Raw genomic sequence first — 54,547 nt, 5'->3', positions numbered from 1 at the left:
AGCATCAATCACTTTTTGCCGTAAGTCAAGGCTATAGGGCTTGGGCATCAGTAGGGAAACGCAGAAACGCTACGCTCCTAGTCTATGTCCTAACACTTGTGGCTGCAACTATAATTAATTTCGGCCCTCACCATCCCTCCATGCACGGCTGCTTTCGGATTATGGTCACCCTCGACGGCGAAGATGTGATCGACTGTGAACCCGTGATTGGCTACCTGCACCGAGGTATGGAGAAGATCGCCGAAAGCCGCACCTCCACCATGTTCATTCCCTACACCAGCCGATGGGACTACTACGGTGGCTTGTTCAACGAGGCCGTCACCGTCAACGCCGTAGAAAAACTAGCAGATATTGAGGTGCCCAAGCGGGCTAGCTACATTCGCGTGATTTTGCTGGAGCTGACCCGCCTGGTCAATCACCTGCTGTGGATAGGCCCCTTTGTGATGGATATGGGGGCGCAGACGCTATTTTTCTATTCTCTACGCGATCGCGAACCCATTCTTGATTTGTTTGAGGCGGTGAGCGGCTACCGCATGGTCAACCACAACTACTTTCGTGTGGGGGGTGTGGCCGCTGACCTGCCCTACGGCTGGACAGAGAAATGCCAGGATTTTGTCGATTACCTGGCCCCCAAGCTCGACGAGTACGAGCGCCTGGTTACCGACAACCCGGTGTTTCGCCGCCGCTGCGAAGGGCTAGGCGTCGTCACCCGCGACGAAGCCATAAGCTGGGGCTGCTCTGGCCCCATGCTGCGAGCCTCCGGCGTCCAGTGGGATCTGCGCAAGGTTGACCACTACGAATGCTACGCCGACTTTGACTGGCAGGTAGCTTGGCGACCCGAGGGCGACTGCCTGGCCCGCTACCGGGTGCGTCTAGACGAAATGCGCCAGTCGCTCAAGATCATTCAGCAGGCTCTCGATGGGCTACCAGGAGGCCCCTGGGAAACCCTTGAGGCAAAGCGCCTAGCCGAAGGGCCAAAGTCGCTGTGGGATGGCTTTGATTACCAGTTCATCGCCAAAAAGATTGCCCCTACGTTCAAAATTCCTGCCGGGGAGCACTATGTGCGGGTCGAGTCAGGGCGGGGTGAACTGGGCATTTTTCTGATCGGTAACGAGAGCCCTATGCCCTGGCGGTGGAAGATTCGCCCTGCCGATTTCAACAACTTGCAGCTGCTGCCCTACCTGCTCAAGGGTCAAAAGGTGGCCGATATTTTCGTTATTCTCGGCAGTATTGACGTGGTCATGGGGTCGGTGGATCGGTAAGGCATTAGTGTCATGGTCAGCACTCGGGCTTAAAGCGCAACCTTGCTGCTGGGGTGAGAACGTGCCATAACCCTGTTAATTTGGCTCAGCACTATCCCCGAACGGTCGATGGCTTGGCATATAGCAAACAGGGTTCAGACATCTCTGCCTGAACCCTGTTTGCTATTTAGCTAGGTTTGGTCTTGACGATCAAATCTAGGAGTAGAGGTTTAGTAACCGCCGCGCGAGAAACTGTCGCCACCGCCACGACGACCGCCGCCGCCACCGCCAAAGTTACCACCGCCGCCGCCGCCACGATCTTCACGGGGCTTGGCTTTGTTGACTTTGAGGTCACGACCCATCCACTCAGCGCCATCTAGGGCTTCGATGGCGGCGTTTTCTTCAGAATCGGCAGACATCTCGACGAAAGCGAAACCGCGCATGCGCCCGGTTTCACGATCGGTGGGAAGCTGAACCCGCTTAACAGAACCATACTCTGCAAACACAGAAGTTAGGTCTTCGGTGGTAGCGTCATAGGACAGGTTGCCTACGTAGATTGACATATCTTGTCTCCAAAAATTAAAGGATGTGCAGAGCAAAATTTCGGAGAGAAGTCTGTCAATGGAAAAACGGAAAAACTCGTTAGTACTAGAAACAAATGCTGCTAACCGATCTCTAAATCTCTGGAGATACCCTAGCACGTTTGAAAAGCTGGTGGAGCTTTAGAAGGTTAAATTGCTAGATAAAACTAGTTGTAGAGCAATGAACTACCGTGCAACCGTACATCTAGCGTTTTGCTTGTAAAGTTTTGTATGCTTTAACGGCCCCGACTTTGGGCAAATTCTTTTCCAGGTCAGTTTTTAGCCGCGTTGCCATATTGCCTGGGAGAAGGGACGAGGGTAGCGACCAGTTTCCTGAACCATCCCCGTGGGAGAATGGGCCTTTAACGTGAGATTTCAACTATGCCCGCTGCCTACATTGAAAACGAAACCGAGTTTGATGCGCTTCTAAGTGCAGAGTCGTTGTTTGTGGTCGATTGCACGGCGGCCTGGTGTGGCCCCTGTAAGCTGGTGGCCCCGCTGATGGACCAGCTGGCCGACGAATACGGCGATCGCGTCAAAGTCCTCAAGCTCGATCTAGATGCCAATCAGGCGGTGGCAAAGCGCTACGGCATTCGCAGCATTCCCGCCGTGATGTTCTTTCAGCAGGGCGATGTGGCGGAGACCTTGGTGGGGGCGAAAAAGTATGACGAATATAGTGAAACCCTGAGTAAGTACCTGAGCTAGGCTATTCGCCTTTGCTTAACCCCTGTAGTCGCCACCGTTCTAGGTGCAGGTCGCGATTGTCTAGGGCCAGTTGCCCAAACTGCTCGTGGATAGGGCAACTGGCCAAGCTGCGATCGAGGGTTAACGGCAGTTCTCGGCAGGGGCGATCGCGTGCCGCGTTATAGAGGATGGCTGAGGGCCAAAGATCTAGGCATAACGCCCACACCCCCGTAGACTGAGGACAACCGATTGATCCAACAGCAGGGCGGGCGATATGGAAATTCTTTTTGTAGCAGCGGAAGCGGCACCCCTAGCTAAGGTCGGCGGTATGGGTGACGTCGTGGGTTCCCTGCCCAAAGTGCTGCGCAAGATGGGGCACGACGTGCGCATTTTCATGCCCTACTACGGCTTTTTGCCTGACAAGGTCGATATTCCCGCAGAGCCGGTGTGGAAAGGCACCGCTATGTTTAACGACTTCGCGGTATACGAGACTACCCTGCCTGAGTCTGACGTGCCGGTGTATCTGTTTGGCCACCCTGCCTTTGATCCCCGCAAGGTCTACGGTGGTGACGATGAAGCCTGGCGGTTTACCTTCTTTGCCAACGGCGCGGCTGAGTTTGTCTGGAACTACTGGAAGCCGCAGATTATTCACTGTCACGACTGGCACACGGGCATGATTCCGGTGTGGATGCAGCAGTCACCCGACATTGGCACAGTGTTTACGATCCACAATCTGGCTTACCAGGGGCCATGGCGGTGGGAGCTAGAGCGCATTACCTGGTGCCCATGGTATATGCAGGGGCACAACACCATGGCGGCAGCGGTGCAGGCTGCCGATCGCGTCAACACGGTGTCGCCCACCTACGCCCAGCAGATTAAGACCCCAGACTATGGCGAAGAGCTGGAGGGACTGCTGTCGTTCATCAGCGGTAAGCTGAGCGGCATTCTCAACGGCATTGATGATGAGTCGTACGACCCTGCCACCGACAAATACATTGTCAAAACCTTCACCGCTGACAGCCTCGAAAATCGCCGCGCGAACAAGGTGGCCATTCAGGAAGAGCTGGGGCTAGAGGTAAACTCAAAAGCCTTTTTGGTGGGCCTGGTGGGTCGTCTGGTGGAGCAGAAGGGGCTGGATCTGATTCTGCAAATTTTGGATCGGTTTCTGTCTTACACCGACGCGCAGTTTATTTTGCTGGGTACGGGCGATCGCTACTACGAGACCCAGCTCTGGCAGATGGCCAGCCGCTATCGGGGCCGTATGGCTACCTACTTGCTCTATAGCGAGGGCCTGGGCCGCCGCATCTACGCCGGGGCCGACGCATTTTTGATGCCGTCTCGGTTTGAACCCTGCGGCATTAGCCAGATGATTGCCATGCGCTACGGCTGCATTCCGGTGGTGCGGCGCACGGGCGGCTTAGTGGATACGGTGCAGCACAACGACCCGGAAAACCATGCGGGCACTGGCTACTGCTTTGATCGCTACGAGCCGCTGGATCTATTTACCTGTCTAATTCGCGCCTGGGAAGGCTACCGCCATAAAGATGCCTGGCGGGAACTGCAACAGCGGGCCATGGGGCAAGACTTTAGCTGGGACAAATCGGCGATCGACTACGTCCGGCTCTACAGCGAAATGCTGGGGCTCGACTTCAAAGACCAGCTACCCAAGCCTGAGCTAGCCCCGGTCGCACCTGCTCCCCAGGAGCCACCAGCGGCGACGGTAAGTGCGCCTTTACCCGATAAATCCTCCGTGCCAAAATAGTTCGGTAAGTCCAAAGGAACAGGCGGCATTGCTGTCTGTCACTTGTGAGCGGTTTATGGGGTGGAAAGTGTGCCAGATTAGTGGTTTCTGTTCCACGAGGCACCTATGAGTGATGGTAACGGTTCGGCGGCAGGAAACCTGGCCCAACCCAGCCAACCCTGGACGGGAGACTTCCCCAAGCGCCGCCACATTGTGCTTACCTCCCATTCCAGTCGGTCGGGGTTGAAGGGCAGGCCGGTGCAGTGGGGTCATGGGGATCCTCTTAAGCGAGGGGCGATCGTTGCGACGGTTACTGATCCCAATCACCGCAACGCCATTGGCACCCACTCGGGTTCCTATGCCGTGTACCGCGCTCTAGCGGTGGCCAGCGGCGTGTTAGATCCTGACCACAAGCCCGACTTTACCAATACAGCGCCCACCATTGCCATTGGCCCCCATCCCAGTTGGGCTGATCCCGAAAAAATTGTCTCATTGGATCCTTTTGGAGCCTTGGTAGGTGAGGTTTATGCATCGCTTTTGACCGAAGGCATCGACCTGCGCCCTAGTATTGCCGTCACCCGTGCTCACATTCAAATGCCGGAGCTGCTAGAAGCGGTGCGCCAGGGACGAATAAAAGAAGACGGCGAGATCGTGAAACCTGGCGGCGATCTGGTGGTGACTAAGGCGGCAGTGGAGCCGGTGTGGTATCTGCCGGGGGTAGCCCAGCGTCTAGGGGTGAGCGAAGACGAACTGCGCTACGCCCTATTTGAGCAGACCGGCGGCATGTTTCCAGAACTGGTGACACGGTTTGATGTGAAGGTGTTTTTGCCCCCCATCGGTGGCATCACGGTGTATATCGTTGGCGATCCTGACGCGATTACTGACCCGGCTCGGCCCCTGGCGGTGCGCGTCCACGACGAGTGTAATGGCTCGGATGTGTTTGGCTCGGACATCTGCACCTGTCGCCCTTACCTGGTACACGGCCTGGAAGAATGCATTGCTACGGCCCAGCAGGGGGGCGCGGGGCTGATTGTCTACTTCCGCAAGGAAGGGCGCGCCCTGGGAGAAGTAACAAAATTCTTGGTGTATAACGCCCGCAAGCGGCAGGAAGGGGGCGATCGCGCCGATGCCTACTTCGCTCGCACCGAGTGCGTGGCCGGGGTGCAGGATGTGCGTTTTCAGGAGCTGATGCCCGATGTGCTGCATTGGCTAGGGGTGACCCGCATCGATCGCTTTGTGTCGATGAGCGATATGAAGTACAACGCCCTGGTGCGATCGGGCATTGAGATCGTCGAGCGGGTGCCGATCCCCGACGATTTGGTGCCGCCCGATGCGCGGGTCGAAATTGAGGCCAAGAAGGCGGCAGGTTACTATACCAACAAAGTAGCCCTCACTGAGGAAGATTTGGCCCAGGTGAAGGGGCGGGGTTTGGAGTAAGCGTTATGGTGTTAGCCGATGATGGCATGGTGGGCGGTGCCCATCCTACGGCAGAGGTAGCGATCGCTTACCTGCAAAGTCCGCGGGCAATTCGCGATCGCACTCGCGCCCTCTTTCATCTGGCCGAGCAGGATCGGCTCCAGCACTTTCGCTACCACCCTGACGCTATGCCCGCCACTGCCGCCTACGTTCTCGACGTAATGGGGCAGCAGTATCCCGGTGGCGACATTCCCTTTCACTCGCGCTGGCGACATTTTGAGGTGGCGGGGCGATCGCGCTTAGATCTCCTAGCACCAGAATTATCAGGACTGGATCCCCTAGAGCAAGCAAGGTTGAAGGTCGATCTGGCGATTACTAGCGTGCTGCTGGATGCAGGCGCGGGGAGTCGGTGGCGGTATGTGGAGCCTGGAACGGGGCTGGTGTTTGCTAGGTCGGAGGGGTTGGCGATCGCCAGCTTCCACAGCTTCACCGCCGGACTTTTCTCCAGCCAATCCGACCATCCCTGGCAAGCCGACGCCCATGGACTTACGCAACTTGCCACCAACCAACTCGCTCAGGCATTCCAGGTTAACGACGACAATCCACTGCTAGGGCTGGAAGGCCGAGTAGCGCTGCTGCAAAAACTCGGCCATACCCTGCGTCAACAGCCTCAATTGTTTGGGTCTGAGCTTCCCCGGCCCGGCAACTTGGTGGACTATTGGCTACAAATCGCCGCCCATCGTCAGATATCAGCGACGACCATCCTGCAAACCATCCTCCTGGGTTTGGGGCCGATCTGGCCCGGACGCGTAGAACTTGCAGGTACCAATCTGGGCGACGTGTGGCCCCATCCGCAACTGCCCGATACAGGCCCCGGCAGCAATTTAGTACCCTTCCACAAGCTCTCCCAGTGGCTCACCTATTCGCTGCTGGAACCGCTTCAAGAACTGGGCCTCACCATCACCGATCTCGATCAACTCACCGGCTTAGCCGAATACCGCAACGGTGGGCTGTTTGTAGATGCGGGTGTCCTCAGCCTCAAAAATTCTGCTGATTTTGCGGTTGCCCATCCTCCCGACTCCCCGCTGATCGTTGAATGGCGTGCCCTCACCCTCTGTTTACTCGACGACCTTGCCACCCACCTTCGCCAATCGTTGAACCTGGATGCCAAAACTCTTCCCCTGGCGAAAATTCTCCAGGGAGGCACCTGGACGGCGGGACGACAAATCGCTGCCGAGAAACGTCCTGACGGTGGCCCACCGATTCAACTCGCCAGCGACGGCACTGTTTTTTAAGCAAGATAGGCTGACTGCGAAAGCAGGAGTAGCGGGTGAAATATCCAAAATTCTATTCCCCCACCTCCTCATCTTCCCTACCCTCCCCCACTTCTCAAAAATGCCCGACCTCCACCTCATTGACCATCCCCTGGTTCAGCACAAACTCACCCTGATGCGGCGCACCGAGACCAGCACAGCGAAGTTTCGCACGCTGCTGAAGGAAATCAGCCTGCTGCTGGCCTACGAAGTGACGCGCGACCTGCCCCTCAAGCTAGAAACTATTCAAACGCCGATGGCCACGATGGAAGCCCCGGTGCTGGCTCCAGAGAAAAAGCTGGTTGTGGTTTCGATCATGCGGGCCGGCCAGGGCATTCTCGACGGCATTTTGGAACTCATGCCCTCGGCGCGGGTGGGGCACATTGGTCTCTACCGCGATCCCCAGACCCTGCGGGTGATTGAGTACTTCTTTAAGGTGCCGGAGGATTTGAGCGATCGCGACGTTCTCGTCGTTGACCCCATGATCGCCACTGGCAATACGGCGGTGGCGGCAATGTATCCGCTAAAGCAGGCTCAGCCGCGATCGCTCCGATTCCTCTGTTTGCTCGCTGCACCCGAAGGCGTTGCCCACTTTCACCACGAGCACCCCGACGTGCCCCTCTATGCCGCCGCCGTCGATGAGAAGCTAGACGAGCGCGGCTACATTTTGCCGGGGCTGGGTGATGCGGGCGATCGCCTCTTTGGCACCAAGTAGCCGCCAACCAAACGCTAAGACTAGCGCATCCTTAAATCTGACTTGACTAGACATGCAAAAGGATGCGCCTTTCCCATGCGTTGAAATAACCGTCTGTGTTGCTTCCGTAAAGTCGCGCTTCTGGCCGCGGGTTTTTAAGCGGGCTGCATCTTAAATGAATTGGTATTTATTATCTAAAAATGCTGACACTAGTGGTTAGATTGTTTAATCTAAAATTCACTTTATCAATAAATTGATTAAGATAATCACAAGCATGCAGCGCATTAGCGACTGCGCTCTTAAGCTCGATAGAGGCCTGTCGTTAAGCAATATGAAGTGGCTTCTAGCAATATTTAGAATTCTTCATGACGTTTTCTTTACATGCAGAATGACCTCAGGGCAAGGGATACAAAATTTTGCGGTGGCGAAATAGGTTCCCTGACGCACTAATACATTTAACTTAATACTTCTAAATCACCCTCTCATAATGTTGCTCTTAACATTCTTTTAAGGACTCTGCGACCGTTGGGGTTGGCGGCATTGAAGCGACCGCCAGTATGGTCTATCGAGAGTTGGGCTACCAATTTAGGAATCTTTCGTAGCGGGCAGCGAGCTTTTTTCTTTCGCCCACCACTTTTCAGTGTTGGCTAGACAACAGAGTTTTATTCGCGGCCAGTTAAAATGAGTTCACTCCCGTCAGGTGAGGGACAGTTCGTTGACCCAGCGCCGGTGAGTGAGCCAACCATGTTTGAGTTTGTTGGTGTAAATGTCTCAAGTCATTGAGACCAAGTTGTCAACGTGAATGGTGGGTTGCCCGAGGTAATTTGTCTTGGGTAATGCGATCGCCCCTTGGGCAATCTGTGGCCATCGCGGCATCTGCTTCGAGCCTGCGGGCTGCCAGCGAATTCTTGTGTGATTACTACAGTATTAAGGGTTCTTATGGCTAAGCAATCTATTCGTCTGCCCGAATCAAGCACAACGACACAGGTGCCACTGTCGTTAGACTCGGCAGGTGTCGCGCTCGATGCCGAAGCGCAGGTGAGCCAAATTCAGCAGGCGTTGGTCAACAACTTGCACTGGGTACAGGGCAAAGATGAACAGTTTGCTAATGCCCACGACTACTACACAGCGCTGGCTCACAGCGTACGCAATCAGCTGCTGAAAAAACGTATTCGCACGGCCAAGACCTACGCCCAAGCGCAGGCCAAAAACGTGTACTATCTGTCGGCAGAATTTCTCATGGGCCGCCAGCTTGGCAACGGCTTGATCAACTTGGGCCTGTACGACACCATGCGCCATGCTCTAGCCGACTGCGGGCTAGATCTAGATGAGCTGCTCGAACGTGAGGCCGAGCCGGGCCTGGGCAACGGCGGGCTGGGTCGTTTGGCCGCCTGCTTTATGGACTCGCTCACCACGCTCAACCTACCTGCGATCGGCTACGGCATTCGCTACGAGTTTGGCATCTTTACCCAGTTGATTCGCCAGGGCCACCAGGTCGAAGCGCCCGACAAGTGGCTCAGCTACGGCAACCCCTGGGAAATCGCCCGCCCCGACTACCGGGTTGAGATCAAGTTTGGTGGCCACACCGAGGTCTATAAAAAAGACGGTGACGACGACTACCAGGTGCGGTGGATTCCGGCTCAGACCGTAATTGGCATTCCCCACGATGTGCCGGTGCCGGGCTATGGTACTGAGAACGTCAACCTGCTGCGGCTGTGGAAGGCCGAGGCCGGAGAAGCCTTTGACCTCGACGCCTTTAACGCCGGGGATTATTTTGGGGCAGTAGCCAACAAGATGATCTCCGAGAACATTACCAAGGTGCTCTACCCCAACGACGAAACCCGCCAGGGCAAAGAGCTACGCCTGCAACAGCAGTACTTCTTCGTCGCCTGCTCATTGCAAGACATCATTCGTCTGCACCTGCGCGATCACAGCAACCTAGAGAATCTGGCCGAGTTCGCCGCCATTCAGCTCAACGACACCCACCCGGCCATTGGTGTCGCCGAACTCATGCGCCTGCTGATCGACGAATACGACTTTGAGTGGGCCGCCGCTTGGAACATCACCCAGCGCACCTTTGGCTACACCAATCACACCCTGATGCCCGAGGCGCTGGAGAAGTGGTCAGTGGATTTGTTTGGCAAGCTGCTGCCCCGCCACCTTGAAATCATCTACGAAATCAACCACCGCTTCTTGGCCCAGGTCAAACTGCGCTACCCCAACGATCCCGATCGCCTGGAGCGCCTCTCGCTGATCGAAGAAGGTTCTGAGCGCCGGGTGCGGATGGCCAACCTGGCCTGTGTCGGCAGCCACGCTATCAACGGGGTCGCCGCCCTGCACACCGAGCTGCTCAAGCAGGAAGTGCTGCAAGATTTCTATGAGCTGTGGCCCGACAAATTTAGCAACAAGACCAACGGCATTACGCCCCGCCGCTGGCTGTTGCAGTGCAACCCCCGCCTGGCCCAGCTGATTTCTGAAACCATCGGCGATCGCTGGATCACCGACCTCGATCGCCTAAGAGATCTAGAAGCCCACATTGATAACGACGAATTTCGCCGTGCCTGGCAGGCCATCAAGCAAGAAAACAAGTGGAGCCTGGCCCGCTACATTCACGACGCTGTGGGTATAGAGGTCAACCCCGACTCGATGTTTGATGTGCAGATTAAGCGCATCCACGAGTACAAGCGGCAGCTGATGAACGTGCTGCACGTGATTACCCTCTACAACCGCATGGTGCAAAACCCTGGCGATCACGTCGTGCCCCGCACGGTGATCTTTGGCGGCAAGGCGGCCCCTGGCTACGCCATGGCCAAGCTAGTGGTGAAGCTAGTCAACGCTGTCGCCGATGTGGTCAACAACGACCCGATTGTGGCTGGGCGGCTGAAGGTGGTGTTTTTGCCCAACTACAACGTCTCCCAGGCCCAGCGACTGTTTCCGGCCTCTGACCTGTCAGAGCAGATTTCAACCGCTGGTATGGAGGCCTCGGGCACCGGCAACATGAAGTTTGCCCTCAACGGCGCACTCACCATCGGCACCCTCGACGGTGCCAACGTGGAAATCCGCGAAGAGGTCGGAGCTGACAACTTCTTCCTGTTTGGTCTGACCACTGAGCAGGTCGCCGCCTGCAAGGCCGTGGGCCACAACCCCTGGTACTACTACGACACCAACCCCGAGCTGAAGCGCACCCTGGATGTGATTGCCTCAGGGCTGTTTTCGCCCGGTGAGCCCAATCTGTTCTTGCCCATTCTCGACTCGCTGCTAGTCGATGACCCCTACATGGTGATGGCCGACTTTGCCGCCTACGTGCAGTGCCAAGAGCATGTCAGCCGCACCTACGAAGACCGCGATCGCTGGGTGCGCATGGCCATTCTCAACACTGCTCGCATTGGCAAATTCTCCGCCGATCGCACCATCGCCGACTATGCCCGCGAAATCTGGAAGGTGAAAGCAGTGCCGGTGGCTGGGGAGTAGGAGAGTGGATGGGTGGGCGGGTTGATGAGTGGATAAGTGCTTCTGTTGATCCATCCACCCCCTACCCCTCACACATTTACCCTTCTCCCCGCTTGGGCGGCGGTTCCCGCAGAGCCGCCACCAGCAAGCAGATGATGCCGATGTTAATGCACACGTCGGCCACGTTAAAGATCGGGAAGCGAATCAGCCGAAAGTCTAAGAAGTCAATGACTTCGCCCGACAGAAGGCGATCGATGCCATTGCCTAGCGCGCCACTGAGAATCAGCCCATAGCCCACCTGCTCCCAGCGGTTGGGCAATCGTGCTTTGAGGCCCAGGGCAATCAGTCCCAGGCTGACAGCCATCGACAGCCACTTAAGCCACTCACCATTGTCGCTAAACAGGCTAAAGGCTGCGCCACTATTGGTGACATAGGTAAAGTAAAACACCCCTGACCAGATTGGCATCGAGTCGGGTGGAGTAGTCAGTTCGAAGGTTTGAGCTACCCAAAACTTAGTCAGCTGATCGAGGACTAGCCCAACCCCAGCGGCGATCCAAAACCAACGATTGCGCACTCTCATGGGCCTAGTAAAACAACAGCTGCCGCAGCACCAGCGACAGCACTGCCACCGCACACACTATCACTAGATGGCCCGGCAGCGGCAAAATAGAATATCCCACCAGCAGCTCCCAGTAGGAGGCCGATACGGTCTGCAACCAGCCTAGCAGGGAGGCAAGAGTCAGGTAAAGAATGCCCAGCCCGTGGATGATACCCAACCCGCTGAGGCCGCTCAGCGCTAAGGTCTCCAGCTTGGGCGGATTTTGAAAGGCCAGGTAGCCGCACACCCACCCCGCAGGCACGAAGCCAATCAGATAGCCAAAGCCCGGCTCGCGCACGTAGCTCAGCCCGCCCCCCTGGGTAAACACCGGAAACTCAAACACCCGAAACAGCGCCAGCCCCAGCACTAGGTAAGCAACCTGCGACAGCGCCGCCGCATTTTTGCCCCCCACACAGCCGGTCAGCAGCACGGCCCCCACCTGAAAGCTCACCCCTAGCGACATTAGCGCCATGCCAGACTGTCCCCAGGTCCAGGGGGCGTTGAGGGTAAACGCTTCCATCCAGGTGGCCACGATGGTGAGAACCAACCCAATCAGAGCCCACAGTAGTTCAAATGGTGCTAGCACTGGCGATGTCTTCACCCGTTGGCGGCAGAATTCACATTAGCAGGCTTTGTCAGACTGGGCACGGGTTCACAGAAATTTTTTTGCCCACCATTGAAGGGCGACAAAGCATCTCAGTCGCGCACGTTACCCCGTAAGGATTTAATCTGTCCGCGCTTGGCTTTGCTGTCGAGGCGTTTTCTCTTGGCAGTTTTTGAGGGTTTGGTTGGTTTGCGCTTTTTAGGCGTGATGGTGATGCTTTGAACTAAGACCTTGAGGCGATCGAGGGCGTCTTCTCGGTTTTGCTCTTGGGTGCGATGCTGCTGGGCTTTGATGATGACAATGCCCTCTTTGGTGATGCGGCTGTCGTTGAGGTTGATCAGGCGTTCTTTGTAGAGGGGCGACAGGGAGGACGCGTTGATGTCAAACCGCAGGTGAATGGCAGTGGAAACTTTGTTGACGTTTTGCCCCCCCGCCCCTTGGGATCGAACGGCACTTAACTCAATTTCGCTGAGTGGAATGGCAGTGCGGTTAGTAATCTGCAGCATGAAACTATAAAGACGCTATTTACACCATAACCAGATTGAGATGGAATGCGGCGTAAAGCCTTTACCTGACAAGGCTTTGTTGGGGGATGGCATCTCTACATTCTGGTTGATTACCTGATTGGCAGGTTTATTTACTTTGAAGTCAGAGCATTGCTCACAAGGCTCTTTCGCCTTGTAGAGCAGGCGATTTAGAGTATTCCACCTAGAAATAGTTTGGTCAAGCAGGTGGTTCGGCTTTTGGGTCTGGTCGCGGCAAATACTTAAGTAAGTATTCGACGGAACACTCTGGGTTAAAAGCGTCAAAATCAATCAACCAAAGGAGATTAGTAATGAGAGAACGCAACTGTGCACTAGTTTTAGGCATTTTATTTACGGCCTTGGGTCTAGCTGGATTTGTTCCAGCGCTTGTATCGCTTCCCTCGTCGGAGGTCGCTGGCGCTGCCCCCCTGCCGATTGATCTGGGAGACACTTATGTGCAGGGTTTTGGCTATCTCTTTGGCCTTTTCCCGATCAACTTAATGCACAACCTGGTTCACTTAGCGGTAGGCATCTTTGGGATCTCGGCTTCTACCACGGTAGGTGGTGCCCGTTTGTTTAATCGGTTCTTTGCGATTTCTTATCTGTTGATTGCCATTATGGGTTTGGTTCCCGTGGCTCACACCACGTTTGGCCTGATGCCGATTTTTGGCAACAACGTTTGGTTCAACGCCGTTACAGCGTTGATAGCGGGCTATTTTGGGTTTGTCGCAACCGACAAAGAAACCAGCATCAGCGTTTAATGATCTAGTAGTGGTAGGCTTGGCCTTCTAAGCCCACCGCTCTTAGGTTCTGTTTGGTCAAGCAAATTCAGCTTGCTCAAGCATTTTGGAAGATGGACGTAACTGGACTCGAACCAACGACCCCCACGATATTTAGTTAGGGTTGCAGCATTGCGAGCAATTCTGGCTAGGCTTAGCTTTATGACTTCATTGCTAACAACAGGAGCCCGCCGCTGCCAACATGCCGGTGCAGCTTAGCCCTAATCTCTACACAGGGCTGACAGCATTTCCTGAACAAGACGGTGATCGCTATTTTGGTCGCCAAGCCCAGGTAGAACGGCACTGTAAGCGGTTCAGAAATTGGATGGTCCCCGCCTGTTGCCAGGACTGGGATCATTGGGCTGCGGCAAATCCTCCCTGACCCGGACGGGGCTGATTTCGGCACTGGCTCAATGGCCTATGTTAGGGAATGCCCCGATGTGGGTGCGGTGCTGACGCCGCTACCCCTAGAAACTTAATCCTGGGCAGCGATTTTTTGGGCAAACCCAGCGTCATCCTGAACCCTGAGCCAGGCAATCAGCCCGGATGGACTTTTATTGTGCCAATAAACAGCCTTACCAAAATGAGCGCGATTTTTCTGTAGTTGAAAAGAATATTAAACATACTAAATTTCAATCCATGAATTGTCTCTGAGCAGAGTATAAACTCGCTTGCTTGGAGTATTGAAGGGGTTTATTTTGCAAAATGTTAAGCCAAATTATTTTCTTTAGGCAAATTATTTGGTGAGCAGTCAGAACCTAAAAGTCTCTGCTTAAGGCCCAGCGTAAATTTTTTATTTTTCACCCTTAACTGCCGCTTTTCTCTCATCCTTTCGAGAGATGTAGGGGCCCAATCTGCTCCCTAAAGTCTCCCTTAATGGATAACCGTTTTGTCTAAGGTTCTACAGGGTTAAACCGCATTTATTTTTTGAGGCAGAGCTGCCGTATCAAGTCAGTGATCCTGATCGTCGTAGGTACGTCATTGCCCAAAGTGACGCACCTGAGTCAACCCCAGCGGGAGGGTGAGCCAACGCTACAACCCACCCATAGCAGCGTCAATTGCTGGCTCTTTGCTGAAGCTCTTTACTGAGATGAGATGCGGTAACGGTCTATCCCAACGCTCCCAGCTTCAATTTCCTTACGTGCACAATCCAGACTCAACTAACGATTAGGAAAGACCATGGCCACTAAATTTCCGAAATTTAGCCAGGACCTGGCCCAGGACCCGACCACGCGTCGGCTCTGGTACGGGATTGCGACGGCCCACGACTTTGAAAGCCACGATGGCATGACCGAGGAGACGCTGCATCAAAAGATCTTCGCCTCTCACTTTGGCCATGTGGCGATCATTTTTCTGTGGACTTCTGGCAACTTATTCCACGTTGCCTGGCAAGGTAATTTTGAACAGTGGATTAAAGATCCGCTCAAGATCAAACCGATCGCCCATGCGATTTGGGATCCTCACTTTGGCCAGCCTGCGGTAGATGCGTTCACCCAGGCGGGGGCTGTCAGCCCGGTTAACGTGGCATATTCAGGGGTGTATCACTGGTGGTACACCATCGGCATGCGCACGAATAATGACCTCTACATGGGGGCGGTATTTCTGCTGCTGCTAGCCGCTCTGTTTTTGTTTGCTGGATGGCTGCACTTACAGCCCAGGTTTCGCCCTAGCTTGTCCTGGTTTAAGAATGCGGAATCGCGCTTAAACCACCATATAGCTGGGCTGTTTGGGGTGAGTTCTCTGGCCTGGGCCGGGCACCTGATTCACGTGGCCATTCCTGAATCGCGTGGGCAGCACGTTGGCTGGAATAATTTTCTCACCACGCCCCCTCACCCTGCCGGGTTGAAAGCCTTTTTTAGCGGCGATTGGGCTGCCTATGCCCAAAACCCTGACACGGCCGACCATATGTTTGGCACCGCCCAGGGTTCGGGGACGGCGATCTTGACCTTTCTAGGTGGTTTTCATCCCCAAACCGACTCACTGTGGCTGACGGATATGGCCCACCACCACTTGGCGATCGCGGTCATCTTCATCATTGCGGGGCACATGTACCGCACCAACTTTGGTATTGGCCACAGCATCAAAGAGATTCTATATGCCCACACGCCCCCCAATGGGGCGCTCGGCGAAGGGCACCGGGGTCTCTATGACACCATCAATAATTCTCTACACTTTCAGCTTTCTTTGGCTTTGGCAGCGTTAGGCACCGTGACCTCACTGGTGGCCCAGCACCAGTACTCGATGCCGCCCTACGCCTTTATGGCCAAAGACTACACCACCCAGGCAGCACTCTATACCCATCATCAGTATATTGCTGGCTTTTTGATGATAGGAGCCTTTGCCCACGCCGCGATTTTCTGGGTGCGCGACTATGATCCTGTGGCCAACCGCAACAACGTGCTGGCCCGGTTAATCGAGCATAAGGAAGCAATTATTTCGCACCTGAGCTGGGTGTCGCTGTTTTTGGGATTCCACACCCTGGGTCTGTACGTGCACAACGACGTGGTGGTTGCCTTTGGCACCCCCGAAAAGCAAATTTTAGTTGAGCCGGTCTTTGCCCAGTGGATTCAGGCTTCTCACGGAAAGCTGCTGTACGGCATGAACACGCTGTTGTCTAACCCTGACAGCGTGACTCAAACCGCCAATGCCGTTTACCTGCCGGGCTGGCTCGACGCTATCAACAACACCAAGAACTCGCTGTTTTTGACCATCGGCCCCGGAGACTTTTTGGTGCACCATGCGATCGCCCTAGGGTTGCACACCACCACCTTAATTTGCGTTAAAGGTGCCCTCGATGCCCGAGGTACCAAGCTCATGCCCGACAAAAAAGACTTTGGCTTTAGCTTCCCTTGCGATGGACCGGGTCGGGGCGGTACTTGCCAAACTTCGGGCTGGCAGCAAGCCTTCTTCCTGGCGCTGTTTTGGATGCTCAATACCCTCGGTTGGGTCACCTTCTACTGGCACTGGAAACATCTGGCGCTGTGGTCGGGCAACATTGCTCAGTTTAACGAAAGCTCAACCTACCTAATGGGCTGGTTCCGAGACTATCTCTGGCTCAACTCCGCCCAGGTGATCAACGGCTACAACCCTTACGGCATGAATAACTTGGCGGTTTGGGGCTGGATGTTCCTCTTTGGACACCTGGTTTGGGCCACTGGGTTTATGTTCCTTATTTCCTGGCGGGGCTACTGGCAAGAGCTGATTGAAACCCTGGTCTGGGCTCACGAACGCACTCCCCTGGCCAACCTGGTGCGTTGGAAAGACAAGCCCGTTGCTATGTCGATTGTCCAGGGTTGGCTAGTTGGGGTAGCGCATTTTACCGTAGGCTATATCCTCACCTACGCAGCCTTTTTGATTGCCACTACAGCTGGGCGATTTGGCTGACAGGTGGCTCACTAAATTTCAGTCTTTCTCACGTAGAGTTGCCATGAATCATAAAACTTAATCGTGAGAAACCGCGCAGTTAGAAGGGAACTAACTGCGCTTTTTTTATGGCGTCAAAAATTAGGTTACGACCTTTGACCGTTGAGGATTGCTCTGGAAAGGTAAAGCATGGATAAAAGCATTACTGTAACAGCCTTAAACGGGGCTGATTAGGAGACACCATGACAGAGCAAATGACAGAGCAACGTACCCATAGAGGCATCGGTTTTTTCCCTAAGGAGGAGCAAGCCGAGCAAGCTATTCGAGCATTAGAATCATCCGGCTTTCCGATGGGTCAGATCTCAATTCTGGCCAAGCAGTTGGCAGACGATGTAGTGGCGGGGGGCGCTAAGACAGGCTCTGAGGTCAAGGGGCAAGATATTAACGACTCTAAACGACTGCCGCAGAATGCTCTAGCAGGAGGATTTTGGGGCGGTTTGCTGGGCGGCCTGACCGGTCTGGCAATGATTCCTGGGGCGGGCGCGGTGATAGCGGCAGGCTCCGTTGGTGCGGCTTTGGCTACGTTAGCCGCTGGACAAGGGGCAGGGGCGTTAGCGACTTCAAACCTCAAAGATGGGTTGCATTCCTTGGGCGTTCCCAAAGACCAAACCGGAGCCTTTAGTGATCGCTTAATTGGCGCAGAATTTATGGTGATTGTTGATGGCAGCCAGGAGGAAGTGAGTCAGGCTGAGTCGGTTTTAGCTGGCCACAGCATTCAAACCTGGGATGTCTACCCAATGCCGCAGTCTGAAGTCGGTTCTAAGTAGCCGATTCTAAGTAGAAAGAACGATTTGTCAGGGCTAATCGGGGGCTTTTCGATTAGTTGGGCGATTGCCTAAACGTCGATCTATTCCTTTCTGATGAGGATGTCCTAAACCCCCATTTCTAGACTGAAAGCGACGACCTAGGCAAATCCTTTTTTACGCGGTTTTAGCCTTCCTTGACCAGTCGTAACTGAGACTAAAGCCGCGATCGCAGCAGATGCGCGTTTAGGTGTTACCAGGGCTGTTTTGCAAGCTAGAGACACCACAATTAGCCATGATTCATTCTCCCTCCCCAGGTACGGCAGAAAAGCCCAGTGCTTTTCCGATCAAGGTTAGGTCATTTAAGGTGGCCGGGTTCTTGATCGGATTTGGCCTAGGCGGCTTTATCGACGCCATTGTTTTGCACATGCTGTTGCAGTGGCACCACCTAGTCTCGGGCCGGGTGCCGATGAATACTCTGGTAGGTTTGCAGCGCAACGTGATGTGGGATGGGGTTTTGAGCGCCGGCATGTGGCTGGTCGTAGTGGTTGGCCTGGGGGTGCTGTGGCGCGGTGTGCAGCAGACCCCCATTGTGCCTCTCACTACCTCAGCTTTTGTGGGCTGGATTTTGATGGGGTGGGGCGGATTTCAGCTCTTCGACAGTGTCTTTTTTCACGCCCTGCTGGGGCTGCACCACATCCGGCCGGGGCCTAATTATTTATTCTATGACGCGGCCTTTTTCCTAATTGGCCTTGTATTGCTCGGGTTGGGTTTTCTCATGACGCGTAACCAAGTTGATGCTTAGCCATTTTTTCTTTCTAGCAGCCCTGGTGCTACTGGTTGAGCGGCTCGATTCACTGCGATCGCCGTTTCGTTCCCTAGCACGGCTCCAGATGGGGGCGATCGCAGGTCTTTTTAACGTCTGCCCTGTCCGGTTTTGTTCTGTTTAAATCTGTTTAAAGAGGAGCCACTATGAGCGTTCGTCTCTTTGCCTTAATCAGCGGCATTGTCTACGTGCTGGTTGGTCTGCTTGGCTTTGTTCCTACGTTTGTAGCCTCTCCAGAAGCTGCCCCAGCCCTAGCTGTAGAGGTGGGCTACGGCTATCTGCTGGGCCTTTTTCCGATCAACGTGCTCCACAATATTGTGCATTTAGCGGTGGGCTTTTGGGGCTTGCTGGCCTATCGAAGCTATTCGGGCTCGCGCACCTACGGCAAAGGTCTGGCCATCTTTTATGGACTGCTCGCCGTCATGGGCTTTATTCCGGTTTTGCAGACTACCTTTGGCCTGATTCCTATTTTTGGCCATGACATTTGGCTCCATGCCTTAACAGCCATAGTCGCCGCCTATTTTGGCTTCGTGGCTACCCCCAATAAAGAGCGCGAATCCACCATGGCCAGCCGAGGTCGGGGCTAAACCTGTCTATCAAAGTCAATCAAACCTATTGTAATCAGAGCCAAACATCATGTTTTTGCCCACTGAACAGGCCCAAGGTCTGACCCACTCTTTGGTAGCCCAGACTATGACAACCAGTGAGTTTTCCAACCTGGTTTTTCTGTCTGGCCCGCAGTTTTTTATTGCCCTCATTGCTGGGCTAGTAATGGCTTTCGCCTTCCAGTTTTTGTTGACCAACCTGACCGTGGCGGCCGGCATCTCCAGCGAGGTCGACCCCTTCGAAGAAGACGAGGCCAAGAGCTGGGGCAAGCAGGCTCGCAGCATGGAATCTAAAGTCGGCGGCTGGATGCTGTTTACGGTCAATGCCGCCCTTTTCACCGCCTGCTTTTTGGCGGTCAAGCTCACCCTAATTCAAAGCATACAGTTGGGGGCCATTGTCGGCGTGGTGATTTGGTCGGCCTACTTTCTGCTGCTGCTGTGGGCTGGCTCGCGCACGGTGGGGTCGGCTGTGAGTGCCGTAGGCAGCACCGCTAGCGCTGGGGTGCAGGGGGTGGTCGGCACGGTGGCCACGGCCCTCGGCGGCAGTGCCGTCAATTCTCAGATTGTCAATACGGTAGAAGCGTCTGTGGCAGCCGTGACCCAACAGCTCAAGTCTGAACTCAGCTCAGACATGGCCCCCGATCGCCTGCGGGAAAACGTGGCCGACTATCTTAAAAAGCTACGGTTGCCCGGCTCTGAGTTGGGCGATATGAATAAACAGATTCTAACCTTGCTGAAAAATGCCGCTCAGCCTTCGGCCTCTTCGGAGAACGGTGAAGGGAACAGTGGCGGGAACGGTGTAAACCTCACCAATATTGCGTCAGAGGTGGCCAAGGCGGCGGCACCGGGTGGATTGACCTCGGGATTAATTCGTCTAGCCCAATCGGCGGCTCCCGAAGAGCTAAAGTCGGGCAAGCTTCAGGATGTGGTGAACCAGCTCAACCGCACGTTGCAGGCGCAGTCGGGCGACGGGCTACAGCAGCAGGTGGTGGGGCAGGCGGTGAATGCCCTGGTTTCCACCGTGGCCCAGCGGGTCGATCTGTCTGATGTGGATGTGGAGCAGATTGGCCAGCAGCTCAGCTCGCTGGGGCAGCAGGCCTCTAATCAGGCCAGTCGAGCCGCCGATCGCCTCAATGCGCCCGGCACCTTTTCGCTGCTGCGCACCGATATCGAGAACTACCTGCTGAAGTCGCCCTCCTGGTATTTGCGGTCTGAAAATTTAGACAGCGGATTTCGCGAAGTGCTGCGCGACCCCGATGCCGACGCTGGGCTGGTGCGCCAGCAAATTGAGCCCCTGAACCGGCGCTATTTTGTCTCGGTGTTGCAGCGCCGCGATGGGCTCGACGACAGCCGCATCAATGACTTAGCCGACCAGCTAGAGCTGATTCGACAGGAAGTGCTGAGCCAGGTGCGCGACGCCGAGGAGGAGGGCAATCGCCAAGACCTGCGGCAGCAGGTTGAGACCTACCTCAGCTCTGCACCCAAAGAGGCGCTGGCGAGCGATCGCATTGCCCAAGACTTTCCGGCTCTGCTAGCCGACCCCGAAGCCAGCTACGAAACCGTGGGCAACCGCCTGGTGCAGTTTGATCGCGACACCCTCAGACAGATGCTGCTGAGCGGGCGGCAAGACCTCGACGAAAATGAGATCGAGCCCATGTTAGACGCCCTGGAACAGGCCCGCGATCGCATCTTGAACCAGTCCCAGGAGCAGTGGAGCCAGATGCAGCACCAGGCCGGCGAGTTTCGTGGCCGGGTGGAGGCATACCTACGGGAAACCAACCCCACGGATCTTTCGCTGGAGCAGATTCAGCAAAATCTGGAGCGGCTGGCCAACCTGCCCGAGTCGGGGCTGCTGGTGGCTCGCGCCGGTCTGGGCCAGCTAGACCGCGACAGCCTAGAGCAAATGCTGGCCCAGCGAGAAGACCTTAGCCAGGAGCAGGTGCATCAGATTGTCGACCAGGTTGAGTCGGTGCGTCACAGTATCGTCCACGCTCCCCAAGAGCTAGCAGGTCAGGCCCAGGACCAAATCAATCGGCTGATCAGCCAGATTGCTGACTACCTGCGCAATACCAACCTCGATGAACTCGACCCCGACGGTATTCGCCACGATTTGCAGCAGCTTTTGCAGTCACCCCAAGCCGGCAGTGCGGCGCTGCGACGACGGCTGGCCCAGGTCGATCGCGACACCCTGGCTCGCCTGCTCAGCCAGCAGGGTCTGAGCGAATACCAGGTCAACCAGGCGATCGACCTGGTGCTGGACAGCGCCCGCACCGTGGTCAAAGCGCCCCAGCGACTGGCCACCCGCGCCCGCGACCAGGTGCAGGACGTGCAAAGCATCCTGACCGAGTACCTCAAAAACACCGATCGCGAGGAACTCAACCCCGAGGCGATGGAGCGCGATCTGCGCCTGCTGCTGAGCCAGCCCCGCGAAGGTCTAGAGCAGTGGCAAGAGCGTCTGGCTCAGTTCGATCGCGGCACCTTGGTGGCGCTGCTCTCCCAGCGAGACGATATCTCAGAGCAGCAGGCCAACCAGATGATCGACCAGGTAGAGGCCGTGCGGTACGACATTCTGCGCCAGGCCAAGTTGGCCAAAGACCAGGTACAGGATACTGTGCAATCTACTGCCCAGAATTTGACCGATCGCCTGCGTGGCTACCTTGATGCCCTCGATCGGCCCGAGCTCAACTACGACGCTATCAAGCGCGATATGAGCACCCTGTTTAACGATCCTGAAGCTGGCTTTGAGGCCCTCACCCAGCGCTTGGGCCAGTTCGATCGTGAGACCTTGACCGCCCTGCTCAGCACCCGTACCGATATCTCTGAGGAGCAGGTCAACCAGGTGATCGACCAAATCGAAGCCGCCCGTGACAGCGCCCTGCACCAGGCCCAGCGACTCCAGGAAGAAGCTGAAAAGCGGATTAGCGCCCTCAAGCACGAAGCCAAAGAGCAGCTGCAAGAGGTTCGCAAAACGGCTGCCACTGCCGCCTGGTGGCTATTTGGCACAGCCCTAACGTCTTTGGGTGCCGCTGCGATCGCAGGCATTCTTGCCGCCCGAGGGCTGGAATTCTTGAGCTGACGATACCGAGAGGGAAAGTTATGAATTAGTTCGAATGGTAAAACGCTGGGGTTGCTGATGCGGATGAAAAAGTTTTCGGCGATCGCTCTATAGATTTTGGCCTCAAGCTCCCATTGGAAATTTCGCCAATGGGAGCTTGAGGGTTGTAGAGCGGCCGGGTGACGTTAACCCAGTTGTAGCCTCAAATAGGGAATTTGAGTCCCCAAAACAATTCCCGTTAGGAGTCAAAACACTCCGTTTAGAAATCCTTTTAGGGCGAGCGAGTCAGTAAGCTGTGAGCTGGGTTCTTTGTGGAGTAGGCTCGCTATGGGGGCGGCGACACCAGCGTATCGAACGATTTTGGCGACGTATCTGAAACCGCAGCGGGGGCGGTTTGGGTGGTTGGCGATCGCCCTGCTGGGGGGGATTGGCTTGCAGCTGCTAAACCCGCAGATTTTGCGTTACTTCATCGATACGGCGATCGCGGGTGGGCAACAGCAATCGCTGCTGTGGGCGGCGGGGGCGTTTATGGCGATCGCCATTTTGCAGCAGGGGCTAGCGATCGCCACCACCTACTTCAGCGAAACCATTGCCTGGCGGGCTACGAACACCCTGCGTCTTGATCTGGCTCGCCACGCCCTAGGCCTTGACCTGGCCTTTCACAAAGCCCACACCCCCGGCGAGCTGGTAGAGCGGGCCGATGGCGATGTGGATGCCCTGTCGCGATTTTTCTCGCAGTTTGTGTTGCAGGTGGTGGGCAACGGCCTGCTGGTGGTCGGCGTCTTACTCATGGTGTGGCGCGAAGACTGGCGCGCTGGGGTGAGCCTGAGCTTGTTTGCCCTGGTGGCCTTTGGTGTGCTGGGTAGCCTGCAAACCTTGGCCGTTGGCCCCTGGGGCACCTACCGCCAGATCAGCGCCGAATTTTACGGCTTTGTGGCTGAGCATCTCAGCGGCCTTGAGGATATTCGCGCCAACGGGGCCGTTGGCTACGTGATGGATCGGTTTTACAAAATTCTGCGGCGGTGGCTGGCGGCCTTTCACCAGGCCCGCTTTACCAGCACTCTGCTGTGGGGCAGCACGGTGGGACTGTTTACGGTAGGGAACGCGATCGCCCTTGCCGTTGGGGCCTACCTCTGGAGCCAAGCCGCCATCACTATCGGCACCGTCTATCTGCTGTTTTACTACGCCACCCTGCTGCAAGACCCGATTGAGCGCATCCGCGAAGAGCTAGAACAGCTCCAGCAGGCCCAGGCCAGCATTCAGCGCATTCAGGATTTATTGGGGTATCAAACTCAGGTGGGCCCCGGTGGTCAAGGGGTTTTACCCACGGGTGCGCTATCGGTGGAGCTTGAGGAGGTGTGGTTTGGGTATGGGGAAAAGGGTGCAAGGTTTAAGGTGCAGGGTGCAAGGGAAGAAGGTGACCTTGAAACATCTAATACTTCCTTGAAAGAGCGGTTCGTCAACCAGACCTTAAACCCAACCCCTGAAACCTTAAACCAGACACCCTACACCCTCCAATCCCTAACCCTCCACCTCCCTGCCGGGCAAACCCTCGGTCTGCTGGGTCGCACGGGCAGTGGCAAGAGCACTCTGGCGCGGTTGCTGCTGCGGCTGTACGACATTCAGCGGGGGCAGATTTGCTTGGGAGGGGTGGATATCGCCCAGGTGCCGCTGCGGGAGTTGCCGCACCACGTGGGGTTTGTGACTCAGGATGTGCAGTTGTTTCAGACCTCAGTGCGCAATAATCTGACGTTTTTTAATGGGCACATTGGCGATCGCGCCATTCTGCAAACCCTGGAGGATCTGGGCTTGATGCCCTGGTTGGAGGCGCTGCCAGCAGGGCTAGATACGGAACTGGGGGCCGACAGCGGCGGGCTGTCGGCGGGGCAGGCGCAGCTGTTGGCCTTTGCGCGGGTGTTTCTTAAAGATCCGGGGTTGGTAGTGCTAGATGAGGCGTCGTCGCGGCTCGACCCACTGACGGAGCAGATGATTGAGCGGGCGGTGGATCGGCTGTTGGTGAACCGCACCGGGATTATCATTGCCCACCGGCTAAAGACTGTGGAGCGGGCTGACCAGATTTTGATTTTAGAGCAGGGGCAGGCGGTGGAGTACGGCGATCGCATCTCCCTAGCCCAAAACCCTGCATCTCGCTTTGCCCACCTACTCCAGATCGGGACGGTCGCTGGACTTGAAATTGGCAATGGGCGATAGCGGCAGACCGTTATCCTGAAACACTGTTGAGAATTGATGCCAACTGACGGTAAGATTTCAGCATCCTCTCTGGCATCTAATGCTTTGGATGTAGATTGCTAGGGGTTGCTCCAAAAGGCTGTCTTCAAAGAATTGGCGGCTGGCTTTGGGGCAACCCCGTTTTATCGCTCTCGTTTTACTGCTATAGCGCTGCTGCGCCCTCGCCATGACCATTACCCTTTCCCAAGCTGACTACGCAAACTGGCTCGACGAGGCCACTTGCCCCAGAGCAGAGGGTGAAGTCACAGCTTATCCCTCTGCTCTGGGGCGAGGGCAACAGCGCTATGTGGCCCTGCGCGAGGGCGTCGAACTCTGTATCGAAGATCTCTGTCTGCACGATGATCTGGAGATTCAGCATTGCGATCGCGAACATCCGCTGGAATTTATTTTTGAGCAAATTCATAGCGGCGGCAAAAGCAGCCAACGTTACGCCTTTTTTGGCAGTGGGTTGGCTCCGGCGGAGTCCTGGCGGGTCCCCGGCAATCGACGGATTGTCGGTATCAACGTCCATGTCGATCCAAACGCCTTCCGCCAGTGGATTGGAGAGGCTCGCGATGATCTCCCAGACCTGTTGCGCCCTGCGGATCAGCGCTACCTAGAGCGCTCTGGCATCCCCACGGCAGCGATGCAAATGGCGGTGCAGGCGATTTTGCACTGTCCATTTCAAGGGCTGACCCAGCGGCTCTACCTGGAAAGCAAAGTTTGGGAGCTGATGGCGCTGTTGATTGAAGACCTGAAAACAATGCCTGACAGCTTCAGCCCACCGGCCCTCAAAGCCGACGATGTGGAACGCATCCACTACGCCAGCAAGTTGCTGTGCCGCCAGATTGCCCAGCCCCCCACGCTGATTGAGCTGGCGCGGGCGGTGGGCATCAACGACCACAAACTCAAGGTGGGCTTTCGCCAGGTGTTTGGCACCACGGTATTTGGCTATCTGCACGAGCACCGCATGGAGCGATCGCGCCAGCTGCTCGAATCGGGCGATCTCAGCGTCACCGCCGCTGCCGAAGCCGTGGGCTTTGCCAGCCGGGGCCACTTCGCCGCCGCCTTTCGCCGTAAGTATGGAGTGAATCCGGGAGTGTATGTAAGGGGGAGAAGGGCGTAGGGGTGGATGGGTAGGCGGGTAGGCAGGTGGATGGGTAGGCGGGTCGATGGGTGGATGGTACAGATTCCGCTTTATGCTCTGCACTGCAAACCCAATAATAAATATAGGGAGATTGTTTTCCTACCCTTCACTCGTCGCACACTTCGCCTACCCACATACTCATCCACCCGCCCACTCTCCCACTTATCTACTCTCCCACTTGCTTCCAAAAACTCCCAAATTTGATCGCAAAAACTCCGCCTAGGGATCATCCTTCGCTTTAGCGGCTCTCACTGACCTGTATCTTGTTGAGAAGTATTCCTGATTGCCTCGAAGCTATAGGCAGCTAAGGCATTGTCCTCAACGATTTAACAGGTGGTGTGATGGGAGTTCGATTGCAACGGTTGGTGCTGTTGGCGGGATGGCTGGCGCTGGTGCCGATGGCGGCTCAGGCCGAGACGACGCTGTCTTTAGCCGAGGTGGCGCAGCCCAGCAGCCAGGCCGCGGATCTCAATCTGGCCCAGGGGGCAACGCAGATTACTGGCGTGCGGGTTGAGGGCGAGGGTGCGGGTCTGCGTCTGGTGCTAGATGCGATCGGGCCGCTGGCAGAACCCACCACCTCGGTAGTCGGCAATGCGCTGGTGGTAGACATTCCCAATGCGGTGCTGGCTCTGCCCGAGGGCGAGAGTTTTGAGCAGTTTGGCCCTGCTGAAGGCATCGCCCTGGTGAGCGTGACTAGCCTGGAGGATAACCGCGTAAGGGTGTCGATTACCGGCAGCGACGGGCCACCAGCGGTGAATGTAAGCACCGAGGCAGCGGGGTTGGTGCTGGGTATTACGCCGGGACTAAGCTTGACCTCCGGGGAGGAGGAAGTTATTCGTATTGGAGTGACAGGTGAGGGCGATGAGGGCTACGACCCTCGTGATTCCAGCACCGCGACCCGTACCGATACGCCTCTGCGCGACATTCCCCAGTCGATTCAGGTGATTCCTCAGGCGGTGATTGAAGACCGCGATGCGCGGGAGTTAGGCAATGCTCTAGAGACAGCGGGTTCGGTGGCCGACAATAGCGGTCGGGGGCTGAGCGTGTTTGGCCCTGGCTTTCTAATTCGCGGCTTTGAAAACCGGGGCGGCGTTTTTCGCGATGGGGTCGAGGCGGTTTCGCTGGGGGGGCTGAGCACCAACGACATCGAGCGGGTTGAGGTGCTGCGCGGGCCTGCCTCAGTGCTGTTTGGCCAGGGTGAGCCGGGTGGCATTATTAACCTGGTGCCCAAGCGCCCGCTGAGCGAGCCCTTTTATGACATCTCTGCGGGTGTCGATAGCTTTGGCAGCTACGACGGAGCGGTTGACCTATCGGGACCCATCACAGACGACAGCGCTCTTCGCTACCGACTCAATGTGTCCTACGAAAATCTCAACAGCTTCCGCAACCTGGTGGATGGTAACCGGCTGCTGATTTCGCCGATCATCACCTGGGATATTAGCCCCAGTACCTCGCTGGATGTGTATGGGCAGTATACGAGCGATCGCGAAACCATCGACGAAGGTTTGGTGGTGGGTGCCAATGGCATTATTGATCTGCCGCGCGATCGCTTTTTGGGCGAAGATTTTGGCGAATTTTCCCAAGACCAGTTCAACCTGGGCTATCGGCTCAACCACGAGATTAGCGAGAATCTTGACCTGCGCCACACCCTTCAATACCAGCAATATTCGCCGCGCCGGTATGCGCCACTGTTTGATTCGCTGGATGAAACAACGGGTGAACTGGGGCGCTTAGCCTACTTTGCGGGCGGCAAGTACCAGCGCTTTTTTACCAACGCCGAGGCGGTGGGTCGATTCAGCACGGGCTCAGTAAACCATGAGGTGCTGTTTGGCGTTGAGTATCGCAATACGCTAGAGCAGCCCGAGTTTCAATTTAGCAATTCCTACAACTCCATCAATATTTTTAACCCGGTCTACACGGGCATTCCCTATGCCATTGAGCCCGAGTTCTTTAGGGATGACACAATTAGAACCCTGGGCATTTACCTGCAAGATCAGGTTGAAATTTTGCCCAATCTCAATCTGCTGGCTGGAATTCGGTATGACACTGCCGATCAGTTCCGCACTACCCAAGATATTGGCCAACCCCGCGAAGAATTTAGCCAGTCAGACAGCGCCTTTTCGCCCCGGGTTGGCATTGTTTATCAACCGATTGAGCCGGTGTCGCTCTATGCGTCTTACACCACCTCGTTTCAGCCTTCCTTTGGGGCGAGCCGCAACGCTGACGACTCGACCTTTGACCCCGAGCGGGGGCGACAGTTTGAGGTGGGGGTCAAAGGCGATATTACCGACAGCCTCAGCTTTACTGCGGCCCTGTTCGACATTCGCCGCCGGAATGTGCGAACTCCTGACCCCAACAATCGGCTGTTTACGGTGCAGACGGGTGAAGTGACGAGCCGAGGCTTTGAACTGGGCTTAGGCGGCGAAGTTTTGCCAGGGTGGAACCTCACCGCCAACTACACGTCGCTGGATGCCTTTGTCAGCAAAGATAACTCTACTCAGGTGGGCAATAGTCTGGCCAATGTGCCCGACAACCAGTTCAGTCTATGGAGCACCTACGAAATGCAAGAGGGAAGTTTAGAGGGGCTGGGCTTTGGTCTGGGATTGTATTACGTCAGTCAGCGAGCGGGTAATTCGGACAATAGTTTTACGCTGCCCAGCTATTTCCGCACCGATGCAGCGCTGTTTTACCGCCGCGACAACTGGCGAGCGCAGCTCAATGTCGAAAATCTATTCAACAGCCGTTATTTCACCTCGTCGGATCAGTTCTTGGGAGTAAATCCCGGAGCACCGCTAACGGTATCAGCCCGAGTGGGGGTGGAGTTTTAGGAGAGCGGATGGGCAATGGCAAGCTGCATAGATGAGGTGAGACAGTTGAGTTTACGAGTGCTACGCCAGTGGGGAATTAACTTTTGCTTGGCGCTAGTGACCCTAGGATTAGTGGTTGCTTGCCAGGGGGGAGAATCAACCGTCGATCAATCGACTGCGGTGGATTGCACTGAGGTTGAACATGCCGCTGGAACGACCTGTGTGCCTAAGACCTATGAGCGGTTGGTGACGCTGGATGGGGTGACGTTTGAGTATGCGATCGCATCTGGCCTCTCCCCCATTGCCACAGCCGTAGGTGGCTTGATGGAGCACATGGCCGAGCAAGTGGCCCAGGTTGAGAACGTAGGGCTGGCGGGAGAACCTAATTTAGAGGAGGTGCTGGCCCTCAAGCCCGATTTGATTGTGGGGCTCGATGGCAATGAGGCAGCCTATGCCCAAGCTACTCAAATTGCGCCGACGGTTATGTTTAGCTTTGAGCACAGCGGTCAGTGGAAAACGCTGTTTCAGCAGATGGCGGCGGCGCTAGGGCAAGCGGATGCGGCGCAGCAGACGATGGCTGCTTACGATGCCAGAACGGCAGACTTTAAAGCTCAGATGGGCACGCGCCTAAACGACCTTCAGGTGTCGGTCGTGCGAATTTATCCTGAAACCATTAATCTCTACCTGCGGGATTCGTTTGTGGGCACTGTGTTGCAAGATGCGGGGCTGGCCCGCCCGACCGCTCAGGATGTTGGAGCTGATGAGGCAACGGCCCTTTTCGACAACCCTATTCAAACCAGCATTAGCCGAGAGCTGCTGGAGCAGGCCGATGGCGATGTCATTTTTCTCTGGACGGGTGAGAACACCCCTGAGGCGATGGCAACGGCCCAGCAAAAACTAGAGGCGCTGCAACAAGACCCGCTCTGGCAACAGCTCAAGGCGGTGCAGGCTGGGCGGGTCTATGCCGTACCCAGCTATTGGATTGGCAGTGGCCCGATCGCCGCCAATGCCATTCTGGATGACTTGTTTAAATATCTTGTGGAGCCGTCGTAGGCATGCCCGACCAGTTGATTGTATGCAAAAGCTGCGGCTTTTCTGAGGATGAAGAGAAGCGCGATGGCGAAACGGGCGGGGAGCACCTGCTGAAGCACCTGGAGGCACTACATTCGCAGTGGGCTCGCAAGGGTGAGTTGGCGATCGAGACGACGGGGTGTTTGTGCGTTTGTGAAAAGGCCTGTGCGATCGCCTATGTGGGCACTGGCAAGCCTACCTATCTTTTTGCTGACCTCGACCCTGCTACCTGCGCCGCCGATCTGCTCACCGCTGCTGAGCTATATCTCGACCACAAAGACGGCATGGTGCCCTGCTTCAAGTTGCCTGATGAGCTTCAGTCTCGCAGAATGGCGCGAATTCCGCCCGCACCTTAGGTGATTTATGGCTGGGGACGACGCTGCCGTTATATTTGCACGGCACCCAATGAAGCGTGGCCGATGCGATCGCACTCAATGTATAGCGGATGAGGGATGAAGCGATCGCTGTTGCTGCTTACGCTAACAGTTAAGCGCTCCTAGGAGCCGTCGTAAAAGAAGTGGTTTTATGACTGAGAATCAACATAACAATCCTGACAACGCCCCATCTACTGATGCGGAAACCTTCGATCCCCGTGACTTAGTCAATAAGGGTGGCTACGACAAAGACCCCCAAGAAATCCTTTCAAATCCTGCTGTCGTCCCTCAAATGCTCGGCGATCGCCGCGACGAAGATGGCGCAGGTATGGGTCAAGTCGATGACCAAGACTCTGAATAATTTCGTTGCGGTCTTTAAGACTAATGGCGATGGATGCTAGGTGATGGATTGGTGCTGCCTAATCCAATTTTCTGCCCATTGAAACTTTGCTTTAGTGCGTTTGGTTGCTGGCTTGTCTTCGGAGCGATCGCCCACATAGCAGTTAGTAGGTTAGGTTGAGCTAGCGTAGGCTTTGCCTGCTCGCAGAGTAACCCAACGCCCAACGTTAAGCTGGCACTATGCAATACCATAGTGGGTTGAGAGTAAAATTCTTCTGAGATTGTTGGGTTTCCTTCGTCAACCAACCTACAAGAGCACTTCAAGTTGCCTGATGAGCTCCAATCTTGCAGAATGGCGCGAATTCCGCCCGCACGTTAAGAGTGGTGGGTAATGCTTGTTATTTTGCTGGCGCATCACGCGGCTTAATTAACAGCCCCATTGCTACTGTAGCTACATAATTATTCTCACCTAACTTCATATCTCGCGAGTATCTACCCTCAGTGACAAAGCCGTGTTTCTTATAGAATTTGATAGCCCTTGTGTTGTTCGAGAACACAAATAATCCAAGCTTTTCCAAGGTAGGGTGTTGCTTCGCCCAATTCAATAGAGAAATGATCAATACATTTGAAATTCCGCGCCCTCTCCAGCTAGTCTCCACCCACATTGAGTCAATATCGGCAAAGTGACGTGTCCGTCGATAGGAACCTGATTCAGCGCGAATCATCCCAACAATCTCACTCTCTACTTCTGCAACCAGACAAAGATTGCCTGGGCACTCCTGGTCTTCCGCGATCGTGGCTTGTTCATCTTCAACAGTCGTCGTTAGCTCTGTTGGTTCCGCTAACGTATAAAATCCCTCTTCGACAACTGAACGAAACAGGCTCAACGTCGCAACTGCATCTTCTGGTATGGCACTGCGAATGGTGACTTTCGTCCCGTCTGCTAAAACCTGTGTTGAAGCTTCTAAAATTGCCATTTAGCTAAGTTGTATTTCTAGCGCAGGTGGATGGTGAAACAAGTTGATGTTGAAAGTTAATAAAGATGCTCAAAGCATCACCTTACAGATAAATATGGCAAGATAAAAAATCTATTGGACACTCTTATCTGCCTAATTCCTTCTACGGAGTAGATAGGCAGCAAATAATTCGCATAATAGCCTTCCTATGGAAAAATGATTGTGGTACTGATAGAGAAATCATCTTTCGAGACCCAGTGAGTTGGGATAAAATCCTGCTAGGACTGATAGGTTTCTTTCGTCAACCCAACTACAAGAGATCTGCGATCGCGCTAACGATAGCTTGAATTTGTTCCGGTGCAGCGGGCTTGTTAGACTGCAATTACACTGGTGTCTGTTGGTGAAGAACTAACTCCCACACTCCACCACTGAGTGTATACGTGCTGTTGATCAGGGCTACGTATGGTTCGCTACCTTCACGTCGTGCAGTCACCCTGTATACGAGTACTTCAGCCCTTTCTGATAAGGAAATTACTCGCGGCTCTTCGATTTGAAACGATTTCCAGGGTTGAGCGGCTAAAGACTGTAAGATTTTCTCTTTCCCCTCAATGATCATCCCGCCTGGGAAGAGCATGACTGCATCATCACGGAGAACGGAATTGTAGACTTTTTGCTCGCTTCCACTCCCGTTGATAGGGCTTGCCAGCCTTGCTCTTCGAGATTAATCAGGTACTGCATTGTGGTCATTCCTTCCGGTCAACAACCAATTTAACCTCTGAACACTCAACCGACTAAATGGTATACCCCCTGCCGTCGGGGGCGGCGATCGCCAACATCAAGCCCGCTACCCCCGCAATTTGGCACATTGAGCAGCCCGTTTAACAGCCTACCTATGCCAAATTGACCCAGCAGTGTAGCCCCAAGAACAGCTCTCTACAGAAACTCCGTTGAGTAGCCAAAAAGATCCGGCGGGGAGCCCTGGGGGGAAGTGGGGGAGTGGGAGAGTGGATGGGTAGATGGGTAGGCGGGTGGATGAGTGGATGGGTAGATAAGTTATTGGATTGTCCAGGTGGAAGCGTTTTTGATCATGTTGACGAGTTGCCCTAAGACTTGGTCGTAGTTGCGATAGAGGTTCCTACCGGTTTCGGCATCTAAATATTGGCATTTAACTGCAAACTCCAACCAAATTTGGGTTTCTGTTGCTTCAGCCTGGCAGTCACTGATTTTTGCAACAAAAGCAGCTTGATATCGCCGTTTTCGCCAAGCTTCTCCCAAATTGGCACACACTGATCGAGACGACCTTCGAATCTGGTCAGTCAAGGAATATCTTTCCTCAACTGGAAACCGTTTAGACACCTCAAAAATCTCCATAGCTGTGGCAAAAGCCACCTGATAAACCTCCAAATCCCGATAACTCCTGACCAATCCCCTAGCCATCCCCTATACCCTTTCCTTGCCGTCTCCCTCCAAATAATTCCCATCTCCCGCCCACCCATCTACCCATCCACCCATCCACCCATGCCACCCATGCCCCCCATCACCCACCTCCTCTGGCAGCTAATCCGCTACGCCCAGCGGCTCTACTGGGTCGATACGCTGCTGTGGCTATTCATTCTTGGGCTGCCAGCCGTGCCGGGGCTGATCATTCGCGAATTTTTTGACACCCTCACTGGGGAGTCTCGCCTTAGCGATTCGCCCTGGGTCTGGATTGGACTGCTGCTGGCGGTGGGGCTGGCGCGGGTGGTGGCAATTTTTATAGGGCGAATTACTAAGACTCAGCACCGCTTTTTGATCAGTGGCCTGGTGCGACACAACCTGCTGCATGAACTGCTAAAGCGCCCTGGGGCCGAGCTGGCAACGGGTGGAGCCGATGGCCAAAATGCCTCCCCTGGTGAAATTCTCAGCTACTTTCGCGACGATGCGACGCAGATTGAAAATGTGGTGGTGGGCACCAACGAGATCTTTGGCGCTGGGGTGTTTGCCATGGGCTCCGTGGCGCTGCTGATCAGCGTCAACCCGACGATGACGCTGCTGGTGTTTTTGCCCCTGTGCGCGATCGCCCTCCTCGCCCACCAAGCCGAGCACCGCCTCAAACGCTACCGCCGCGCCAGCCGCCAGGCCACCCAGCAGGTCACCGGGTTAATTGGGGAATTGTTCACCGCCGTACAAGCGGTAAAGGTAGCCGGGGCCGAAGCCCAAATGCTGGAAGAACTGCGGGAAAGGTGCGATCGCCGCCGCGACCTAATGGTGCGTGACCAAGTCTTCACCGCCATCCTCAACTCCGGCTTTGAGAATATCGTCAGCATCGGCACCGGGCTAATCTTGCTGGTCGCCTCCCAGAGCCTCGGTGCCCAGGGCGACCTCACCGTGGGCGACTTTGCCCTGTTTGTCTATTACTTATCGTTTGTCACCTACTTTCTCGCCTTCCTCGGCAGCTTTATTGCTACCACTAAGCAAAGCGAAGTCTCCTTTGAGCGGATGGGAGGGCTGGTGGGAGCGTGGGCGGGTGGGAGTGTGGACGAGACCAGTATTCATGAAATAACCGAAGCTCAAACATCCACATATTCACCAACCCACCAACCCGCCAACCCGCCGAACCACCAACCCGCCTACGCCCTCACCCATCCCCACCCCCTCTACCTCAAACCCATCCTCGGCTCAGAGCCTGCGCTGCCGTCGAAGGTAGGCGCGATGGTCAAAGATCGGCCCGCGATTGCCATTACACCTTCCCCCCTCAACGAGCTGCGGGTTGAAGGGTTGACCTACCGCTATCCAGGCGGTGGCGGCATCAGCGATATCAGTTTTACCCTCACCCAGGGCAGTTTGACGATCATCACCGGACGGGTGGGCGCGGGCAAAACCACCCTGCTGCGGGTGCTGCTGGGGCTGCTGCCCAAGCAGTCTGGTGCGCTCTATTGGAATGGTCAGCCAATTCTCGACCCGGCGAACTTTTTGGTGCCGCCTCGGGCGGCCTATACGCCGCAGATTCCCCAACTTTTCAGCGCCTCATTGCGGGAGAATCTGCTGCTGGGGCTAGGGAATGCCGTTGGCCCAGAACAGCTTGATCGAGCGATCGCCACCGCCATCTTCGATCGCGATCTCGCCCAAATGCCCGAGGGGTTAGAAACCCTAGTCGGCACTCGCGGCTTTCGCCTTTCTGGTGGGCAAAAGCAACGAGCTGCCGCCGCCCGCATGCTGCTGCGCCAGCCCGCCCTCATGGTGTTCGACGACCTCTCCAGTGCCCTCGATGTCGAAACCGAGCAACGTCTTTGGGAACAGTTATTTGACAGTGGAAAAGTAGAGGGTGAACGGTATCAGGTGCAAGGTGCAAGGTGCGAGCCAGCACCCAATACCCAGCACCCAACACCTGATACCCAAAACCCATCCACCCATCTACCCATCCACCCACCCACCTGCCTCGTCGTCTCCCATCGCCCTGCGGTGCTCAATCGCGCCGATCAAATTCTGGTTTTAGAGCATGGGCGCATTGGGCGTTGCTGAATCGTAATTGTCACAAGTCGCTGCTCCTACTGACACCGATGATAAGACTAATTCTCGATGGATTGGCTGATGGGCAGGCACAGCGGGGTGTTAGACACGGGGTCAGTGATAATGCGGCTCTTTAAAGCAAAAACCTGCTGCACCATTGTTTCGGTTACGACTGTGGTCGGTTGCCCCTGGGCGATGACCTGCCCGTTGCGCATAGCGACCAGATGATGGCTGTAGCGACAGGCCATATTCAGGTCGTGGAGCACCATGACGATGGTGCGCTTTGCCTGGCGGTTGAGATGGTAGAGCAGATCCAGCACTTCAATCTGGTGGGCCAGATCGAGGTAGGTGGTGGGTTCATCCAGCAGCAGGGTTTCGGTGTCTTGGGCCAGGGCCATGGCAATCCAGGCCCGCTGGCGCTGGCCGCCGGAGAGAGTATCGAGGGGGCGGTTGGCAAACTCGTGCAGGTGGGTGGTGGCGATCGCTTCCTCCACTTTCAGCTCATCGTCCTTCGACCACTGCTGTAGCCAGGTTTGGTGGGGGTAGCGGCCCTGGGCGACCAGCTCGCGCACGGTCAGCCCCTCTGGGGCGGCAGGACTTTGGGGCAACATACCCAGGCGTTTAGCCAATTCTTTGGTGGGCAGATGGGCGATCGCATCGCCATCTAAATACACCGTACCGCCCTGGGGTTTGAGCAGTCGCGCCATGCCTCGCAGCAGAGTTGACTTACCGCAGCCGTTTGGCCCCACCAGCGTGGTGATCTGCCCCTGGGGAATGGCGAGATCAAGTCCCTGAATAATCACGTTGCTGTCGTAGGCCAGGGTGAGCTTGCGGGTGGTGAGGGCGATTTGGGTAGCGGTGTTGGTCAGCATGGGGAAGGTTTGAATGTTGAGTTTTGAATTTTGAATTTCTGCCTTCGATCTTCTTCGCCTTACTGGTTGCGATGGCCCCCTTGGGCCGGTCACCGACCATCGCGGTAGAGCAGCCACAAAAAGTAGGGTGCGCCAATTACCGCTGTAATCAAACCACAGGGTAGCTCGATGGGGGCAAAGGCCAGGCGGCCTACCAGATCGGCCAGCTCAACAATGCAGGCTCCGGTCAGGGCCGCCACCGGAATTAGCCCCGCGTGGGAAGGCCCCACCAGCTGCCGCCCCAGGTGTGGGGCCATCAGGCCGACAAACCCAATGGTGCCAGCGGTGGCCACCGACGCCCCAGCCAGCGCCACGCTGCAGAGGAGCAGCAGGCTGCGGGTCCATTCCACTCGGCTGCCCAGCCCCTGGGCCAGGTTATCGCCCAGGTTGAGGGTGTCGAGATCTCTAGCCAGCACCATTGTCAGCGGCAAAAAAATGGCCAGCCAGGGCAGCAGCGGCCACAAATGTTCCCAACTGCGGCCGTAGACGCTGCCGGTCAGCCACACCAGCGCCTGGCTGACCGTGTTAATTTCGCCGAAGGTGATCATCAGATTGCTGAGAGCACCGGTCAGAGCCGTTAGGCCAATGCCTACTAGAATCAACCGAATAGGAGAACTGCCACCATTCCAGGCCAATAGGTAGAGAGCGATCGCCGCCCCTAGCCCGCCCAAAAACGCAGCGATCGGCAGCCACCCCACCGCCACCTGCGGGAACAGAACAATCAGCGCCACCGCCACCAAACTGGCTCCTGAATTAATGCCGATAATTTCTGGAGCCGCTAGCGGGTTGCGGGTAATGCTCTGTAAAATCGTCCCCGCCGTTGCCAATCCCATACCTACTAACAGCGCCACTAGGGCGCGGGGCAGGCGCAACGTATTCACCACAAAGGCATAGTCAGGGTTTGCTGAGAAACCCAAAATCGTCTTCACCACCTCTAGCGGCGGTACCGGATATTCCCCCTGGCTAACGTTGAACACCAGCGACAGCAGGGCAACCAGCAGCAGCGCCACCAACACCACAGGGACACGGCGATCAACCCGAAAAGAGAGCGGGAATCGCCGGGGTCGAAGGGAGAGCCAGGGTTTTGTAGTGGACATGGGGAAGGGGTTTAAGGTAACGGGTTTAAGCTTGCCTAGCTTGCGTAGGGTGGGCAATGCCCACCATCAACCTGCGCCCTACCGCTTGATCTTTGACCTGGCCAAATAAATGAAGAATGGTGCCCCCACCAGCGCTGTCATAATGCCGACCGGCAGCTCCTGGGGGCGAATAACCAGGCGAGCAGCAAGGTCGGCCACCGACAGCAAAATGCCCCCGACAAGTATTGAATAGGGCAAAATCCAGCGGTAGTCGACACCAACGGCAAAGCGCACCACGTGGGGCACCACTAGGCCAACAAAACCAATGGGGCCAGCCAGGGCCACGGCGCTGCCCGCCAGTAGGACTACTGCAATCGCCGCTCCCACCTTCACCCAAGCTGTCTGCAACCCCAACCCCTGGGCTACGTCCTCCCCCAGGCTCATCAGCGTCAGTTGCCGCCCCAGGGCGAGAGAAGCCACTAACCCTATGGCAATGTAGGGCAGCACCGGTAGCACACTAGCCATATCCTGCCCGGCCAGCGACCCGGCTAGCCAGAAGCGAATTTCATCTAGGGTGCGCTGGCTGAGGATGAGAATGCCATAGGTGAGCGAGCTCAGCAGATACCAAATGGCCGATCCAGCGATCACTAGTTTCAGCGGTGTGAGCCCACTGCGGCCCAGGGAACCGAGCCAGTAGACGGTGATAGCTGCGATCGCAGCCCCTGCAAAGGCAAACCCCACATAGCTGCCGCCGCTGCCTCGCAAAAACACCGCCAGCACCATCGCCAGCGCTGCTCCCATATCAATGCCCAAGATGTCAGGGGCTGCCAAAGGATTTCGGGTCAACCCTTGCGTAATTGCCCCCGCTACGGCCAGCGCTGCTCCCACCACTACCGCCAAAATTGCCCTAGGCAGCCGTACCGTGCGAATAATCAAATGCTCCGTCGAGCCATCAAATTGAAAAACGGCCTGCCACACCGTCTGGGGCGCAATTTCCGCTGCCCCCAGCAAAATGCTGCTCAGCAGGCAGCCCAACAAAATGAGGCAGCCTGTCCCTAACCCCAGCGTTAGCAGGGCAGGCGATTTGGAAAGAGGTAGGGGTCGGGATTGCACCGTCTTTGCAACCATATCAATTCATCGGAAAAACGTTGAACCGATCCCTACTCGCCCTGCTCCGTCGCAATTCCCAACGTCGCGCCCTCAATCTCGCGCAGTTCATCCATCACCGCGATCACCCGGCCATGGTTCACAGCCTCATCGGCATTGATCACAATCACCGATTCTTGAGTTGCGCCTATCAAATCGCGCACACCCGATTGCAGATTTTCCAGGGCGATCGCCTCGCGGTTCAGGGCAATATCTCCTGACTCTTCTACCGTCACCGCAATCTGCGTACGCTCCTGCACCTCAGCACTGGCCGCCTTAGGCAAATTCACCGGCAGCGACTCAGAGCGAGTCAAATACAGGCTAGAGATGATAAAAAACGTCAAAATCGCAAAGATGACATCGATCATCGGCACGATATTCAGTTCAAACTCGTCTTCGGGCTCTTCGGGGAAAAACATAGGGTGGATGGGTGGGAGGGTGGATGAGTGGGGAGTGGATGGGTAGGGAGTGGATGGGAGGGAGTGAATGGGTTAGGGGATGGAAAACTCATCTACCCATCCACCCATCCACCCTCCCACCCATCTACCTCACCAGCGTTTCTTCCTTGAGCTGGCTTTTGCGGTCGTAGTGAGTTTCGTAGAGAATTTCGAGCTGCCCGCCGTACTCTTGGATCAGCGCCACCTGGCGTTTATAGAGGCCGCGAAACAGGTTGGCAAACAGCAGCGTGCCGATCGCCACGACTAGGCCGGCAGCGGTAGAAACTAGTGCTTCGCTAATGCCGCCTGTCACCGCCCCGGCATTGGCTCCCACATCCCCCAGTTGCAGGGCATCGAAGGAAGCGATTAAGCCGAGGATGGTGCCGAGCAAGCCGAGCAACGGGGCCACGCTGATGATGGTGGCGAAAATGGTGTTGAACCGCCGCAGGTGAGGCAGTTCGGCCTGCATGGCGCTGGCCAGGGCCAGATGAAACTGCTTGGGGCTGGCCCCTTCAATTTCGAGGGCTTCTAGAAAAATGCGGGCGATGGGCAGGTTCACGTTCTGCCGCAGCTTAGGGTAGACATCCATCGGGGCTTGCCGATAGGTGCGCAGAATGTCTTGCATCACCGGGCGCTGACGTTGATTGAGCCGGACCCAGAAGATCAACCGCTCGATGATGAGCGCGATCGCCACCAACGAAAACCCCAGCAGCGGCCACATGACGATGCCGCCCGCCGCAAAAATACTGCCCATAATCAATTCCTGTCGTAGATTCCCGCTTGCAGCGGCCCGATTTCACCTGCCTGCGAAACCAGATGGCCGCGTAGGCAAACCAGACTATTGCAAATCACTGTCAAATGCATTGAGCCTGATTCCGGTGCCATTGTCAAGATCTTAAAGAGAATAGATCCTGATAGTATGTCTGAGAAGGCCCTGGTCCCAAGGAAGGCTCGATCTTTTTCTTAGCCTAATATCCCTTTTCAATCAAGGGCTTTGAGGTATTAGCAATGTTGAGGTGCTTTTTGCTCAGGGCTTTAGCTCAAGCTTATACCCTCGATCTTGTCGACTGGATTATCACTAGTCCTTGACTTAATCCATACTCTTTCTCAACTATAGTGAGGCGGGTTGTGCGTTGCCGTTACTCAAACATTGTCCATGAGTCTCTCTAACCTCTGCTTCGAACAACACCAGCAAGACCAGGTCAAACTGCGAAAACTGCTGCTATGGGGGCTTTTGGGGTCGGTGGGGGTGCATGCGATCGCCCTGGGCCTCAGCCAGACCAACCTATGGCAAGACGCTGACGAAGCCAACGTCTTGCCCATCGAGCTAATCGTTACCGAGCCCTTGGTCGAAACTCCAGAACCCGAGGTGCTAGACCCCACCCAGCCCGCCGAACTCAGCACTGAGACCAACGCCCCGGCGGCCCCGGCCCCAACGGCTCCGGCTCCATCCCCCAAAGCCGCCGTCGTCACTGCGCCTCGGCCCGTCGCGATCGCCGAACCTCAGATCCCTGAACCGGCAGAGCCCGAACCGACAGAACCTGAACCGGTAGAGCCTGAACCCCAGGCTGAAACCGAAGTGGAATCTGCCCTAGAAGTCCCTGAAGAGGAGGACGTCCCTAAAGACGAGGAAGAGGAAACTCCTGAGGCTGGCTTACCTCCCGAAACCGTTGAACCTGAAGAGACCACTGCCGACGCCGACGCCGAGCCAACAGACCCAGACTTAGCTACTGCATTCGAAAATTCATCCCAGTTCGAGCGTCTGCGCGACTTTCTTCGGAGCCAGCGCGAGGGCGAGGCTACAACCAACGCTCCAGGGGACGGCAACCCCGACTCAGCTGGGCCTGCCGCTTCCGGCTCGACGGATGGAGCCGAAACCACCGCCGCCCGCCCCGGCACTGGCTCTGGTACCGGTACCGGCTCCGCAGAAACCGCTAATCCTTCAGGCGGCGGCAGTGGCCAAGGCCAGGGCTCGCGCACCGTGGCCTGTCAAGACTGCGTGCGTCCCGACTATCCCCAAAGCGCTCTCGATGCCGGTGCCGAAGGCCAACCCATGGTCAGCGTCGATATCAACCCCGACGGCAGCGTTCGCAGTGTGACCCTAACCCGCTCCAGCGGCAACCCGGCGATCGACCAAGCCGCCATTCAGGCCGCCCGCAACTCACGGTTTCAGCCCGTCAACGGCGGTGCCAGCGTTCCCATCGAGTATGACCTGACTATTGAAGGGTCGCGTCGCAACCGCGATGCCCGTCGTCGGGGCGATCGCCAGGCGGTAGAGCTACCGCCCGAGGCTACCCCCACGTCCGAAACCGCAACAACCAAGCCCAGCCCCGAACCGGCGACCACGCCAACTCCGCCCGTTGACGCCGCTGAGCCAGCCGCAGCTCCGACTCCACCATCGGCGTCAGAATCAGAGCCCGCGGAAGCAGAGCCCGTAGAACCAGCGGCCACGCCGTCTCAACCGGTTGATACCAATACTACTGAACCAACATCCCCAACCCCAGCAGCGACTTCAGAACCAGAGCCAGTGGAAGCAGCACCGCCATCGCCCGCTGCACCCGTGAGCCCAACGACAGATCCTCCTGCGGCTCCACCCCCTGAACCCAGCGCACCACCGGCTCCTGTAGCCCCACCCCCTGCGCCCAGCGCACCTGCCCCTGTGGCCCCGCCACCGGCCAATCCTTCTCAGCCAGATACGTCCTCAGCAGAGTAGGCAAAGTCCAAGGTTGAACCTGTACATCGGCTTGGTAGAGTAGGACGGTCAAACTAGGCGCAAGGGCAAGGCAGGCCCAAGAAAAAATGCGAAGCACCACTAGAACGACCTGATGCAGCTTGGGAACCCCTTGCGCGTAAAATAGCGTCCTCTGCGTTGGTCGCCCGTAGAAGTTCTGTCTACACCGAGCCAGCGACAAAACTAAGGCTGCATTACTTGAGCAGGCTTACCTAGCATTCCAAGTGCGATCGCACCCCCAACTCGCTACGGCTGAGCCTTTTGGCGCTAGCATTCACTAAACGACCTGGACATCGGCCTAGCGGCAATAGACATACGCAGCGCAGATGCTTACGATCTGCAGTAGCGACTCTAAAATTCACGCCCAATGCCCCCAACACTGAATGAACCCCTTTCCCTCGAAATTTTTGAACAAATCAAAAGCAAAGCAGGCGCTCCCTTTGACAACACCCATCGAGCTGTGCTGACACTGACTGGAGCGACCTACGTCCAAGGGTTTGTGGTTTTGAATAACGGGCAGTATGAGCCTATCGAACACGCCTGGATTGAATTGGGTGAAGATATTATCGACCCGACGCTACCGCATATAAATAAGGCTCGGCAAGAAATCTACTACTTCCCTGCCCAAAGCCTCAGCATCAAGGCATTAAAAGCCTCTATTGCAGAGGCCCAGGAAGATTACCCAGACGATCCTCCGCTGCCGATTTATGGTGCTCCGCCCTACGAGTATTACGGTGACGTGATGCTAGGGGGAAAAGACTACGTGAATGCTCATCAAGCCGCCGAATTAAAGAGCAGAGAACTCAAGGCAGCTAGAGCGGAACGCAAACAAAAAACCTGACGTTGTCAAAGCATTGTGCCTGTTTGACTCAAGCTAAGAAGTCTTCTAACACTGATCACCCCAGTGTTCAGCCTAAAATCAGTGCAGCGATCGCCCTCTACTCCCTTAGGGTGAGCTACACAAACTAGATAAGGGCCGTGGGCAGCAGAAGTGGCAGAGATCGCAGCAGTCAAGCTTGGCCATTAGTTCCCGCAGGCTTCAGCACCAAAAGACTTAGTGATCGTACGTCTAGCTCCAGCGTGGCGCACCAAATGCCTCCGGCCCGCCAGAGCCGATACTGATAGCCGCCTTCATGGCTGAGGAAGGTAGCTACAAGAATCAGAACAGCACTAGCTGCGATGCACCCTACACCCGCAGAGGCCGAACCGTAGTCAGTGTAATTGGTTGAGCGTCTTTCATTCTGCACCCTAGACAATTGCCCGTAGGATGCCTGGAAACGATGTATTCCTCACCGCACCATAATCTAGGTGAAAAAAAGGCCTCAAGCCGCCGATTGAAGGCACGGCAGGAGAAGCCCTAACCATAGACCTGAGTAGCGATGACTTTGATGCTTACCTGATCGTGACGAGCCCCGTGCTCTGTGCCAGTAGGGCTAAAAAATGGACTAGGTTTGGCCTGTTCTAGCTTGTGCCAGTGGTCTCAAAGCTTGGTTTTGCCGTTCCATCGACAAGTCGCAGCCAAACCTCTCGAATGGCTTGGATACTGCGTGTAATGAGCTTGCAAGCTTAAATTCTCTTCGCTTTATATCCCTTACCCCCGGATTGTTGATTAGAGCAGGCGGTGGTAGCCTCAAAAGTCGTGAAACCCCTCCTGCTGCTCAGATGCTTGATTAAGGCATAGGGGGCAGCTCATTCTGCAAATTAATCGATAGGTGCAGCTGTGGCGTTAAGTCTCAACGTGCCCGCCTGGTCTATGGGGGTGCTCCTACTGGGGCAAATTCTGGCTGGGTGTGCTTCAAATTCAAATGGGCCAAGTGCTTCTGCGCCAGCCTCCAATGCTGCTGCAGAGCAGATAGTCCTGGCGATTGGAGGAGAGAGCGAGGAAGGGTATGACCCCACATTAGGCTGGGGCCGCTACGGTTCACCCCTGTTTCAGAGCACTTTGCTGCAGCGCGATGAAAACCTTGAAATCGTCAACGACTTGGCGACCGATTATGCTGTTAGCGAAGACGGTAGAACCTGGACGGTGACCATTCGCCAGGATGCTCAGTTCTCAGACGGAGAACCGCTAACGGCGGCCGATGTCGCCTACACCTTCAACAAGGCAGCAGAGAGCGGCGGCCTGACCGATGTAACGGTGCTAGAAGAAGCCGTCGTCACCGACGACTACACGGTGGAGCTGCGGCTGAAGCAGCCCCAAAGCACCTTCGTCAACCGCCTGATCACTGTGGGTATTGTGCCGGAGCACGCCCACGGTCCCGACTATGCCCGCAACCCCGTTGGCTCTGGCCCCTATCAACTCGTCCAGTGGGACGAGGGGCAGCAGCTGATTGTCGAGGCCAACCCCAACTATTACGGCGAAGCCCCTGGGATTGGGCGGCTCGTTTTTCTGTTTACCGAAGAAGACGCGGCCTTTGCGGCAGCCCAAGCTGGGCAGGCCCAGGTGGTCAGCGTGCCTCAGTCGCTGGCAGTGCAGAGCATCGAGGGCATGAAGCTCTACGACGTCGCCAGCGTGGACAACCGGGGGCTGATGTTTCCCTTTCCTGATGAGGGAAGTAAGACTACGCCAGACGGTAAGCCCGTAGGCAATGCCGTTACGTCGGACTTGGCGATTCGGCAGGCGGTAAACTACGCCGTGGATCGAGAGGCGCTGGTAGATGGCGTGCTGGAGGGCTACGGATCGCCAGCGTATGGCCCAGTTAGCGGTCTGGCCTGGGAGGAGCCGAGCGCCAATATCGAAGATGCCAACCCCGATCTGGCCCGCCAGATTCTGGCCGAGGGGGGCTGGCGCGACAGCAACGGCGACGAAATCGTTGAGAAGGATGGACTGAAGGCTGAATTTACCCTGCTCTACCCAGCTAGCGACAGCACTCGCCAGGCGCTAGCTCTATCGGTAGCAGAAATGCTCAAGCCCGTAGGCATTCAAGTCAACGTCGAGGGCAAGAGCTGGGATGAGATTACTCCCCTGGCGCACAGCAACGTGGTGCTGTTTGGCTGGGGCAGCCACGACCAGACCGAAATGTACAACCTCTACCACAGCAAAGCGGCCCAGGGCGATTTTTACAACGCGGGCTACTACGCCAACCAGGCCATTGACCAAACGCTAGATCTGGCGATGGGTGCGCCTTCAGAGGCGGAGGCGATCGCATTTTGGCAAGCCGCCCAATGGGACGGCGAGCAGGGCTTTACCGCCAAAGGCGACGCCGCCTGGGCCTGGCTGGTTAACCTTAATCACACCTATTTTGTCCACGAGTGTCTGGACATCGGCCAACCCCAGGTTGAGCCCCACGGCCACGGCTGGCCGATCACTGCCAATATCGCTAGCTGGACGTGGACATGCAACTAAAGCCGATTTTGCTGTTTTTTGGCTACAAGCTGGTGCGGCTGGCGCTGCTGCTGGTCGCCGTAGCGGTGCTGACCTTTGGGTTGATGAGCCTGTCGCCCATCGATCCGGTGCGAGCCTATGTGGGGGCCGACATGCTGCAAATCAGTGCGGCCCAACGAGAGCTAATTGCCCAGCGCTGGGGCCTAGATCAGCCGATGATCGTCCGTTTTTGGGACTGGTTTGGGCAGATCATCCAGGGCAACTGGGGCACCTCGATGGTGTTTAACCAGCCCGTTTCGCAGGTGATCGGCCAGCGTTTTCAGGTGTCGCTGCAGCTGCTTGCGATCGCATGGCTCGTGTCTGGTCTGCTGGGGCTAGTGCTCGGCGTGCTGGCCGGAGCTTTTGAGGGCACCTGGATTGACCGAAGCATTCGCCTCTATGCCTACACCTTGGCGTCGTCGCCGACGTTTTGGGTGGCGCTGCTGCTGCTAATTTTCTTTTCGGTGTCGCTGCGGCTCACCCCGATTTGCTGTGCAGCTCCGCCCGGTGTGCTGGCCCAAAACGTTACCTTCTGGCAGCATCTGCACCACCTGTTACTGCCTGCTCTGACGTTGAGCATCATTGGCATTGCCAGCATTGCCCTGCACACTCGCCAGAAGCTAATCGACGTGCTGCACAGCGACTATGTGTTGTTTGCCCGCGCTCAGGGCGAGAGCCTCTGGGGGATTTTGCAGCACCACGGACTGAGGAACATCCTGCTGCCCGCATTAACGCTGCAATTTGCTTCCCTCAGTGAGCTGTTTGGCGGCTCGGTGCTGGTGGAGCAGGTGTTTGCCTATCCAGGGCTGGGGCAGGCGACCGTGCAGGCCGCGTTGCGTAGCGATGTGCCGCTGCTGGTGGGCATCGTTTTCTTCAGCGCCCTGTTTGTTTACGCCGGCAATACCCTGGCCGATCTGTCCTACCAGGTAATTGACCCACGTATCCGCATTGGCGGCAGGGGGGCAGCATGACCACCCTCGCACCTCCTCAGATTCGCGCTCCCAAACACCAGAGCAATCGGCGGCAGCAGACCCTTTGGACCATTGGGCTGTGTGCCTTCTTTTTGGCGGCCATCATCCTCAGCACCTGGGTGATTGGCGATGCCGGCCTTAGCCCAGTACTGCCCCAGCGCAACCTTCCCCCCTCCCTGGCCCATCCCTTTGGCACCGACTGGCTGGGGCGAGACATGCTGACGCGATCGCTCCACGGCATGTCCCTCAGCCTGCGGGTGGGTCTGCTGGCCGCTACCGTCAGCGCGCTGATTGCTGCCCTGCTGGGATTGGCCGCTGGCACCCTAGGCGGCTGGGTCGATGCCGTTATCTGCTGGGTTATTGACGTGTGCTTTAGCCTGCCCCACCTGGTGCTGCTAATTTTGGTTGCCTTTGCCGTCGGGGGCGGCACCCGGGGAGTGATCATTGCCGTGGCCCTAACCCACTGGCCGAGCCTGGCCCGCGTGGTGCGGGCAGAGGTGCTGCAAGTCAACAGCTCCGACTACGTGCAACTCTCCCACCGGCTAGGCCGATCCCCCGCCTGGATTGCTCGCCACCACATGGTGCCCCACGTAATTCCCCAGCTGCTGGTGGGGCTAATTCTGCTGTTTCCCCACGCCATTTTGCATGAGGCCGCTCTGTCATTCATCGGCATAGGGATCTCGCCTCACCTGCCTGCCATCGGCATTATTTTGGCCGAGTCGATGCGGCACCTGTCCACCGGTTACTGGTGGCTGGGGGTGATGCCCGGTCTGCTGCTGCTGCTGTCGGTCAAAGCCTTTGACTGGCTGGGCGAAAATCTGCGTGCTTTGCTCGATCCGCGTACGAGTCAGGGGTAGCCATGCTGTCAGTCTCCAATCTCAGCATCACTTTTAGTCAATACGAGAAAGGGCTGCGCCGCAGGCAGCTCACAGTCATCACTGACCTGGATCTGGAGGTCAAAGCCGGTGAGGTGGTAGCGGTAGTGGGCGCTAGCGGGTCGGGTAAGAGCTTACTGGCCCATGCTGTTTTGGGCATTTTGCCGGAGAATGCGACCGTCGGCGGCACTGTGCTATTTCAGGGCCAGCCGCTAACGCCAGAGCGGTGCCAGCAGCTGCGCGGTAAGGCCATTGCGCTCATCCCTCAGTCTGTGGGTTATCTGGACCCGCTGATGCGGGTGGGTCAGCAGGTGCAGCGGGTAGCCCAGCTCAACGGGCTGTCGAAAGGCGCGGCGCGAACGGCGGTGAAGCGCACCTTTCAGCGGTATGACCTGCCGCCCCAGACAGACCGCCGCTACCCATTTCAGGTGTCGGGGGGCATGGCGCGGCGGGTGCTGGTGTCTACGGCGGTGGTCAGCCAGGCCGATCTGGTGATTGCTGACGAACCCACTCCTGGTTTGCACCCCGATGTGGTGGTCGAAACGCTGAACCACCTGCGGGAGCTGGCCCAGGAAGGGCGCGGCGTGATTTTGATTACCCACGATATTGAAGCGGCGCTGCTGGTGGCCGATCGGGTGGCCGTGTTCTATGCCGGAACGACGGCAGAAATCGCATCGGCTCAGGACTTTGCGGCTGGGAACTTGCGCCATCCCTACACCCAGGCACTCTGGCGATCGCTGCCCCAAAACGACTTCACGCCAGTGCCAGGTAACCAACCCAACCCAGAGGCGCTGCCCGTGGGATGTTTGTTTAGCGATCGCTGCCCCTGGATGACAGAGGCATGTCTGCCCGAGCGACCGGCGCTGCGGGCAGTGCGAGGTGGTTTAGTGAGGTGTATTCATGCTGACCGGTGAAGGACTTTGGTTTCGCTACGTTCCCCAGCTGCCTTGGGTGGTGCAGGATCAGACAATTGCTGTAGCACCGGGCGAGGTGGTTGGGCTGATGGCTCCTTCGGGCTTTGGCAAAACCACCCTGGCCAAACTACTGGCAGGCTATTTAATTCCTACCAAAGGACAGGTAAGCGTGGACGGTCAGCCTCTGCCTAGGCGGCGCTACTGCCCAGTGCAGCTTGTCTTTCAAAATCCGGAGCTGTCAGTCAACCCGCGCTGGCGCATCGACCAAATTTTGCGCGAGGGACATCCTCCCCAGATGCACCAGCTCGATGCCCTGGGCATTCACGCGGGCTGGCTCACTCGCTACCCCCACGAGCTGAGCGGTGGTGAGCTGCAACGAATTGCGATCGCACGCACCCTCAATTCCCAGACCCGCTATCTGATTGCCGACGAAATGACGGCCATGCTCGATGCCAACACCCAGGCGCTGATCTGGCAGGCCGTTTTAGACTACACCCGCGCCCACCAGATCGGGGTTTTGGTGGTCAGCCACGATTGGCCGTTGGTGAGGCGGCTGTGCGATCGCATCCTCGATTTAGCTACCATGCATCACTCCACCCTAGTTTCTCAATAGCCGCAGCCCGCTCAGCGTCACTATCACCGTCGAGCCTTCGTGCCCCAACACTCCTAGGGGCAGCGTCAGGTTGCCCGCAAAATTTGAAATCAGCAGAATCACCACAAACCCGAGGGCAAACACAATGTTTTGCTTGACCACGCTTTGAGCGCGGCGGCCTAACCGAATCGCGTGCTCTAGCTGCTCTAAGCGATCGGCCATCAGCACAACGTCTGCGGTTTCTAGGGCCACGTCGCTGCCCGCCACTCCCATGGCAATGCCCACCGATGCCTGGGCCAAGGCGGGGGCATCGTTGATACCGTCCCCCACCATTGCCACTGTCTGATACTGCTTTTGCAAGCGCTGAATCACATCCACCTTGTCTTCGGGCAGCAGCTCGGCATGCACCTGATCTACCCCGATCTGCTGAGCAATGCTCTGCGCTGTGCGGGCATTGTCCCCCGTCAGCATGACAATCTGCTCAACTCCCAGTCGCTTGAGTTGGGCAATGGCCCGCGCTGCGGTTGGGCGCACCGTATCAGCAACGGCGATGATGCCCAACACCTGATCTCCATAGGCGACCCACACCACCGTTTTGCCCTCGGCCTCCCACTGCTGGCTTTGCTGGATCAGGGTTGGGGAAGCGCGCTGGGCCTGGGATTGAACAAACGCCGCTTTGCCCACCACCGCTGCTTGACAATTGATCTCTCCAGTAATGCCCTGCCCGACCTGGGCCTGACCGTTGACCGCCTCCGTCCAGGTAAGATTTTGCTGACGGGCAGCCCGCACAATCGCTTCACCAATGGGATGCTCAGAAAGGCTCTCCAGGGCCGCCGCGACTTCAAGTAATGGCTGCGTAGACTGCTCAACTGCCAGCATCCCGGCCACTTCTACCCTGCCCGTTGTCAGCGTTCCGGTTTTGTCAAATGCGATCGCGCGCACTCGCCCCATGCGCTCTAGCTGTGCTCCATTCTTAAATAAAATCCCCCGCCGCGCACCGTTGGCAATGCCCGAGAGCAGCGCTGGCATAATCGACGCCATCAGCGCACAGGGCGACGCCACCACTAAAAAAATCAAGGCCCGGTAAATGGTTTGCTCCCAGCTCCAGCCCAGCAGAAAGGGCGGTAGCACGGCCAGCAAAATTCCCGCAATGACAATGACCTTGGCATAACCTCGTTCAAACCGTTCAATAAACTGCTGCGAAGGCGGTGCTTCGGTTTGGGCCTGCTGCACCAGGTGAATGACCCGCTGGATCAGGCTGCTTTCGGGCGGCTGGTGAATCTTGAGTCGCAAGGCTCCACTGCCGTTAATGGTGCCCGCAAAAACCTCATCGCCGATGGCCTTCTCCACCGGAATCGATTCCCCAGTAATCGGTGCCTGGTTCAAGGTGCTGACGCCTTCGATTACCAAGCCATCCGTTGGCACCAACTCTCCCGGCTTGACCAGCACCTGATCGCCAACGACGAGCGCTGCAATTGGCACAGTTTCAGCGCGCCCCCCTCGGATCACCCACGCCGTATCGGTGGTCAAGCTCATCAGCCCGCGAATGCTGCGCTCCGTTCGCTGCATCGCGTACCCTTCAAGCGCCCCGCTGATGGCGAAGATCAAGATCAGCACAGCCCCATCCACGATCATGAAATACTCTCGCCGCCACAGCCCCAGGCTGGCCGCGCCTAGGGCCGCCACGATCATCAGCAGATCTACGTCTAGCTCCTTCTCCTTAAACAGGGTTGTCAAACCCTCCCGCGCACTCTCAAACCCGCCGATCACGTAGGCTGCCGTCAGAATCAAAATGGCCGCCCCAACCCAGCCGAGATTGAGTGATTGCCAGCCTAGGAGAACTAGAACCGCGCAGGTCAAGGCTGCGATCGCATCCGGGTGATCCTTAACCAGGCTAGAAAACCGAGGCGCAGACAGGCTCGCAGAAACCATACCGAAACCGTGAAGTAGATACGCCCTCACCCTAAACATTGACATTAGTGTCAATGTCAATGTTTTGAGTAAGCTAGAGGCATGACGGCTCCATATCTGACCATCAAAGAACTTACCGATGCCGTTGGCGGCGGCGTCACCCCCCGCATGGTGCGGCACTACCACAAGCTGGGGCTGCTCCCGCCTGTGCAGCGCTCTGAGGGCAACTACCGCCTCTATACTCAGCAAGACATGCAGCGGCTACAGCGCGTGATCGCTTTGAAACAGCAGGGGTTTCAGCTCTCCCACATTCGCCAGCTACTAAACAGCCAGTCCGAAGAACTCACCAATCCCACGCTGATAGCCCAGCTGCAGCAGCAGTATCGCTCCGTAATTCAGCAAATTACCCGGCTGCGGCAGACGGCAACGGCGCTAGAGGGGCTGCTGGGGCGCGACCACGATTGCCAGAGTACCCAGGCCGAGGTGCTGGCCCAGATCAAGCAGCTAGATGTGAATGCCCAGGAGGAGCTAGGCAAACTCGACCAGCTCTGGTCAAACTTGGATGCTTCCACAACAGCGCACCCAGAAGCATTCCAAGAATCTCTGCAGCGGCTGCTTCCCGACCTGTCCCACTACTCCGAAGTCACCGTGCATCTGCTGCATCAGCTGGTGCTAGCCTGCGGTGATGTCAGCCTGATTAATTTTGTGCACTTGAGCCCCGGTGCCGTTGCATCTGCCCGCGAAGCGCTGAAGGCGGGATGCTTCATCATGACAGATCTGCCAGCCGTCGCCGCCACCCTCGATCGCACTCGGTTAGCTCATCTCGGATGTCCGCTTGAAAGCCTGATTGAGGACCCTCACATTACGGGAGTCAGTGAAGCAGAGCAAGCGTTTTATGATCATCGTATTTGGCGGGAACGGTTGCAGCAAACTCCCAGGGGGGCTGTGCTGGTCATCGGTTACGCCCCCTCAGTGCTACTTGCGGCTTGCCAGCTTATCGAGCAGCAGCAAATCGAGCCCGCCCTTGTCATTGGCATGCCGATTGGGTTTAGCCATGCTCCAGCGGCAAAGCGGCGACTGGCGGCAACAAAAGTTGCCCACATCACGGTTCGAGGCAGCTTCGGTGGTGGGCTTTTAGCATCAGTGACGTTGAATTCTCTAGTAGAAACCCTCATCGAGAAGCCAGATTGTCACTGCTACCTCACCCGCTCTTAGCCTCAGTCCTTATGCCAGCTAACCGGAATCCTCGGCTGCAATTAGGCAATTAAAAGATGTGCCAGTTTCCCAAAATCCGCATTTCCTCGTTCCTGCCAAAGCTTGAAGTATTGATTCCATGTTGGCTAGTTGTATGCTCGCGCAATTAGCCGATCTGGCTTGCCACACACCTGTACCCACAGGAAGCCCCGACGTAGCTAATTGGAAATTGTCCAGCACCATATCGGACAACTTTTGGAACTTTCACGAAAGACTTGCCAAGAGAGATTGTGATGCTGCTCTGTGGCGCTGGGCAGCTAGATTCGGCCACTATGCGGCCTGATCTTGGGCATACCGCACCTATTGATAGGTTGGCTCGAATCAACAGGGCATCAAAAGGTACTATTCCCCTAGAAGGTAGTGGCTAATTGTCTCAGCAGTAGGGAACATAGGGCATGGAATAGGTTCTAAGGCTCTATGGGCGCTCTTACCGGCAAATCCCTACAACAGGGGAAATATGTTGTTGAACAGGAACTAGGCCGCGGTGGCTTTGGCATCACCTACAAAGCCAAAAATACCGTACTGGCGCAAGCTGTGGTGCTGAAGACGATCAATGATGCTTTGCGCCAAGAGCCCCAGTTTGAAGAGCATCAGAGGCATTTCCAGGATGAAGCTAGGCGGCTAGCCCGGTGCTTCCATCCCAACATCGTGCGGGTGACTGACTTCTTTGTAGAAGACGGTTTGCCTCACATTGCAATGGACTATGTTCCTGGTCAGACCTTAGACAAGCTGGTTCAGTCAGGCCGACCGCTTCCTGAGACTACGGCTCTCTACTACATCCGCCAAGTCAGTGAAGCGGTTGAGGCGATTCACCAGGCAGGGCTACTCCATCGAGACATCAAACCTCAAAACCTGATTCTCCGACCTGACAGCCAACAGGTTATGCTAATCGACTTTGGCATTGCCCGGGAGTTCACCCCAGGGGTTACTCAAACCCATACTCACCTCGTCTCTGAAGGGTACGCCCCCATAGAGCAGTATCTTCCGCAGGCTCGGCGTTCCCCAGCAACCGATGTCTATGGTCTAGCCGCCACACTCTACACCCTCTTAACCGGCCAGGTTCCCACTACCGCGCTCTTGCGATCTAGAGCTCCTCTTCAGTCTCCCCACGAGCTTCAGCCTTCAGTCAGCCCTGATGTCAGTGCTGCCGTTATGCAGGGCATGGCCGTGGAGCCTGATGAGCGACCTCAGCACATAAGCGACTGGTTAGCCTTATTGCCACTCGCTTCCCATAGCGCTCAAGCCTCGTCTGCACCCTCTAGCCAGCGTCCGACCGTTGTGGTGGCTCCGCAGTACCGTCCTACCACACCAGCCACCCCTAGACATGCGACTGTTCCTGTAGAGCAATGGGTCAGCAGCCCTGGGGTGCAGGAAGTAAGCCCGCTTTCGCAGCCATCACGGAGGAGAGTTAGTAGCGCTTGGTGGTTACCCGCAGCCGTTGCTCTGAGCGTATTTCTCCCACTCCTACTGGGCTACAGCTGGTGGCGCAGCCAAACTACCGCTACCCCATCACCATCACCATCGCCCGAGACTGTTACAACCCCCTCTACTGTTATTGAACCAACCCTTACAGAAGAGCCCAGCCCTCAGCCTACCAATGAAGCTCAGGAGGAGGCTTTACCAACCCCAGCTGCACCTGAGGTGGTGACTCCACCAGCAGAACCTCCTCCTGCAGAGGCTCCACCAGCAGAACCTCCTCTTGCAGAGACGCCAGTAGTGCCTGATCAAGCCATCGAAGTACCCCAAGATCAAGTCCAAACCGGCACTGAGAACAGTGAGGAGGCGCGTCGAGCGCAGGAGCAAGCTCGAGAGGAGGCACGCCGACAAGAGGAATTGGCCAGGGAGGAAGTGCGCCGGCAGGAAGAGCAAGCCCGAGAAGAAGAAAAACGAAACGAAGAGCGAGAAAGAGGTGAACGAGAGTAAGAAGCAATAAATTAAGAGAATAAGAGCCATAAAAACGCTTATTCTTTCTTAAAAAAGCTTTATGACGATTTTCTGAAACCGTACACTCCAGCAGTAGAACTGATCTAGTTCAATTCTGATAGGTGTTGGGGATGAGTAATCGGCTCTTTGGACTCAAGGTCTCGACCTTGGGTTTCTCTTCATTAGGTGCATTGCTTCTACTCTGTGCTGGGTTTCTGTTGGCCGCGCCTAGTCAGGCTCAATCTGCTCAAGACTTGCCCGCTTCAGCGCAGAGCCAGCTCAAGGACGATGATGACAACGGCGACGATGACAATGATGATGACGGCGAGAGCAGAGGCGGCACATCAACGACCACCACAACGACAACGACGGTTACTCAAACTACCTTTACTGATGTTTCAACAAGCTACTGGGCTAAGGATTTTGTCTACCGCCTCAGCAGCCTGAACGTAGTACGAGGATTTCCTAATGGACAGTTCCTCCCCAGCAGTGCTCTGACCCAGGCTCAATTTGCAGCTATTGTCTCTCAGGCGTTTCAGCAGCCCACCATTCGTGAGGCGACAACCATCGGTAGCCTATCGCGTAGCTATTGGGCCTACCAATCCATCCAGAAAGCCTACTCGATGGGCTTCGTCAACCTCTCCAAGGAGACATTTAACCCCAATCAGACACTGACCCGCTTGGAGCTATTGGTCCAGCTAGCGCAAGGGTTAGGTATCACTCAAGTTTCATCCGGCCAGTCTGTAGATCAACTGCTGAGCGTCTTTACCGATGCCAATACGATTCCTAGCGAGTACCGAGTCATTGTCGCGGCGCTGGTGGAGCGAGGCATTTTAGTGAACTACCCTCAGCTGCGCACCCTCAACCTCACTCAAACGGTGACTCGGGCTGAGGCCTGCGGGTTTATTTATCAGGCGCTGGCGTACCTAGGCCGGGTTGAGGAAGTCCAGTCTGCTTACATTGTTAACACCGCTAATCTGACAAACGTTTCAAATACAAGCACCACGACCACAACGGGTACGACCACAACTACGGGTGCGACTGGAACTGAGTCGGTTTCAAGTGGGGATGTGGTCACGCTCTCTAACGGCTATCGCATTACGTTGCTAGAGGTTAGCTACACATCAACAACGTCCACCTGGCGCTACTACATGGAGGAGTTGCCTCAGGCTCAGGACTTGAGTAACTGGGTGCTAGGTTTGCCTAGCTGCGCTCGGGTTGTGAATGCGACTCCCAACGGGGAATTGGTGAATCCGGATCCCAATGCTCAGATCAGCGGCATCAAGTGGCAGCCGGGGGGCGGATTCACGGTGGGTGAGTTTTCAGTGACGCTTGAGGGTCGCTTTGCTGTCAGTCAAGTCAGTGTTGCTGCTAAAGGCCCAGACGTCGTTGTTGGAACCCTGAGCGGGCCTTCCTGCAATCTACGCTCCTAGCCAGCCTCAAACTATAACCGTGTTCTGAAGACGGGCACCAACTTCAAGTCAAACGTACCCTGAATTCAATTGGCCCCACCCGCTACTTTAGGGGGCGGGGCCTTTTTTGCGCTAACTACTACAGAACATTCTTGAATAGTTGCCTGCGCGCGCAATAAGCCAATCTGGATTACCTCACACTTATACCCACAGGAGGCCCTTATACCAATTACTTATAAAGCTGCGCTAAACAGGGCTTCTAGGATGAAGTTGTAGGAGGTCAAGGAGATGATGTACTCTGGCGTCAGGGTGTCGAGGGCCGCCGCAACACGTTCGCGCAA

43 protein-coding genes are annotated in these 54,547 nt (G+C 56.3%); 30 read left to right on the top strand and 13 right to left on the bottom strand.

Going from position 1 to position 54,547, the window contains the following annotated elements:
- Positions 1 to 98 precede the first annotated feature (98 nt).
- Positions 99 to 1,262: an NAD(P)H-quinone oxidoreductase subunit H gene (locus tag H6F57_RS16515; protein WP_190630038.1), complete on the top strand. Its 1,164-nt coding sequence runs from the start codon at positions 99 to 101 to the stop codon at positions 1,260 to 1,262.
- Positions 1,263 to 1,471: 209 nt separating this feature from the next.
- Here H6F57_RS16515 and H6F57_RS16510 read toward each other — a convergent pair whose 3' ends face one another.
- Positions 1,472 to 1,804, bottom strand: coding sequence for an RNA-binding protein (locus H6F57_RS16510; protein ID WP_190630036.1), 333 nt, complete (start codon positions 1,802 to 1,804; stop codon positions 1,472 to 1,474).
- A gap of 399 nt (positions 1,805 to 2,203) precedes the next feature.
- Between H6F57_RS16510 and trxA the strand changes: the two genes are divergently transcribed.
- Positions 2,204 to 2,527: a thioredoxin gene (trxA, locus tag H6F57_RS16505; protein WP_190518682.1), complete on the top strand. Its 324-nt coding sequence runs from the start codon at positions 2,204 to 2,206 to the stop codon at positions 2,525 to 2,527.
- A gap of 1 nt (position 2,528) precedes the next feature.
- Here the strand turns inward: trxA and H6F57_RS16500 are convergent, their stop codons facing one another.
- Positions 2,529 to 2,732, bottom strand: coding sequence for a hypothetical protein (locus tag H6F57_RS16500; protein WP_190630034.1), 204 nt, complete (start codon positions 2,730 to 2,732; stop codon positions 2,529 to 2,531).
- Between the two features lie 48 nt (positions 2,733 to 2,780).
- Here H6F57_RS16500 and glgA point away from each other — a divergent pair, with 48 nt between their 5' ends.
- The 5 genes from glgA to H6F57_RS16475 all read left to right on the top strand — a co-directional run bounded on the left by glgA (position 2,781) and on the right by H6F57_RS16475 (position 11,141).
- On the top strand, positions 2,781 to 4,268 hold the full coding sequence (gene glgA / locus H6F57_RS16495) for a glycogen synthase GlgA (protein WP_190630033.1): 1,488 nt from the start codon (positions 2,781 to 2,783) through the stop codon (positions 4,266 to 4,268).
- Positions 4,269 to 4,373: 105 nt separating this feature from the next.
- Entirely contained in the window at positions 4,374 to 5,684 is a 1,311-nt protein-coding gene (locus H6F57_RS16490) for a GTP cyclohydrolase II (RefSeq protein WP_199289903.1), read from the top strand.
- Positions 5,685 to 5,689: 5 nt separating this feature from the next.
- Positions 5,690 to 6,958, top strand: a complete 1,269-nt coding sequence (locus H6F57_RS16485; RefSeq protein ID WP_199294797.1) for a URC4/urg3 family protein — start codon at positions 5,690 to 5,692, stop codon at positions 6,956 to 6,958.
- Between the two features lie 100 nt (positions 6,959 to 7,058).
- Entirely contained in the window at positions 7,059 to 7,691 is a 633-nt protein-coding gene (upp, locus tag H6F57_RS16480; RefSeq protein WP_190630031.1) for a uracil phosphoribosyltransferase, read from the top strand.
- Positions 7,692 to 8,609: 918 nt separating this feature from the next.
- Positions 8,610 to 11,141 (top strand): glycogen/starch/alpha-glucan phosphorylase, encoded by a 2,532-nt coding sequence (locus tag H6F57_RS16475; protein WP_190630030.1) that lies wholly within the window; start codon positions 8,610 to 8,612, stop codon positions 11,139 to 11,141.
- A 76-nt stretch (positions 11,142 to 11,217) separates the two neighbouring features.
- Here H6F57_RS16475 and lspA read toward each other — a convergent pair whose 3' ends face one another.
- The 3 genes from lspA to arfB form a co-directional block, all read right to left on the bottom strand.
- Positions 11,218 to 11,700, bottom strand: a complete 483-nt coding sequence (lspA, locus tag H6F57_RS16470) for a signal peptidase II (RefSeq protein ID WP_190630028.1) — start codon at positions 11,698 to 11,700, stop codon at positions 11,218 to 11,220.
- A 4-nt stretch (positions 11,701 to 11,704) separates the two neighbouring features.
- The gene (locus H6F57_RS16465; protein ID WP_313933655.1) at positions 11,705 to 12,304 is read right to left on the bottom strand and encodes a biotin transporter BioY; all 600 of its coding nucleotides are present in this window, start codon (positions 12,302 to 12,304) and stop codon (positions 11,705 to 11,707) included.
- A 110-nt stretch (positions 12,305 to 12,414) separates the two neighbouring features.
- A complete protein-coding gene (gene arfB, locus H6F57_RS16460) occupies positions 12,415 to 12,828 on the bottom strand; it encodes an alternative ribosome rescue aminoacyl-tRNA hydrolase ArfB (RefSeq protein WP_190630026.1) in 414 nt (137 codons plus the stop codon).
- 329 nt (positions 12,829 to 13,157) lie between these two features.
- On the opposite strand from arfB, the gene H6F57_RS16455 reads away from it, so the two are divergent.
- The 12 genes from H6F57_RS16455 (at position 13,158) to H6F57_RS16400 (ending at position 30,266) form a co-directional block, all read left to right on the top strand.
- The gene (locus H6F57_RS16455) at positions 13,158 to 13,607 is read left to right on the top strand and encodes a DUF4383 domain-containing protein (protein ID WP_190630024.1); all 450 of its coding nucleotides are present in this window, start codon (positions 13,158 to 13,160) and stop codon (positions 13,605 to 13,607) included.
- Positions 13,608 to 14,804: 1,197 nt separating this feature from the next.
- The gene (psaB, locus tag H6F57_RS16450; RefSeq protein ID WP_190630022.1) at positions 14,805 to 17,009 is read left to right on the top strand and encodes a photosystem I core protein PsaB; all 2,205 of its coding nucleotides are present in this window, start codon (positions 14,805 to 14,807) and stop codon (positions 17,007 to 17,009) included.
- Positions 17,010 to 17,230: 221 nt separating this feature from the next.
- Entirely contained in the window at positions 17,231 to 17,815 is a 585-nt protein-coding gene (locus tag H6F57_RS16445; RefSeq protein WP_190630021.1) for a hypothetical protein, read from the top strand.
- Positions 17,816 to 18,086: 271 nt separating this feature from the next.
- Entirely contained in the window at positions 18,087 to 18,596 is a 510-nt protein-coding gene (locus H6F57_RS16440; RefSeq protein ID WP_190630019.1) for a DUF2243 domain-containing protein, read from the top strand.
- 167 nt (positions 18,597 to 18,763) lie between these two features.
- Positions 18,764 to 19,204, top strand: coding sequence for a DUF4383 domain-containing protein (locus H6F57_RS16435; RefSeq protein ID WP_190630017.1), 441 nt, complete (start codon positions 18,764 to 18,766; stop codon positions 19,202 to 19,204).
- A gap of 49 nt (positions 19,205 to 19,253) precedes the next feature.
- Positions 19,254 to 22,298 (top strand): MFS transporter, encoded by a 3,045-nt coding sequence (locus H6F57_RS16430; protein ID WP_190630015.1) that lies wholly within the window; start codon positions 19,254 to 19,256, stop codon positions 22,296 to 22,298.
- A 306-nt stretch (positions 22,299 to 22,604) separates the two neighbouring features.
- Positions 22,605 to 24,488 carry an ABC transporter ATP-binding protein gene (locus tag H6F57_RS16425; RefSeq protein WP_190630013.1) on the top strand — a complete coding sequence of 628 codons (1,884 nt, stop codon included), beginning with the start codon at positions 22,605 to 22,607 and terminating at the stop codon, positions 24,486 to 24,488.
- A gap of 205 nt (positions 24,489 to 24,693) precedes the next feature.
- Positions 24,694 to 25,632 (top strand): AraC family transcriptional regulator, encoded by a 939-nt coding sequence (locus H6F57_RS16420; RefSeq protein ID WP_190630011.1) that lies wholly within the window; start codon positions 24,694 to 24,696, stop codon positions 25,630 to 25,632.
- 362 nt (positions 25,633 to 25,994) lie between these two features.
- On the top strand, positions 25,995 to 28,481 hold the full coding sequence (locus H6F57_RS16415; protein ID WP_190630009.1) for a TonB-dependent siderophore receptor: 2,487 nt from the start codon (positions 25,995 to 25,997) through the stop codon (positions 28,479 to 28,481).
- Between the two features lie 15 nt (positions 28,482 to 28,496).
- On the top strand, positions 28,497 to 29,513 hold the full coding sequence (locus H6F57_RS16410; protein ID WP_190630007.1) for an iron-siderophore ABC transporter substrate-binding protein: 1,017 nt from the start codon (positions 28,497 to 28,499) through the stop codon (positions 29,511 to 29,513).
- A gap of 2 nt (positions 29,514 to 29,515) precedes the next feature.
- Positions 29,516 to 29,887, top strand: coding sequence for a DUF1636 domain-containing protein (locus H6F57_RS16405; RefSeq protein WP_190630005.1), 372 nt, complete (start codon positions 29,516 to 29,518; stop codon positions 29,885 to 29,887).
- A gap of 169 nt (positions 29,888 to 30,056) precedes the next feature.
- Positions 30,057 to 30,266: a hypothetical protein gene (locus H6F57_RS16400; RefSeq protein ID WP_190630004.1), complete on the top strand. Its 210-nt coding sequence runs from the start codon at positions 30,057 to 30,059 to the stop codon at positions 30,264 to 30,266.
- A gap of 376 nt (positions 30,267 to 30,642) precedes the next feature.
- Here the strand turns inward: H6F57_RS16400 and H6F57_RS16395 are convergent, their stop codons facing one another.
- Both H6F57_RS16395 and H6F57_RS16385 read right to left on the bottom strand, forming a co-directional pair.
- Entirely contained in the window at positions 30,643 to 31,221 is a 579-nt protein-coding gene (locus H6F57_RS16395) for a GNAT family N-acetyltransferase (RefSeq protein WP_190630002.1), read from the bottom strand.
- Positions 31,222 to 32,253: 1,032 nt separating this feature from the next.
- Entirely contained in the window at positions 32,254 to 32,637 is a 384-nt protein-coding gene (locus H6F57_RS16385; RefSeq protein WP_190629998.1) for a four helix bundle protein, read from the bottom strand.
- Between the two features lie 90 nt (positions 32,638 to 32,727).
- Between H6F57_RS16385 and H6F57_RS16380 the strand changes: the two genes are divergently transcribed.
- Positions 32,728 to 34,701 carry an ABC transporter ATP-binding protein gene (locus tag H6F57_RS16380; RefSeq protein ID WP_190630041.1) on the top strand — a complete coding sequence of 658 codons (1,974 nt, stop codon included), beginning with the start codon at positions 32,728 to 32,730 and terminating at the stop codon, positions 34,699 to 34,701.
- A gap of 47 nt (positions 34,702 to 34,748) precedes the next feature.
- Here H6F57_RS16380 and H6F57_RS16375 read toward each other — a convergent pair whose 3' ends face one another.
- From H6F57_RS16375 to H6F57_RS16355, 5 genes are all read right to left on the bottom strand, one after another.
- On the bottom strand, positions 34,749 to 35,558 hold the full coding sequence (locus H6F57_RS16375) for an ABC transporter ATP-binding protein (RefSeq protein ID WP_347279974.1): 810 nt from the start codon (positions 35,556 to 35,558) through the stop codon (positions 34,749 to 34,751).
- Positions 35,559 to 35,650: 92 nt separating this feature from the next.
- Positions 35,651 to 36,697, bottom strand: a complete 1,047-nt coding sequence (locus H6F57_RS16370; RefSeq protein ID WP_190629994.1) for an iron ABC transporter permease — start codon at positions 36,695 to 36,697, stop codon at positions 35,651 to 35,653.
- A gap of 78 nt (positions 36,698 to 36,775) precedes the next feature.
- Positions 36,776 to 37,804 carry an iron ABC transporter permease gene (locus tag H6F57_RS16365; protein ID WP_190629993.1) on the bottom strand — a complete coding sequence of 343 codons (1,029 nt, stop codon included), beginning with the start codon at positions 37,802 to 37,804 and terminating at the stop codon, positions 36,776 to 36,778.
- A gap of 32 nt (positions 37,805 to 37,836) precedes the next feature.
- The gene (locus H6F57_RS16360; protein WP_190629991.1) at positions 37,837 to 38,241 is read right to left on the bottom strand and encodes a biopolymer transporter ExbD; all 405 of its coding nucleotides are present in this window, start codon (positions 38,239 to 38,241) and stop codon (positions 37,837 to 37,839) included.
- A gap of 124 nt (positions 38,242 to 38,365) precedes the next feature.
- Positions 38,366 to 39,013 carry a MotA/TolQ/ExbB proton channel family protein gene (locus tag H6F57_RS16355; protein WP_190629989.1) on the bottom strand — a complete coding sequence of 216 codons (648 nt, stop codon included), beginning with the start codon at positions 39,011 to 39,013 and terminating at the stop codon, positions 38,366 to 38,368.
- Between the two features lie 402 nt (positions 39,014 to 39,415).
- On the opposite strand from H6F57_RS16355, the gene H6F57_RS16350 reads away from it, so the two are divergent.
- From H6F57_RS16350 to H6F57_RS16320, 7 genes are all read left to right on the top strand, one after another.
- Positions 39,416 to 40,972 carry an energy transducer TonB gene (locus tag H6F57_RS16350; protein WP_190629987.1) on the top strand — a complete coding sequence of 519 codons (1,557 nt, stop codon included), beginning with the start codon at positions 39,416 to 39,418 and terminating at the stop codon, positions 40,970 to 40,972.
- A gap of 385 nt (positions 40,973 to 41,357) precedes the next feature.
- Positions 41,358 to 41,831, top strand: a complete 474-nt coding sequence (locus H6F57_RS16345) for a hypothetical protein (protein WP_190629985.1) — start codon at positions 41,358 to 41,360, stop codon at positions 41,829 to 41,831.
- 879 nt (positions 41,832 to 42,710) lie between these two features.
- Positions 42,711 to 44,336, top strand: coding sequence for an ABC transporter substrate-binding protein (locus H6F57_RS16340; protein WP_347279973.1), 1,626 nt, complete (start codon positions 42,711 to 42,713; stop codon positions 44,334 to 44,336).
- Positions 44,327 to 45,325 carry an ABC transporter permease gene (locus H6F57_RS16335; protein WP_190629983.1) on the top strand — a complete coding sequence of 333 codons (999 nt, stop codon included), beginning with the start codon at positions 44,327 to 44,329 and terminating at the stop codon, positions 45,323 to 45,325. The genes H6F57_RS16340 and H6F57_RS16335 overlap by 10 nt, the downstream gene beginning before the upstream one ends.
- A complete protein-coding gene (locus H6F57_RS16330) occupies positions 45,322 to 46,182 on the top strand; it encodes an ABC transporter permease (protein WP_190629981.1) in 861 nt (286 codons plus the stop codon). The genes H6F57_RS16335 and H6F57_RS16330 overlap by 4 nt, the downstream gene beginning before the upstream one ends.
- 2 nt (positions 46,183 to 46,184) lie before the next feature.
- Complete coding sequence (locus tag H6F57_RS16325) at positions 46,185 to 47,114, top strand: ABC transporter ATP-binding protein (protein ID WP_190629980.1); 930 nt, start codon at positions 46,185 to 46,187, stop codon at positions 47,112 to 47,114.
- Complete coding sequence (locus H6F57_RS16320) at positions 47,101 to 47,727, top strand: ATP-binding cassette domain-containing protein (RefSeq protein WP_190629978.1); 627 nt, start codon at positions 47,101 to 47,103, stop codon at positions 47,725 to 47,727. Before H6F57_RS16325 ends, H6F57_RS16320 begins: the two co-directional genes overlap by 14 nt.
- On the opposite strand, the gene H6F57_RS16315 is transcribed toward H6F57_RS16320, so the two are convergent.
- Positions 47,713 to 49,638 (bottom strand): heavy metal translocating P-type ATPase, encoded by a 1,926-nt coding sequence (locus H6F57_RS16315; RefSeq protein ID WP_190629976.1) that lies wholly within the window; start codon positions 49,636 to 49,638, stop codon positions 47,713 to 47,715. The genes H6F57_RS16320 and H6F57_RS16315 overlap by 15 nt on opposite strands.
- Positions 49,639 to 49,719: 81 nt before the next feature.
- Between H6F57_RS16315 and H6F57_RS16310 the strand changes: the two genes are divergently transcribed.
- From H6F57_RS16310 to H6F57_RS16300, 3 genes are all read left to right on the top strand, one after another.
- The gene (locus H6F57_RS16310; protein WP_190629974.1) at positions 49,720 to 50,832 is read left to right on the top strand and encodes a precorrin-8X methylmutase; all 1,113 of its coding nucleotides are present in this window, start codon (positions 49,720 to 49,722) and stop codon (positions 50,830 to 50,832) included.
- 456 nt (positions 50,833 to 51,288) lie between these two features.
- Positions 51,289 to 52,794 carry a serine/threonine-protein kinase gene (locus H6F57_RS16305; RefSeq protein ID WP_190629973.1) on the top strand — a complete coding sequence of 502 codons (1,506 nt, stop codon included), beginning with the start codon at positions 51,289 to 51,291 and terminating at the stop codon, positions 52,792 to 52,794.
- A 218-nt stretch (positions 52,795 to 53,012) separates the two neighbouring features.
- Positions 53,013 to 54,227, top strand: coding sequence for an S-layer homology domain-containing protein (locus H6F57_RS16300; protein WP_190629971.1), 1,215 nt, complete (start codon positions 53,013 to 53,015; stop codon positions 54,225 to 54,227).
- Positions 54,228 to 54,547: the final 320 nt, after the last annotated feature.

Origin of the sequence: Leptolyngbya sp. FACHB-60, assembly GCF_014695775.1 — a bacterium.
Taxonomy (GTDB): Bacteria; Cyanobacteriota; Cyanobacteriia; order Phormidesmidales; family Phormidesmidaceae; genus Nodosilinea.
Note: the sequence above shows the minus strand (reverse complement) of the source record. Positions and strands in the feature narration are given on the sequence as shown.

What these genes read in the sequence shown, in the direction of transcription:
- H6F57_RS16510 (WP_190630036.1), bottom strand. Translation starts at nt 1,804, where the DNA reads ATGTCAATCTACGTAGGCAACCTGTCCTATGACGCTACCACCGAAGAC.
- trxA (WP_190518682.1), top strand. Translation starts at nt 2,204, where the DNA reads ATGCCCGCTGCCTACATTGAAAACGAAACCGAGTTTGATGCGCTTCTA.
- glgA (WP_190630033.1), top strand. Translation starts at nt 2,781, where the DNA reads ATGGAAATTCTTTTTGTAGCAGCGGAAGCGGCACCCCTAGCTAAGGTC.
- H6F57_RS16490 (WP_199289903.1), top strand. Translation starts at nt 4,374, where the DNA reads ATGAGTGATGGTAACGGTTCGGCGGCAGGAAACCTGGCCCAACCCAGC.
- H6F57_RS16485 (WP_199294797.1), top strand. Translation starts at nt 5,690, where the DNA reads ATGGTGTTAGCCGATGATGGCATGGTGGGCGGTGCCCATCCTACGGCA.
- upp (WP_190630031.1), top strand. Translation starts at nt 7,059, where the DNA reads ATGCCCGACCTCCACCTCATTGACCATCCCCTGGTTCAGCACAAACTC.
- H6F57_RS16475 (WP_190630030.1), top strand. Translation starts at nt 8,610, where the DNA reads ATGGCTAAGCAATCTATTCGTCTGCCCGAATCAAGCACAACGACACAG.
- lspA (WP_190630028.1), bottom strand. Translation starts at nt 11,700, where the DNA reads ATGAGAGTGCGCAATCGTTGGTTTTGGATCGCCGCTGGGGTTGGGCTA.
- arfB (WP_190630026.1), bottom strand. Translation starts at nt 12,828, where the DNA reads ATGCTGCAGATTACTAACCGCACTGCCATTCCACTCAGCGAAATTGAG.
- H6F57_RS16455 (WP_190630024.1), top strand. Translation starts at nt 13,158, where the DNA reads ATGAGAGAACGCAACTGTGCACTAGTTTTAGGCATTTTATTTACGGCC.
- psaB (WP_190630022.1), top strand. Translation starts at nt 14,805, where the DNA reads ATGGCCACTAAATTTCCGAAATTTAGCCAGGACCTGGCCCAGGACCCG.
- H6F57_RS16445 (WP_190630021.1), top strand. Translation starts at nt 17,231, where the DNA reads ATGACAGAGCAAATGACAGAGCAACGTACCCATAGAGGCATCGGTTTT.
- H6F57_RS16440 (WP_190630019.1), top strand. Translation starts at nt 18,087, where the DNA reads ATGATTCATTCTCCCTCCCCAGGTACGGCAGAAAAGCCCAGTGCTTTT.
- H6F57_RS16435 (WP_190630017.1), top strand. Translation starts at nt 18,764, where the DNA reads ATGAGCGTTCGTCTCTTTGCCTTAATCAGCGGCATTGTCTACGTGCTG.
- H6F57_RS16430 (WP_190630015.1), top strand. Translation starts at nt 19,254, where the DNA reads ATGTTTTTGCCCACTGAACAGGCCCAAGGTCTGACCCACTCTTTGGTA.
- H6F57_RS16425 (WP_190630013.1), top strand. Translation starts at nt 22,605, where the DNA reads ATGGGGGCGGCGACACCAGCGTATCGAACGATTTTGGCGACGTATCTG.
- H6F57_RS16420 (WP_190630011.1), top strand. Translation starts at nt 24,694, where the DNA reads ATGACCATTACCCTTTCCCAAGCTGACTACGCAAACTGGCTCGACGAG.
- H6F57_RS16415 (WP_190630009.1), top strand. Translation starts at nt 25,995, where the DNA reads ATGGGAGTTCGATTGCAACGGTTGGTGCTGTTGGCGGGATGGCTGGCG.
- H6F57_RS16410 (WP_190630007.1), top strand. Translation starts at nt 28,497, where the DNA reads ATGGCAAGCTGCATAGATGAGGTGAGACAGTTGAGTTTACGAGTGCTA.
- H6F57_RS16405 (WP_190630005.1), top strand. Translation starts at nt 29,516, where the DNA reads ATGCCCGACCAGTTGATTGTATGCAAAAGCTGCGGCTTTTCTGAGGAT.
- H6F57_RS16400 (WP_190630004.1), top strand. Translation starts at nt 30,057, where the DNA reads ATGACTGAGAATCAACATAACAATCCTGACAACGCCCCATCTACTGAT.
- H6F57_RS16395 (WP_190630002.1), bottom strand. Translation starts at nt 31,221, where the DNA reads ATGGCAATTTTAGAAGCTTCAACACAGGTTTTAGCAGACGGGACGAAA.
- H6F57_RS16385 (WP_190629998.1), bottom strand. Translation starts at nt 32,637, where the DNA reads ATGGCTAGGGGATTGGTCAGGAGTTATCGGGATTTGGAGGTTTATCAG.
- H6F57_RS16380 (WP_190630041.1), top strand. Translation starts at nt 32,728, where the DNA reads ATGCCCCCCATCACCCACCTCCTCTGGCAGCTAATCCGCTACGCCCAG.
- H6F57_RS16370 (WP_190629994.1), bottom strand. Translation starts at nt 36,697, where the DNA reads ATGTCCACTACAAAACCCTGGCTCTCCCTTCGACCCCGGCGATTCCCG.
- H6F57_RS16365 (WP_190629993.1), bottom strand. Translation starts at nt 37,804, where the DNA reads ATGGTTGCAAAGACGGTGCAATCCCGACCCCTACCTCTTTCCAAATCG.
- H6F57_RS16360 (WP_190629991.1), bottom strand. Translation starts at nt 38,241, where the DNA reads ATGTTTTTCCCCGAAGAGCCCGAAGACGAGTTTGAACTGAATATCGTG.
- H6F57_RS16355 (WP_190629989.1), bottom strand. Translation starts at nt 39,013, where the DNA reads ATGGGCAGTATTTTTGCGGCGGGCGGCATCGTCATGTGGCCGCTGCTG.
- H6F57_RS16350 (WP_190629987.1), top strand. Translation starts at nt 39,416, where the DNA reads ATGAGTCTCTCTAACCTCTGCTTCGAACAACACCAGCAAGACCAGGTC.
- H6F57_RS16345 (WP_190629985.1), top strand. Translation starts at nt 41,358, where the DNA reads ATGCCCCCAACACTGAATGAACCCCTTTCCCTCGAAATTTTTGAACAA.
- H6F57_RS16335 (WP_190629983.1), top strand. Translation starts at nt 44,327, where the DNA reads ATGCAACTAAAGCCGATTTTGCTGTTTTTTGGCTACAAGCTGGTGCGG.
- H6F57_RS16330 (WP_190629981.1), top strand. Translation starts at nt 45,322, where the DNA reads ATGACCACCCTCGCACCTCCTCAGATTCGCGCTCCCAAACACCAGAGC.
- H6F57_RS16325 (WP_190629980.1), top strand. Translation starts at nt 46,185, where the DNA reads ATGCTGTCAGTCTCCAATCTCAGCATCACTTTTAGTCAATACGAGAAA.
- H6F57_RS16320 (WP_190629978.1), top strand. Translation starts at nt 47,101, where the DNA reads ATGCTGACCGGTGAAGGACTTTGGTTTCGCTACGTTCCCCAGCTGCCT.
- H6F57_RS16315 (WP_190629976.1), bottom strand. Translation starts at nt 49,638, where the DNA reads ATGGTTTCTGCGAGCCTGTCTGCGCCTCGGTTTTCTAGCCTGGTTAAG.
- H6F57_RS16310 (WP_190629974.1), top strand. Translation starts at nt 49,720, where the DNA reads ATGACGGCTCCATATCTGACCATCAAAGAACTTACCGATGCCGTTGGC.
- H6F57_RS16305 (WP_190629973.1), top strand. Translation starts at nt 51,289, where the DNA reads ATGGGCGCTCTTACCGGCAAATCCCTACAACAGGGGAAATATGTTGTT.